Origin of the sequence: Arthrobacter sp. UYCu511 (genome assembly GCF_040547105.1) — a bacterium.
In the GTDB taxonomy this organism is placed as follows: domain Bacteria; phylum Actinomycetota; class Actinomycetes; order Actinomycetales; family Micrococcaceae; genus Specibacter; species Specibacter psychrochitiniphilus.
On record NZ_JBEPPB010000002.1, the window covers coordinates 345469 to 403139 of the forward strand.

Genomic DNA, 57671 nt, shown 5'->3' on the forward strand with positions numbered 1-57671 from the left:
CGCCCACCGAATCCGTGGGTCTGGACCCTTACGACCCCCGGCTGCTGCCCATGAAAGGGGCATAAGCTATGGATATTATCCTCTGGGGCGTGCTGCCCTACGTCATGGTTGTCATCTTGGTGGGCGGCTCCCTGTGGCGGTATAAGTACGATCAGTTTGGCTGGACCACCCGCTCCTCCCAGCTCTATGAGTCCAGGCTGCTGCGGATTGGCTCGCCCATCTTTCACTTTGGATTATTGGCCGTCATTGCCGGGCACTTCTTTGGCCTGGTGATCCCGAAGTCATGGACCGAAGCGGTTGGCATGACGGAGAGCCTGTACCACTTCAACGCGCTTTTTGTTGGCACCATTGCCGGAGTGGGGACGTTGGGTGGCATCATCATCCTCATCATCCGCCGCCGCAAAACCGGCCCTGTTTTCATGGCCACCACCAAGAACGACAAGATGATGTACGTGGTGCTGGTGGCTGCGATCATCTTTGGCTTGTGGACCACATTGGCCAGCGTGTTCTGGCCCTCTCATGACCTGACCTACAGGGACACCGTCTCGCCCTGGTTCCGTTCGCTGTTCATCTTCCAGCCCGATGTGGCCGCCATGGCTGCGGCGCCGTTCGCGTTCCACCTGCATACCTTGGTAGGCATGCTGTTGTTCATGGTGTGGCCGTTCACCCGCCTGGTTCACGCCTTCACAGCCCCTCTGCACTACTTGTTCCGGCCCTACATTGTCTACCGCTCACGGGACAAGGGGGCCAGCGTGGCAAACCGCCACGGCTGGTCCGACGTTGGCACCCACGACCGAGACACCCAGCACCGCTAGCCCAGGAGAGAGAATGGCACGAGAAACATCCGCACCCGCGCCTGCCCAACAAGTCGTTAAGGGCCAAGCCCTGAACTTGGTTATGGCCACTGCAGCTTCGGTGGTGGCCTTTTGGGCTTGGAACATGATTGCCACCCTGAGCACGCACTACGCCCACAACATGGAGCTCTCTGCAGGGGTCATGGGCGTTCTGGTGGCCATGCCCATCTTTGTGGGCTCGTTAGGGCGCATAGTGGTGGGCGCCATGACGGACAAATACGGGGGACGCGCCCTTTTCACCTTCGTTTTGCTTGCCACTATTCCAACAGTTCTCCTGGTCGCCTTGGGCGGTTCGTTGAATTCCTTCACGATTGTCCTCATTGGCGGGTTTCTACTCGGTGTGGCAGGCACTGTGTTTGCCGTGGGCATTCCCTTTGTCAGCGCCTGGTACCCACCAGCCAGGCGCGGCTTCGCCACGGGCGTCTTTGGCGCCGGCATGGGTGGAACCGCCCTAGCCGCGTTCTTGAACCCGCGTCTGGTGAAGTCCATTGGCTACGTGCCCACTCACTTGCTCGTTGCTGTGTTGCTGGCTGTGATGGCGGTCCTGGTCTGGTTCTTCATGAAGAACGCACCCGATTGGGTACCCAGCAAGGAACCCGTGCTGCCCAAGCTTCTGGATGCCTCAAAGCTGGCTGTCACCTGGAAACTATGTTTCCTGTATGCAGTAGTCTTTGGCGGCTTTGTCTCCTTCGCAACGTACCTACCCACCTACCTGCGCGATGTTTACGAATTTGACCCGAGCTCAGCCGGAGCCCGAACAGCCGGCTTTGCCCTAGCTGCCGTGCTCGCCCGGCCCATTGGTGGCGTGCTGGCAGATAAAATAGGGTCCAAGCCCGTTGTCATTGCTTCGTTGGCGGGCGTGGCCATTTTGGGCTTCCTGGTAGCTCTGGAACCAGCGGCTGACGTTGAAGCTGGCCCCATCTTCATTGGCCTGGCTGCAGCGCTTGGCCTGGGCACCGGCGGCGTCTTTGCCTGGGTAGGCAAACTGTCCCCGGAAGGAAAAATGGGAACTGTGGGCGGTATCGTCAGTGCCGCCGGCGGGCTCGGCGGCTACTTCCCGCCCCTGATCATGGGCATGACGTACAACCCCGATGCCGAAAGCTACAAGTACGCCATTGGCCTTTCACTTCTGGTTGTCACCGCCATGGTGGCCTTGTTGTTCGCGCTGGTCTTTGTTAAAGACCGGGCAAAATCACCAGTGACATCGGCCATCCCATAGTCTTTCCCCCTTTTCCTCCTACCCTGTTCCTCCTTGCCCTTCCTCAAACCCGCAGGCGGCATGCCGGGCACCTGCCCGGCACGCCGCTCCCGTTTTTGACATGGCGGGAAACTTTTTGCTACACATTTTGGCGCAGAGCAGCCCCTAGGTAAAAAATGGCCGCCAATACTGCGTAGGATTGATAGATGTGGTCCTTCGCCTAGGGTCATCCCCAACCGACAGGTGGATAAGTTCCGTGACGTACTCCTCCGCTGGCTCGCCCTTGATGACGCGGATCGCCGAGTTTACTGAGAATTCCATTGCCGCCGGCCGCGCCTACGCCGATGAGGACCGCGTTAGCGACATTGTGTTGGAACCGGCAACGGGCCTGCTCTCCGGCAAGGTGACAGGCACCCAGGTGTACCGGCCCACGGCCAAACTGGTCCGTGAGCACGACGGCGTCATCGCCTGCCGGGTGGGTATCTGCAACTGTTCTATCCGGCAAAACTGTAAGCACGTGGTGGCACTGATTGCTGCGGCCGAGCAGGATCCCTCATTCACTGACTTTTTTGTCCCGGAAGAATCCCCGCGGGAACCCACCTTCCTAGAAACTCTCTTGGCCAAGGCCAAGGACAGCAAGTCTGCACCTGCCCCGAGCACGGAGATCACTGCAGATAACTCCTGGGAGGCCGCCCTTTCGGCGCTATTGCCCCCCGCCGCCTCCGCCCCCAGCCCGGACACTCCCGCTCTGGGCCTGCAGTTTGAACTTCACGTTCCCCCGCCGCGCTTTTCCTACCGGGGCCGGGGCAGTACGGTCCCCTCCCAGCCGGTCCTGAACGTCCGGCCCGTAGTCATGGGAACCCGCGGCAAGTGGGTCAAATCCGGTGTCAGCTGGTCAACGCTGGGCTACCTCTCCTATGGTGGAGCCCACGATCGCACCCAGCTTGAGTGGCTCACCGAGTTCCTGGCCTCGCATAGCCCCCGCCAAACTAATCACGGAAATGCCGGGGCGTGGCTGTCCTTGAACGACTTTGCCGGCCGGAACCTGTGGCAGCTTCTGGGCACAGCCCACAAGAGCGGGATTGCGCTCATTCATTCCGGCACGGGCGATCCCATCCGGGTCAGTGGCGAAGCCGTGACGCTTCAGCTGGACGTGACCCAGGATGACTCTGGCGCCTTGGATGTTGGCCCGCTAATAGAGCTCGAGGGCGCACCCGTCACCGCCGAAATCGTGGGCCAGATTGGCTCCCCCGTCTACGGTTTGTTCTTTTCCGACCCGGCCGACCCCAATGCAACAGCAGCCGCCGCTACGCAAGGCCGCAACGCCGTCGTCCGTGGCAGCGTTACACTGGCTCCGCTGCCGGGGGAAACGTCCCCGCAACTGCTCGAATTTGCGCTGCGCAAGGAAGCCATCCACATTCCGGAGCAGGCCAGGGAGAAATTCCTAACCCACTTCTACCCGTCCCTGAAGCAGACCGCCCCCGTGGTCTCGGCCAATAATTCCGTGGAATTGCCGGCCTACACGGAACCCACGTTGTCCTTGCTGGCTGCCTACGGCAGTGACCATACCGTGCGGCTGCACTGGGAATGGCACTACCCTGTGGGCGCCCGGGTGATGTCGCTGCCGCTGTGGCCCGATCTGGGGGAAACCGCTGTTCGCGACACTGGCGCCGAGGCCCGTCTGCTGGCCAGTGTGGGCGCGCCGTGGGAGGACATCACTGCCATGGGCGTGGCAGCCAATCATGCGTGGGGGGAGCCTACGCTGGCGGCCACTGCGGCGTTGAGTGATCTGAACACCTTGACCTTCACCGAAATTGTCCTGCCACGTCTGGCGGAGCTGCCCGGCGTTGAGGTGAGCACAACTGGAGATATTGCCAGCTACCGCGAGGTCACTGAGGCTCCCATTGTCACCATTTCCACCAAGGCCACGGATGAGCGGGACTGGTTCGATCTGGGCATTGTGATCACGCTCGAGGGCCAGTACGTCTCCTTTGCTGCCGTGTTCTCCGCCTTGGCCGCCGGCAATACCCGCATGTTGCTGCCCAGCGGTGCCTATTTCTCCTTGGACCGCCCCGAACTGCACCAGCTGCGTGCCTTGATTGATGAAGCTCGCAGCCTCAATGACAACAAGGACGGCGAGCTACGCATCAGCCGCTTCCAGGCCGGGTTGTGGGATGAGCTGGCCCAACTGGGCATTGTGGATGAGCAGGCGCAGGCGTGGCGTGCGGCCGTTTCCGGGCTGCTCGACGGCGGCCCACCCGAGCCACTGCCGGCTCCTGTCGATTTACATGCAACCCTGCGCCCGTACCAGCTTGAGGGTTTCAACTGGCTGCATTTTTTGTACAGTTTCGGGCTTGGCGGCGTGCTGGCTGATGATATGGGCTTGGGTAAAACCGTGCAGACTCTGGCGCTGATATGCCAAGTGAAGGCGGATAACCCCGGCCACTCGGAGCCGTTCCTGGTAGTGGCACCCACCTCCGTGGTGGGCAACTGGGCCAGTGAAAGCGTGAAGTTCGCGCCGGGGCTAAAGGTTGTCACCGTTTCGGAAACTTTTGCCAAGTCAGGGCTGGTGTCAGCGGACTTCTTTGCCGAAGCAGACATTGTCATCACCTCCTACGCACTGTTTCGCATAGATTTTGCCGAATACGCGATGCAGCCGTTTGCCGGGTTGATTCTGGATGAGGCCCAGTTCGTCAAGAACCACCAGTCCAAGGCATACCAGTGCGTGCGTAAATTGAAGGCACCGTTCAAACTGGCTGTCACGGGTACTCCCATGGAAAACAACCTCATGGAGCTGTGGGCGCTGCTTTCCATTGTGGCCCCGGGCCTGTTCCCCAGCCCCAAACGTTTTGCTGAGTTCTACCAACGTCCCATTGAGAAGAACGCCGATTCCGAGCTGCTGGGCAAGCTGCGTGCCCGGGTCAAACCGCTTATGCTGCGCCGCACCAAGGAAGCAGTCATTGATGACCTGCCGGCCAAGCAGGAGCAGATTCTAGAAGTTGAACTGAACCCGCGCCACCAGAAGATCTACCAAACGCATTTGCAGCGTGAACGGGCCAAGATTTTGGGCTTGTTGGAGGATGTGAACAAGAACCGTTTCACCATCTTCCAATCCCTGACCCTGCTCCGTCAGCTCAGTTTGGATGTCTCTTTGGTAGATGAGAGCCAAGCCGGCGTGCGCTCCTCCAAGTTGGATGTACTTTTTGAGCAGTTGGAGGATGTGGTCAAAGAAGGCCACCGCGCCTTGATCTTTAGCCAGTTCACAGGCTTTCTGGGGAAGGTGCGGGAGCGTCTCATTGCCGAGGGTATTGATTTTACCTATCTGGACGGTGGCACTCGGAACAGGGCCGCCGTGGTGGATGAATTCAAAAACGGTGACGCCCCGCTGTTCCTGATCAGCCTCAAGGCTGGTGGTTTCGGCTTGAACCTGACCGAGGCTGACTACGTTTTTATTCTGGATCCTTGGTGGAACCCGGCCTCCGAGGCGCAGGCCGTGGACCGTACACACCGTATTGGGCAAAAGAAGAACGTCATGGTGTACCGGCTGGTTGCCAAGGACACCATCGAGGAAAAGGTCATGGCCCTGAAGGCGAAGAAATCGCAACTGTTCTCGGATGTCATGAGTGGGGATTCGCTCTCCAGCGGGGCCCTGACAGCCACGGATCTGGCGGGCCTGTTCCGCGACTAGCCTCACGTCAAACATCTGTGTGGGCCCACGCACGCGAGGGTCCCCGGCCGAGGAACGAGTCCGGGGAGCGGGTGGTGGGCCCACGCCCGCGAGGGTCCCCGGCCGAGGAACGAGTCCGGGGAGCGGGTGGGTGGGCCCACGCCCGCGAGGGTCCCCGGCCGAGGAACGAGTCCGGGGAGCGGGTGGGGACTAGCGTTGCGGGCGCCAGATCACCATGGCCTGGCTACGGGGGCGCGGACGTTGTCCGCGGGCAAGGGCCACAATGTCCCCGCCTGTCAGTCCTGCGGCAAAAACCCTGCTATTGGCACGTAGCGGCCGCGATTCCATTTCGGCGCTCACTGCTTCGAGCTGTTGGCTTAGCTCCAGCACTTTGCTCCGCAACGCATCAACCTGATTCTCCAACTCCATGATGCGCCGAATTCCCTCCAGCGACACGCCCTCCTGAGAGAGCCTCTGCACTTCGCGGAGCATCTCCACGTCATGCTGGGAGTACCGGCGAGCCCGTCCCGGAGCACGGTTGGGCTTAACGATGCCCAAACGATCGTACTGGCGCAGCGTCTGCGGGTGCATCTCCGCCAATTCGGCCGCCACGGAAATCACAAAGATGGGGGCATACTGATCAACAATCATTGCAATTTCCTTTCCAACGGTGGGCCCAATCGGGCAGGCGGGGATTAGAGTTTGGCTTTTTCCGCCAACGCTGCGCGAGGATCGCCATCTGCTGTTGCTTGGGCAAAGGCGCGCACCGCCTCTTCGGCTTCCTTGCTGAGCTTTTGCGGAACTGCCACGTCGATCGTGACGAGCAGATCGCCGTCGCCCTTTTTGGTTTTGACGCCGGCACCCTTGACCCGCAAGGTGCGGCCCGACGGCGTCCCGGCAGGAACACGGACGCGCACCGTGTCCCCGGTGAGGGTGGGGACACTGATATCGGCTCCCAGCGCGGCTTCCGGGAAGGTGACCGGGACGTGGATGCGGATATTGTTCCCGTCCCGCTGGAAGAACTCATGGGCTTTGACATTGACTGTGACCATCAAGTCGCCGGGGCCGGCAGCGCCTTGTTGCCCCTTGCCTTTGACCCGGACCTTCTGGCCATCCTTGATGCCCGCGGGGATGCGCACATCGATGACCTCACCATTGGGCTCACGCAGGGCAATCTTGGTTCCGTGGATGGAGCCACCAAAGGAGATGGACGTGCTGGCAGTTCGGTCTGCACCCTTGGTGGGTGTGGGCTGGAAACCGCCACCGCCGCCAAATCCGCCACCAAAAAGGTCTGCGAATTCCGGCGGTAGGCCGGAGCCGCCAAACCCCGGATTCCCCCGGGGATTCCCGCGGGGTGCGCCACGTCCGCCACCAAAGAGGTCTCCAAAGACGTCTTCAAAACCTCCGCCACTATGGCCCGCGCCGCCGGCACTGAACCGGGCGCCTCCACCCATGGCACGGATGGCATCGTACTGCTCGCGGTCTTCCTTGCTGGAAAGCACTGAATACGCTTCGGAGACGTCCTTGAAAGTCTTTTCCGCTTGGGGATCACCGGAGTTGGTATCCGGGTGATACTTGCGGGCCAACTTTCGGTAGGCCTTCTTGATCTCGGCCTCCGATGCATCTTTGGACACACCAAGGATTTTATAAAAGTCTTTCTCGACCCAATCCTGACTTGCCAAGACGCCTCCTTCCTAAAAATTTGTGGGGTAATGCTTGGGCCCACGCGCCCTAGTGCCCTGGCTGAATCCGCGCCAGCGGATTCAGCCAGGGAGGGCGTGGGGATTAGGCTTCGGGAACTGCCACGATCACCTGTGCGGCGCGCAGGATACGCTCGCCGGACTTGTAACCGTTGCGCAGCACCTGGCTGACAGTGTCAACTTCAATATCAGCTCCGGGCTGCTGGATCAGTGCCTCGTGGACCGTGGGGTCGAACGGAACACCAACGGCGGCGATCTTCTCCAAGCCATAGGTACTCAACACTGTTTCCAGCTTCGTGGCAATGGCCGCAAACGGGCCATCCACCAGATCGCCGTGGGCGCGTGCTGCGTCGATGTCATCCATCACGGGCAACACCGAGTTCAGCACGCCAATGACAGCCATCTGGCCGGCAACTGCCCGGTCGCGCTCAACACGCTTGCGGTAGTTGACGTACTCGGCCTGCAAGCGAAGAAGGTCATTCTTTAGCTCAATAACCTCGTCAGCTTCGCTACCCTGAGCCACGGATTCTTCCGCCGGAACCTCAACACCGTTGAGGATCTCCTCGGCCTGGGCCAGGGCATCGCCCTCGGCTGCGGAATTCTCGGCTGCAGGGGTCTGGGCGGGCTCGCCAACAGGGGCGTCCTCCGGGACCTCTTCGGGGTTTACGGACTCAGACATACTTACTTCGCTTCGTCTTCGTCGATGATCTCGGCGTCAACGATGTCCTCGTCAGCAGCCGCTGCACCAGCAGCACCATCGGCAGGCGCACCGGCGTCGGCCGCTGCACCCTCAGCCTGGGCTGCGGCGTAGATAGCCTCACCCAGCGAGGACTGCGAAGCCTGCAGCTTCTCAAACGCGGTCTTCACGGCTGCATCGTCATCACCTGCAAGAGCGGTCTTGAGCGCGGTGACGTCTTCCTTGACCGGGTTCTTGACCTCGTCAGAGAGCTTGTCATCGTTATCGGCCAGGACCTTGTCCACCGAGTAGTGCAGCTGCTCTGCGGAGTTGCGCAGATCGGCTGCCTCGCGGCGAACCTTGTCCTCTGCTGCGTGCTCTTCAGCTTCCTGAACCATGCGCTCAATGTCATCCTTGGACAGCGAGGAGCCGCCCGTGATGGTCATTGACTGCTCAACACCGGTGCCCTTGTCCTTGGCGGAGACGTGCACAATGCCGTTGGCGTCAATGTCGAAGGTGACCTCAACCTGCGGGACGCCGCGCGGAGCCGGTGCAATACCGGTCAGCTCGAACGTGCCCAACGGCTTGTTGTCACGAGTGAACTGGCGCTCGCCCTGGAAGACCTGGATGGCAACCGAGGGCTGGTTGTCATCAGCGGTGGTGAAGGTCTCGGAACGCTTTGTGGGGATAGCCGTGTTGCGCTCGATCAGGTTGGTCATCACACCACCCTTGGTTTCAATACCCAAGGACAGCGGGGTGACGTCAATCAGCAGAACGTCCTTGCGCTCACCCTTCAAGACACCGGCCTGCAGTGCGGCACCAACGGCCACAACCTCATCCGGGTTGACACCCTTGTTGGGCTCCTTGCCCCCAGCGAGTTCCTTGACCAGTTCCACCACGGCAGGCATGCGGGTGGAGCCACCAACAAGCACGATGTGATCGATGTCAGAAACCTTGATGTTGGCTTCCTTGATGACGTCGTTGAACGGTTTCTTGGTGCGCTCGAGCAGGTCCTTGGTCAGGTCCTGGAGCTTGGCGCGGGTCAGCTGCTCATCCAAGTGCACCGGTCCGTCAGCGGTAACGGAGAGGTACTGCAGTGAGATGTTGGTGCTGGAGGCCGAGGAGAGTTCCTTCTTGGCCTGCTCAGCTGATTCCTTCAGACGCTGCAGGGCGATCTTGTCCTTGGACAGGTCGATGCCCTTGACCTTGAGCTGGTTCAGCAAGAAGTCAACGATCCGCTGATCCCAATCATCGCCACCGAGGCGGTTATCGCCGTAGGTTGCGCGCACCTGGATGGTGGAGAAATCATCTTCGTCCTTGCCAACTTCGAGCAGGGAAACATCGAACGTTCCGCCACCGAGGTCGAAGACCAGGATGAGCTCGTCTTCCTTGCCCTTTTCCAAGCCGTAAGCCAGCGCGGCAGCGGTGGGCTCGTTGACAATGCGCAGCACGTTCAAGCCCGCGATTTCGCCGGCTTCCTTCGTGGCCTGTCGCTCGGCGTCGTTGAAGTAGGCCGGGACGGTAACAACAGCGTCGGTGACCTTTTCGCCCAGGTACGCTTCGGCGTCGTTCTTGAGCTTCATCAGGATACGGGCGGAGACTTCCTGCGCCGTGTACTTCTTGTCATCGATCGCGATGGACCAGTCAGTGCCCATGTGGCGCTTGACGGATGAGATGGTGCGGTCAATGTTGTTGACGGCCTGGCGCTTGGCAATTTCGCCAACCAGGACTTCGCCAGTCTTGGAGAAGGCAACAACGGAAGGTGTGGTGCGTCCGCCTTCAGCGTTGGCAATAACGGTGGGCTCGCCACCTTCCAGGACCGATACAACCGAGTTGGTGGTTCCGAGGTCAATACCTACGGCACGTGACATAAGTGGTTCCTTTCATGGGCCGCTGCCTAAACTTTTCCGTCTGCCCGGTAGGGTGCGGTTTCGCTCACCAGCGGTATTGAGCGTTCTGCACTCAACTTTACTCAGACTCATCCCGGTGTCAAATAGAGTTGAGTGTAGTTGGCTCAACTTTCACTTTAGGCGAACACGTACTGCGTCGGATGGTCGGTTTTGGTGGTCTGCACCACTATTTTCTGGGGTACTTGAGCAGCGGGCGGGCCGGCCTGGCTGAAGCGGCGCACAGTTCGTATGGCAACCGTGCGTAGAAACCATCCTGCGCATGGTTACCCTGCGAACGGTGCGCGGGTCCAACTTATGACAGGGCCTAGCGGCTACGTCCCGGCAGGCGTACGCTCCTTTTCATGAATCAGCACACGACGCCGTCGTGCCACGCAGGCACGCAACAGCCGGGAGCTCAGCCATCACGCGACCAGCAGCCGGAACCGGCGAACCAGGACGTGTACACACACGGTCACCATGCGAGCGTGCTGCGCTCCCACATGGCCCGCACTGCCGAAAATTCTGCCGCCTACTTGATCCCGCACCTCACCCACGGGCTCAGCGTGCTGGATGTTGGCTCCGGCCCAGGCACCATCACAGCAGATTTTGCCCGGCTAGTGGCGCCGGGGCAGGCGGTGGGGATTGACCGCTCACCGGAAGTTGTGGCTGCTGCAACCGCGCTGGCCCGGGAACAGCATTTAAGCAATCTCAGCTTCGAGATGGGGGATGTTTACAAGCTGAACTTTCCCAATGACAGCTTCGACGTGGTCCATGCCCACCAGGTTCTGCAGCATCTGAGCGATCCTGTGGCGGCACTGAAAGAGATGCGCCGGGTGGCGAAACCGGGTGGCATAGTGGCCGTTCGAGATGCAGATTTTCACGGCATGTTCTGGTACCCCCAGCTGCCCGAAATGGAGCAGTGGATGTCCCTGTATCAGCAGGTAGCCCGGCACAACCAGGCTGAACCGAACGCTGGCCGGCGGTTGCTGCACTGGGTCCAGGCTGCCGGATTCACCGATATCACGCCGTCGAGCACCACTTGGTTGTACGCGACAGCCGAAGAACGCACCTGGTTGGCTGGAGTGTGGGCGGATCGGGTGACGGGATCCACATTCGCCGAACAAGCCATTGCCTATGGTCTCGCCGATACCGCAACCCTGCAGCATATTTCGGCTGCCTGGCGCAGTTGGGGCAGTGCACCTGATGGCTGGTTCGCCATGCCCAACGGGGAAGTTATAGCCCGAGCCTAACCCGGGCGTACCAGCGGGCCCGGCAGGGCACTCACCACGCCTGACGGGGCCGGGGCCGCTACTACTTAGCTGTACCAGCTACTCCACCACGAGGAACTGGCCCATCATGCCCATGTCCTCATGCCATAGCAAATGGCAGTGATACATGTAGGGGATCACCGGATCTGTGTGCTCTCCGAAGCGCATCAACAGCCGAATGGTCATGCGCGGAGGGACATAGACGGTGTCCTTCCAGCCGGCCAGCTCGGGCGGCGGCGGCTGGTTGTCCATGCTGAGAATTTGAAACTGCACGTCATGAATGTGGAAGTTGTGGGGCTGGTTGTGCGCGTTGATGACACCCCAGGCTTCTGTTGCCCCGGCCTTCACTTCCAGATCGATTCTGTCCATGTCCATGAATTTGCTGTTGATGGAGTTATCGCTCAGCTGAAACATGCGCATGTCACCGGCCAGTGCCGGATCCGGGTAGTCCATGGTGGCGAGCTGGGTGGGGATCGGTGCGGAAGGGCTCAGCGTGGCTGCTGCCGTGAGCTCCAAGATCTCCAGTTTGTCCTGTGCTCCAACCTCGGCGGCACGCGAATCAGCAACGCCTAAGTCTTGGGGGAAGGACCGCAAAGTGAATTTCTCCCCGGGGGCTGCCGCAACAATGATCTCGGCGCGTTCGCCAGGGGTGAGCATAATCCGGCTTAACGGAACCGGCTGGGCCAGGAGGCCTCCGTCGCTGCCAATCATGGTGAAGCTGCGATCATCGGAGAAGCCGAAGTTGTAGCTGCGAGCGGTTGAGGCGTTCAGCAGGCGCAGGCGCGTGTGCTCGGCAGTGACGGCCAGTACGGCAGCCGCGGTTCCGTTAACCAGCACCGTACCGCCCAGCATCCCAACCCCAACCCTGCCACTCTCAACGAGCTGGCCCTGTGCGTTGAACGTCTTGTCCTGAACAATGACCGGAATGTCATCCACACCGTAGTGACGTGGCAGCGCAAGGCGGCTTTCTTCGTCGTCGTCAATGATGAACATGCCACCGAGGCCCTTGTAGACGTGCTTTTCCGTCTCACCGTGCGGGTGCGGGTGGTACCAGAGGGTCGCCGCGGGCTGGTCAATTCCCCACGCGGGAGACCATGTTCCGCCGGGTTCAACCATTTGGTGGGGGCCGCCGTCGGCCACGGCAGGTAGGCGCATGCCGTGCCAATGCAAGGTGGTGGCCACCTCGAGGCTGTTGCTGATATTGATGCGGATGTCCTCGCCGCGCCGCGCCCGAAGCGTGGGGCCCAGCAACGCGCCGTTGACGCCCCAGGTATCGGCTTTTCCGCCCTGAACAATCTCTGACTGGCCGGCCTGGGTGACAAGATCGAAGACGCGCTGGCCGTCCTTGACTACAGATTCCGCCAGCGGTGGGATGTGCAGCGGGTTACGGAAATCGAGCTTCCCGAAGGTATCTAAGACCTCACGGCCCGTCCTGCCGGAACAGCCTGCCAGTGCCGCAAGGGCGCCGGCTCCCAGACCCAACGTGGTCAGCTGGAGCAGGTGGCGGCGGTTGAGTCCGGGACGTTGCAGTGCATCACTCATTTTCCTCATCTTAGTTGGCGGGTCCCGGCGGGTCATCTTGGCCGTCCCTGCTAGCAGGATTGCTACTAGCAGGATTGCCCCTTGTAGGATTACCCAGTGCAACTCTCCCTCTGGCTGGCCCTTGTCGGCGCCGGCGCCATGATCAGCCTGACCCCGGGCGCAGGCGCCATCAACACCATGTCCAACGCTCTCACCTCTGGGTTCCGGCGCTCCTTTTGGGGCATCCTTGGCCAGCAAGTGGCGCTTGTTATCCATGTGATAGTTGTTGCCGCCGGCGTGGGCATCATCGTCTCCAGCTCGCCGTTCCTGTTCTTGCTGATCCGCTACGTGGGTGCGGCCTACTTGGTTTATCTGGGTATCAGGAAACTGCTGGCGAAGGCTGAGACGGCCGACGCCGGGGACGTACCTGCCGCTGTTGAGCACGGGTTCTCGATGTTCCGCCGCGGGCTGTGGGTCAATCTCCTGAACCCAAAGGCGATCGTCTTCTTCTTGGCGTTCATGCCACAATTCATCCGCCCCTCCGAACCACTGCTGGCCCAATATGTCATTCTGACCGCCACGGTGGTGGTGATTGACATCATCGTGATGTGGTTTGTCTTTGCCGCAGGCGCCAAACAGCTCAAACACCTGACCACCAGCGAGCGCGGTCAACTCATCCTCAACAGGATCTTCGGCATCCTCTTCATCGGCGTGGGCGTGGCACTGGCGCTGGCGTAGCAGCCACCGCGCCCGCACCCCGCTTCCGCACCCCGCTTCCGCGCCCGGCTCCCCCTTCCGCTACCGCCCCCCCCCCACTTCGGCGCCCTTACGACGGGGCGCATAAGTGGGGGGCGGTAGCGCAGACGGCCACCTGTAGCCGCAGTAGCGCCGATAGACTGGCACCATGACCAACCCCTACCGGATCATTACCGTTTGCACCGGCAATATCTGCCGCTCCCCCATGGCTGAGTTCATGCTGGCGCATGCGGCAGCGGAGGCCATGCTGGACGTGGAAGTAGATTCCGCAGGGACCAGTGCGTGGGAAATTGGAAACCCGATCGATCCGAGGGCCAAGAATGTCCTGGCCAAGCACGGCATCACCGCAACGGAGCATGTCGCTCGCACGTTCAACCCCGCCTGGTTCGTCAGCCGGGACCTCATCCTTGCCCTGGACACGGACCACTACGACGCGCTGGCGGCACTGGCCCCCGACGACGCGGCCGCTGCCAAGGTGCACATGCTCCGCTCCTTCGATCCCGAAGCCGCCCACTTGCCAACCGAACAGCAGGGCATTTACGACCCCTGGTACGGAAACGCGCGCGACTTTGACGAAAGCGCGAACCTGATCTCCGCCGCGATCCCCGGCATCCTGGCCCTGGTCCGCGCCCGTGCCTAAGCCCGTCATCATTGCCGTGGACGGGCGATCCGGCGCCGGCAAAACCACCCTTGCCGTGGAACTGGCCACCTTGTTGCGACGCCACCGCAGCATCTCCCTCTTTCATCTTGAAGACATCTACCCCGGCTGGGACGGACTGGCCGGCGGCGTGGAACGCTATATTGAAACTGTCCTGGAGCCCCTGCATTCCGGGAAACCCGCTACATGGACGGCATGGGATTGGGAGGCCAAGCACGACGGCGCCTCCCGCACCACCGAGCTTGCCCCGGTGGTTCTTGTAGAGGGTGTGGGATCTTCCCATGGCAGGGCCAGGGATTTCCTGGACGCCGTCATTTGGGTGGATACGCCCTCCCCCACCAGGAAGAAGCGTGCGCTGGAGCGCGACGGCGAGACCTACGCCCCATTTTGGGATCTTTGGGCTGAGCAGGAGGACCGCCTCCTCGATGACAGTCACCGCCCACAGCTTGCCGATGTGATTGTGGACGGAAGTAATGGTGTGGCCAACGCCCTCGAGGGTGTCTTAACGGCGCTGACCCAGTTACCCAAGCTGGAACACGTGCTCTCCCCGGAACTGGCAGGCCGGCGTGGCCTGGAGTTCTCCGCCGTCAGGATCGAAGGGCTGCCACCTGCCCAGCAGCTGTTCCATTCGCTGTATGGGGCGGCAGAACACGCCATCTGGCTGGATAGTTCAATAGCTGAGACAGGCGGGGCGGCGCAGCCGGCTGGGACAATCAAGCTGGCACGAGATCCTGGGGAGTTCTCGGCAGCAGCCCGTTCCCGCTTTTCCATCATGGCGGATGATTCAGGTTGTTTTGGCCAGCTAGCCCACCACCAGGGCGGGCTGACAACTCTTTCCGCGGGTCAGGTGAGTGCTCATATCAGTGGACAGTTTTTCCCTTGGTTGGACTCGTCGTGGGGGCGCAAGGCCGTGCGCGCTCCGGCTGACTATCCAGGTGACTTTACTTTGGGTTGGCTGGGGTATTTGGGCTACGGTCTCGGCGATCCGGACGGCGTCCAGGCTGCCCCTGCACCTCCGAAAACTGCCGGGCCAAATGACGGGCTACCTACCGGTCCGGATGCTGGGTTGTCTACTGGGCCGGATTCCATTGCTGATGCTGCGCTGATATTCGCAGGCCGCGCCGTGGTTCTTGACCACTGGCAGAACTGCCTCTATGTCCTGACGCTGACAGGCGCCCAGCAGCCCTCGTCACAGCGGGAAGCGCAAGAATTCTTGGAGACCGTCCGCGCAGTTCACGCAGCAGCGCTGGAGAGCCCAGCAGCCCAAACGGAGCAAACCCTCTCGAAAGTGACGCCTGAACCTCAACAGGCACCACAGCAGGCACCACATGGGAAAGCGCCGAAATTCACTAGCAGGGACGGCGAACGCAGCTATAAGAACAAGATCGCGGCGGCACAAGCCCAGATCCGCGACGGCAACTCCTACGAGGTTTGCCTGACAACCACGCTGGAGGCAAACATGCCGGAACGGCTGGATCACTGGGCCACCTACCAGGCTCTGCGCAAGCGCAGCCCGGCCCCGTTCGCAGCGTTCCTCCGGCTCGGTCCGCTGAGCATTGCCAGCACTTCCCCTGAACGTTTCCTGCGCATTGATGCGGCGGGGCTGATGCGTGCCGAGCCTATCAAGGGCACCCGACGGCGTGATCCGGACCCTGCGCTGGATGCCGCGCTCAGGGAGGATTTGGCGTCATCACCCAAGGATCGGGCCGAGAACGTGATGATCGTGGACCTGCTGCGCAATGATCTTTCGCGCTTTGCTGTCCCGGCTTCACTGAGGGTTCCGCGGCTGTGCGCTATTGAAAGTTACGCCACGGTGCACCAGATGGTCAGTACCATCGAGGCGCGGCTGGCCCCGGGCAGTTCGCGAGCCCAAGCAGTGGCTGCCGCATTTCCGGCCGGGTCCATGACGGGTGCGCCGAAGATCAGCACCATGGCCATTTTAAGCCGCCTCGAAGCCGGCCCGCGCGGCGTCTATTCCGGCGCTATCGGCTATTTTTCCCTCAATGCTGCTACTGATTTATCGGTGGTTATCCGCACGCTGGTCCTCCAAGACCTGGACGACGGCGGCACGCACCTTTCGCTGGGGATCGGCGGCGCCATCACGGCAGACTCTGATGACGAGGCGGAGTGGCAGGAGATTCAGGCCAAGGCTCACGGGGTTTTATCCACGCTGGGAGCCGATTTCCCGCGGTAGGCAGCACGGGGCGTTGCCTACTGCAAAGTAGCGGTTAGGCGGGCCACGTTGTCCACATAACGGGCCAGAATTGGGCGTGTGAGCCACTCTTCCAAATGCAGCTCACGTGACATGGAGCGGTAGTGGTCTTCAACAGCGTGCATTTGTTCAACCACTGCGCGGTCGATCATCATGACAGTGACTTCAAGGTTCAGTGAGAAGCTGCGCATGTCCATGTTGGAGGAGCCAATCACGGCAACGTCGTAGTCCACGGTGAAGTGCTTGGCATGGAGCACTAGTGGTTTGGGGTAAAGAAAAATGCGCACCCCGGCCCGCAAGAGCGCCTCGTAATAGGAGCGTTGAGCGTGGTGGACCAGAAACTGGTCACCCACCTCGGAGACGAAGAGTTCCACTTTAATACCGCGTTGCGCTGCGGTGGTGATGGCATAGAGAAGGGAATCATCCGGAACAAAATAGGGGCTGGAGATGGTGATCTGTTTTTCTGCCGAATACAGCAAAGTGTTGAAAAGGCGAAGATTGTTCTCAGTAACAAATCCCGGCCCGCTGGGCACCACCTGGCAGAGGGCTCCACCTTCAAACGTGTCCCAATGGTATGCAGCCATTTGAGATTCAAGATTTTCTTCGGTTTCCGAGGACCAATCAGTGGCGAACATGACGTTCAGGGTGCCAACAATGGGGCCTTCCAAACGTGTCATGAGTTCTACCCACTGACGGCCAACCTTGACGTTACGTTTTTTTCGATAGGAGGGCTCAATGACGTTTTGTGAACCCGTGAAACCCACCCGGCCATCCACCACCAGAATCTTGCGGTGGTTGCGCAGATCCGGCCTGCGCCATTGGCCTTTGACAGGCAGCAGTGGCAGCATGCGCCGCCACTGGATTTTGCTCGCCTTGAGCCGGCGGATCATCCCCAGATAGCCGGGTACCCGCAGTGACCCAATGTGGTCAAAAAGTACCCGCACCCGGACTCCGCGTTCAGCCGCAGCTTCCAGCTCCTGGAACAACCTGTTCGTGCTGGCATCTGAACTCATGATGTAAAACTCGGCGTTGACGTAGTCGGTGGCTTGGCTGATTTCATCGGCCATAAGATCCAAGGACTCCTGGTATCCCTTAATCAGACGGACAGTATTGCCACCAATGGCCGGGAAAAACCCCAGATTCTGGTTCAATTCAATGGCCGATTTAACCCAGGCCGGCCCATCATATTCGGGCACCAAAGACGCAATGCCCTTAGTGCCTTCCATGATGCGCTGGTTGACGGCGTCTTGCTTCTCACGCCGTCGCCGGGAAAGCCGAAAATTGCCGAACATGAGGAAAAGGAGCAACCCTACATAGGGCAGGAAGAAGATGCACAGCAGCCACGCCATGGCAGTAGTGGGGCGCCGGTTTCCCGGAATCACACCCAAAACAACCACTCGGATGCCAAAATCCACCAGTACAATCAGCGCAGACAGCCAGACACTGCCTGTGGGCAGGCTAAACGCCGTCCAAATCACGCATGCCTCCTAGCTAAACCGGCTTTTCAGCCGCGAGTGACAATAGCCTAACGGCTCTTTCGCACAGGCCCACTCGCAACGCTGGCCGTGTGACGTGCGCCAGCTGTGACTTGCTGTGCTCGGGTGAGGTGCTGCGGCTATGCTGAGCATAATTTGAACTTCCCGAAGTGAGGATGTAGCGCCATGAGCAGCTCAAACAATCCAACCGTCAGCATGGACGTTTTTGCCTTAGATCCGCAAAAAATCACGGAGAAGGCAGTAAAGGGTTTGCGCCTAGCCTTTGCCATTAGCGGCGTTGCGGCCTTGGTTCTCGGTATTATCCTGCTGTTGTGGCCCACCAAGACTCTGGCTGTGGTGGCCGTAATCTTAGGCATCAACTTCCTCATCACTGGTGGTATCAAGGTAGCTGTTGGCATCTTTAGCCACAGCCTTTCCGCCGGGATGCGGATCCTGGATGTTCTCTTGGGCCTGTTCGTGATGGTTGCCGGCATCATCGCCCTGCGTAACTCGGCCGCGACGGGCGAGCTCCTGCTGGTATTCACCGTCATCATGATCGGCATCGGCTGGATTATTGAAGGCATCATCGCCATGGCCGAAGCCGGCAAGGGCCCCACCCGCACCTGGGCCATCGTGTTCGGCGCCATCAGCGTGGTAGCCGGCATCACGGTGCTCGCTGTTCCCGTCTGGACCGCACAATGGCTGTTGCTGATAACAGCCATCATGCTGATCATCTTGGGTGTGGTGGGCCTGGTCCGTGCCTTCACCTTCGGCAAGTCCCTCACACGCTAGTACGACTGCGAGGGACCCAGACCGAGGCACGAGGGCAGGGAGCGGGTGGGGATAAGATCTCAGTCATGACAACTCTGGTTTTCTTGGACCCCGCCCACCCGGCCGGCCGCGTTGCAGACGCCACCGTTCCCAACATTCTGGTTACGGATCAGGGGCTCACCCGCGGTGACGGGATCTTTGAATCCATGCTCGCTATTGATGGGGAGCCACGCAAAATCCGGGCTCATTTAGATCGCCTTGCCGTCTCGGCCAGCACCATGGACCTACTCATCCCTGACGCCGGGGTGTGGCAGGCGGCAATTACGACGGCGCTCACAGCTTATGCTGCCGGGGCACCAGAGGATTCCGCAGACCACGGTGCAAGCAACGAATCTCGCCAGTGCGTGGTTCGCCTTATCGCTACCCGAGGCCCCGAGGGCGCCAACTCCCCCACAGCGTGGGTCACGGTCAGCCCGGTGTCCGCCTCGTTGGCTGCCCAGCGGGAGAAGGGCTTGGCCGTGCTCTTGTTGGAGCGTGGCTATGACAGCGATATTGCAGCCCGTGCCCCTTGGCTTTTGATGGGCGCCAAAACACTCTCCTACGCCGTGAACATGGCCGCACTTCGGCACGCACACCACCAGGGCGCGGATGACGTGATCTTCACCAGCGGTGACGGGCTCGTGTTGGAAGGGCCCACATCGTCAGTTCTTCTAGCACACGTTAGTGACGATTCCGGCGTACCGCTCAAGCGGCTCATCACCCCGCATTTGGACACCGGGATACTGCCCGGCACCACGCAGGGCGCACTGTTCGCAGCTGCGCAGGAAGCCGGGTGGGAGCTGGGTTACGGTCCACTAACACCTGCCGATCTGCTGGATGCCGACGCCGTGTGGCTCATTTCCAGCCTGCGGCTACTGGCGCCCGTGACCACCATTGACGGGAAGGAAATCGGCACGGCCGCCATCCGAGCCGAGCTTACGGCGGAACTATCGGCGCTCCTGGCCACCACGTTGTAAACACATCAGTTCGACTGACCGCTGGGCACAGGCCTAACAAGCGGGCGGAGCTTGTTGCCCAGAAGAATCAGCACCGCGCTGGCGATCAGGAAGGCTACCGCGATCCCCACACAACTGAGCAGCACGGCGCCGTAGCCCCCGTTGCCGGGGTTCAAGAAGGGATAGGCGTACCAGTCCGTGGCGGCGCCCCGAATCAGGGAATAGGCCAAATATGCCAGCGGAAACAGCACTGCAACACCCAACCGGGTCAGCGGGATGGGCCGGCGCGGCGGTTGGATCAACCAATCCGCGACAACCGCAATGGGCATGATGTAGTGCAGCCAGGTATTGATCCAGGGCAGGAGCGCGCCGAGATCCACCTCGCGCAACAGGGCGGTGAACACGATCCCCACCAGGGCCATGCACACCACCGATACGCACCGCAGAACCTGCCAAGCCGGGCCCAGCTCCTTCCCGCGCCAGGTCAGTACTGACTCCGTGAGCAGGACGGCGGCGGCAAGAATATTGGACAGGTTCGTGAAGTAGCTGAAGAAGTTCAACACGTTGAAACCGTGGCTCAGGTGAATGCCAAATTGGATGCCCACTGCCACAAGAGTGAACGCGCCGAAGAGAAACCGTAGTGCCGCCAACAATCGCCGAGTTGTCATGGGTTTCATCATGTCATGGACGCGGCAGAGATATCAGGTCCGTCCCGCCACCATGTGAACGGATATCTGGGTGTCGCCGTCATGTTTGTGCACACTGGCAGGTTCTTCACCGGACCCGGCACGTGGTGTGCTACTTTCAAGGTGAGTAATGAGTGCCAGCGTTAAGCCCTGACTTGCTGGCCGGCAACCCTCTTTCCGGCGGGGTGCCTCAGGTGACTACTCGGCAAACCAGCTACCTAGGCTGGCGTTTGCAAGCGTGAACTTTCCTTGTGGTGCGGGCTCAAGAGCGGACATTTACAACCAACTCTTCGTCAACTGCCACCAGCTCCCGTTTGCAACGCGCAGCCATTTGCAATGAGGAGAGAACCATGACCGCGGACGAATCCCCCCTGGCCTACCGGCTCATCACCGGCCCTGATGACCGCTCTTTTTGCGAGCGCATTTCCACCGCCCTTGCCGACGGCTATGTGCTGCACGGCGGCCCCGCCCTCACCTACAACGGCACCAGCGTCATTTGCGCGCAGGCCGTGATTCTTCCGCAGGCCGTGGCCAGCAGCGATGCCGCCGTCGCCACTGCCGTGGATGATCTCGACGCCGAACTTGAGTTTGATGGCGAGGGCATCGCATGAGCTACGCGGGAGATGTGAGCCCGGGCGCAGCCTGGGAAGCTGTAGCCGCGGGGGCAACACTCGTGGATGTACGGACAGCGGGCGAATGGGCACACATTGGCGTCCCCGACACCTCAACGCTGAAATCAGAACCGGTTTTTATCCAGTGGAATCTCGCCGCGGGCGCCCGCAACCCTGATTTTCTGGCAGAGCTGGCGGCAGCAGTACCCCCGGAAAAGCAGCTGATAGTGCTGTGCCGCTCCGGTGCCCGCTCTATTGCCGCCGCCGAAGCAGCCACAGCCGCCGGGTACACCGCCTACAACGTACTTGAAGGCTTTGAAGGAGAAACTGATCCCTACGGAGATCGGATTCTCAACGGCTGGAAGAACCGCAACCTCCCCTGGCGCTAAGGAAATATCATTGAGCAACTTTAATGAGCACGCAGCCACTTGGGGGCAGGACACCCAGGCGGTACGCGGCGGGCTTGACCGCAGCAATTTTCAAGAAACCTCCGAAGCCCTCTTTTTGAACTCCGGATTTGTCTACGAATCGGCGGAAGCTGCCGAGCAGGCGTTCACGGGCGAGGTGGACCGCTTCGTGTATTCGCGCTACGGCAACCCGAGCGTGGCAACCTTCCAGGAACGGCTGCGGCTGTTGGAAGGAAAAGAGGCGTGCTTTGCGACGGCGTCGGGCATGTCAGCCGTATTCACCGCCTTGGGTGCCTTATTAGCAGCCGGGGACCGAGTGGTGGCAGCACGGTCCCTGTTCGGCTCCTGCTTTGTGATTCTGAATGAGCTGCTGCCGCGGTGGGGTGTGGAGACCGTATTTGTTGACGGGCCGGAACTGGATCAGTGGCGCGAGGCCTTATCGGTGCCCACCACGGCCGTTTTCTTCGAGTCACCGTCGAACCCCATGCAGGAAATCATTGACGTGGCAGCTGTGTGCGATCTAGCTCATACCGCTGGCGCGCAGGTGGTGGCCGACAACGTCTTCGCAACTCCCTTGTTGCAGCGTTGCGGCGATTTCGGCGCGGACATCATCGTCTATTCGGGCACCAAGCACATTGATGGCCAGGGCCGGGTGTTGGGTGGCGCAATCCTCGGCACCAAGGAGTTCATCGAAGGGCCCGTCAAGAACCTGATGCGCCACACGGGCCCGGCGCTCTCCGCGTTCAACGCATGGGTGCTCACCAAGGGCCTGGAAACCATGAATCTGCGGGTTACACACTCGTGCAGCAATGCCTTGGCACTCGGAGAATTCCTTGAAGCCCAACCGCAGGTGGCACGCGTGCTGTACCCGCATCTGCCGTCCCACCCGCAGTATGATTTGGCCAAAAAGCAAATGAAGGCCGGAGGCACGGTGCTGACATTTGAGCTGGCTCAGCCAGTGTCGGGTACTCGCAAGGATGCCGCGTTTGCGCTGCTGAACGCGCTGTCCGTGATCGATATTTCCAATAACTTAGGGGATGCGAAGTCTCTCATCACTCATCCGGCCACAACCACGCACCGTGCCATGGGGCCCGAGGGGCGCGCCGCGATCGGTCTCAGCGACGGGTTCTTGCGCCTGTCGGTGGGATTGGAGGATGTGGATGATTTGAAGCTGGATCTCGCGGTGGCCCTGGCGGCCATTTAGGCTGGCCAAAACAGCAGTGGCAAGGCCGCTGGCGTTTGTACTCAGTCTTGGAAGTACTCGATCTCGGCGCCAATGGTGTTCAACCGCTCGGCCAGATCTTCGTAGCCGCGCTCAATCACATATATGTTGCGCAATTCAGAAGTGCCCTTGGCGGCGAGCATGGCCAGCAGGATGCAGGCGGCCGGACGCAGTGCCGGCGGGCAGCCAATCTCGGCGGCACGCCACGCAACGGGGCCCTTGATGTCAATGCGGTGCGGATCCAACAGGCGGACGCCGGCGCCGAGGCGGTTCAGTTCCGTCAGGTAGATGGCCCGGTTCTCGTAAACCCAATCGTGGATGAGCGTGGTGCCCTCGGCGCAGGAGGCAATCACGGCGAAGAACGGCAGGTTGTCAATGTTCAGGCCCGGGAATGGCATGGGATGGATCTTATCCGGGGCAGCCTTTAGCTCGGACGGCAAAGTGGTGATATCCACGAGCCGTGTCTTGCCGTTGCGGGCCATATATTCAGCCGATTTAAGGTAACAAAAACCCATCTGCTCGAGGACCTTCAGCTCAATTTCCATGAACTCGATCGGCACGCGGCGGACCGTGACCTTGGACTTGGTCACGATGCCGGCGGTGATTAGGCTCATGGCCTCGATGGGGTCCTCTGATGGGGCGTACTCAATGTCAACGTCAATCACTGACTTGCCCTTGATGGTCAGCGTGGTGGAACCAACACCGTCCACCGAGATGCCCAGACCCTGCAAGTAGAAGCAGAGGTCCTGGACCATGTAATTGGGGCTGGCATTGCGGATGACAGTGGTTCCGCTACGCAGTGCCGCAGCCATGATGGCATTTTCCGTGACAGTGTCCCCACGCTCGGTCAGGACAAAAGTGCGGTCTTCGGCATCGCTGACAGGTGCCTGTACCTGGTAGAAACCGTCATGTGCGTTGACGATGAGGCCGAATTCACGCAGCGCCTGCATGTGCGGCTCCACCGTGCGGGTGCCAAGGTCGCAGCCGCCGGCGTAAGGGATACGGTACGGGTTAGCTTCATCAAGGAGTGGGCCCAGCAGCATGATGACGCTCCGGGTGCGCTTGGCTGCGGCAACATCCATGGCAGCTAAGTTCAAAACGGCAGGGCGGCGGATCTGGAGGTCGTTGTCTTCGAGCCAACGGCACTGGACCCCGATGGATGTCAGAAGTTCAACAATGCGGTTGACCTCTTCAATGCGAGCTACACGGCGCAACGTGGTGGTGCCGCGGTTGAGCAGACTGGCGCACAGCAGGGCCACTCCCGCATTCTTGCTGGTGTTCACATCAACGCTTCCGGAGAGTTCACGCCCACCGCGCACGCGCAAATGGGTGACCTCGTTCTTACTGACCGCCCCCAGGCTGACCAGATTGGCCTCCAAGAGCGCTTCCATGCGTTGGATCATTTTCAGGCTCAGGTTCTGTTTGCCCTGTTCCATCCTGGCTACAGCACTCTGACTTGTCCCCAACTGGGTTGCCAGTTCGCCTTGGGTCCAACCTTTTTCATTACGTGCGTCTCGCACCAACACACCAACGGTTTCTGCAGCCACTTGAGTCATAACAACTTTTATATCACAGGATGCATATTATATAGGAATTATGTGACCTGATGGTCAATTATGGCAAAAAACCTCTAAATTAACCGTTGCATGCGATAAATCCAGGCCGCTCCAGTCCAAGCTGGCAGGCTCTCCCTTTACGGTACCCCGGCTTGTGCCAGCTGCCCCACACAACGCCCATTACACGCCCAACGCTTAACCAAACACTTGCCCACATTGGCCCGCTGCCGCCCTTGAACCGCAGCGGGCACAGAAAATTACGGGGTCTAGGAAAAGAGCGCGATGCTTGCGGCCAACGTTTCCGCCGAGTGCTGGAGCTGTTCAGCCTCGCGCTCATCCAGATGGGTGTCCAAGACCCGCTGCACTCCACCAGCTCCAACAACTGAGGGCACGCTCAGGGCCACACCATCAATACCGCGGTAGCCGTGGAGGACGCTGGAGACAGGCAGAATACTGCGTTCATTTTGCAACACAGCCTCCACGATGCGGGCACCGGAAAGCCCTATGGCGTAGTTCGTGGCACCCTTTCCGGCAATGACCTTGTAGGCGGCGTGGACCACGTCATGAGTGATGGTTTCGAGCCGTTCGCGGGGAAAGAGCAAGCCTTTAGCGCCATCAGTCCACTGCGAGAGTGGAGTCTGCCCAATAGTGGCAGAGGACCACAACGGAAATTCGGTATCACCGTGTTCGCCAATGATCAGCGCGTGCACGCTCTGCGGCGCAACGGCCGCCGCCTCGGCTACGATCCAGCGCAACCGGGAGGAGTCCAGCACCGTCCCGGAGCTGAAAATCCGCCCGGGAGGCAGGTTGGTGATGCGTTCGGCTACAGCGGTGAGCACATCGCACGGGTTTGTGACAAGGATGAAAACGGCGTTGGGCGCCAGCGCCACCATGGGCGGCAGCATCTTTTCCAGGATGCCCACATTGACCTCAGCCAGCTGCAGCCGGGTCTGCCCCGGTTCCTGCTTGGCCCCCGCAGTGATGACGATGACGTCCGAATCGGCCACCAAATTTATGTCACTGCCGCCGGTGATTCGTGAGGATCCGGTAAAGGGCGTGCCGTGGGCCAAATCCAAAACTTCGGCATCAACCTTGGCCGTGGCAATGTCATAGAGCACCACCTCGCGGGCGGATCCACGGATCAGGGCGGCGTAGGCCAGTGAGGTCCCGACACTGCCGGCGCCAACAATGGTCAGTTTGGTACTGCGAGGGATAGTCATGCTCCAAGTATCCCCGCCCAGCCGGACAGACACGGATTATGTCCTAGCACTTCAGCCAGAGCGCAAATCCCGTTCCCCGCGTGCACGCCGCGGGGAACGGTGCGTTAAAGCCGGAACTATCAGAACACTGGATTCCAGGTGCCCAGTACGACGGCGGCGCTCACTGACACGCCGGCGATCACCAATCCTGTGGCCACCACCGCGATGTCGATATGGCTGAAGGTCGATTCACGGGCCCAGGTCCGCTCACCCGTACCGAAGCCCTTCGCCTCCATGGTCACTGCCAACCGCGATGCCCGCCGAACAGCCTGCACCAGCAACGCCATGGCCTGTCCCAGTTGCGCCTTTAACCGGCTGAACAGCCCGGAAGCGCCGCCCACACCACGTGCGCGGCGTGCCATCCCCAACGTTTGCCATTCGGCCACAAGCAACCCCACTAGGCGCATCGCTGCGAGCGCGCCCAGTACAAAGCGATGGGGCAGGCGCAGCTTTTGGGCCAGCGCATCGGCCAAATCAGTGGGGTCGGTGGAGGCCAGTACGATGATCCCAGGCAGGGCAATCGCCAGACCACGCAAGGCGATAGCCACGCCAGCCTCCAGGGATCCGGTGCTGAAGGTGACCGGGCCCAAGGCCAGCAGCAGTTCACCGGTCTTGGGCGCCAAAAGAGCTGTTCCGTAGCCACCCACCAGGGAAGCCAGCAGGATGGGCCAGCCGCGGGTCAGTAGCATTCGCAGGCTCAATCCAGCCAGCGGCAGAAGTATGCATTCGAGTACGAGTGCCACCGTGGCAGAGACCCAGTCCACACTCACCAGCAACACCACGGTCAGGGCCATTCCGGCTCCGAGCTTCGCCAACGGGTTGGCCCGGGCCAGCAGTGCGGTGGACCGCGGTGTAGCAATAATGTCAACGCTCATCGCTGCGCCATCCTTGCAGCCGCCTGCGCTCCGGCAAGGTCCGCTGGTGCGCCCAAGACCAGCCGCTCCCCACCGAGCACTGCGCTGAAGGCGGCGTCATGCGTCACCGACACCACGGCCGTGCCTGCATCCAGCAGCTCCGTTAACAAGGAGGCCAGCTCGGCCCACGTGTTCGCGTCCTGTCCAAACGTAGGCTCGTCCAAGACCAGGAGTTGTGGGCTCGCCGCCAGCACTGTTGCCACTGACAGCCGCCGCTTCTCCCCACCCGAAAGTGTGAACGGGTTGGCGTCCGCTAAGTGTTCCAGCCGTAGGCGCACCAGTAGTTCATCCACGGTATCCTCGCCACGGCCTAGCAGCCTCGGCGCAAACAACAGCTCATCCCGGACCGTACCAGCAACAAATTGGTGCTCGGGTTCCTGAAAGACGGTGCCAATCCGGCTGATCAAATCCCGTCCACGCCATTTCAGCGGCTCGGGCCCGGCACCGCGCGCCAAGGGTTCCAGCGCAGCCAAGTGACCACTCACTGGGGCCAGCAGCCCGGCCAGGGTCAGTGCCAGCGTTGACTTTCCAGACCCATTGGGGCCGGTCACACTCAGCGCTTGCCCGGCACGCACCTGCACTGAAGGCACCACGGCCGCCGGTACCACCGGGCGGCGCTTGCGTCCCTTGGTGCGGGAGAGCGCCAAAGCCTCCGCCTCTAACAGCAGGGGGTGCCCGGCGTCGGACGGGTTGGTGATGCGGGCACGGACTTCCGGGACGTGGCCAGGAACCCAAATACCAGCCTTGGCCAGTAAGTCCCGGCTCTGGGCAAGAACCGTGGCGGGAGGACCGTCGAACAGCACGCCACCGGGCTCTCCCAGGGCGGCCGGAGCCAACACCACTATCCTGTCCACCACCTCCAGCCAGACGGAGACGCGGTGCTCCACCACAACCAGGGTGGCCCCGGTTTCATCGAGGCTGCGGCGCACGGCGTCACGGACCTCCACCACACCGGCCGGATCCAGGTTGGCGGTGGGCTCATCGAGCAGCAGCAGGCCGGGCCGCATGGCCAAAATACCGGCTAGTCCCAGGCGCTGCTTCTGCCCGCCGGAGAGTGCGGAGCTGGAGTGGTCCAGTGGCAGGTTCAGGCCCACCGACTCCAAGGCAGCCGGGACGCGGCGCCAAATTTCCTCGCGCGGCACGGCAAGGTTTTCAGCGCCGAAGGCAACGTCGTCACCAATGCGTGAGAGCACCACCTGAGCATCAGGGTCCTGCTGCATGAGCCCGGTACGGCCGCGCGATTCGTGCACAGGGCGCCCGTCAATGAGCAGCTCACCCATCTCATTGGCGTCCTCGTCATCCCCGAGCACACCGGCTAGGGCGTGCAGCAAGGTTGATTTTCCGGCACCCGAAGGGCCCAGCAGCAGTACGCGTTCACCCGGGGAGATTTCCAAATCCAGGCCGTGGAGGGCTTGGTTGTTCCGGCCCGAATGCTGCCAGCCCCACCCCCTGACAGAGACCTGTACTGGTGCACCGCGGTTCTGCACGATGGCCATGACTAGATTGCCTTTTCGGTGGCGGCCCCACGTGAGGGCAGGTTCGCCAGCGCGCCTGTGCGTGCCAACCCGCGCACGGCCAGCCAAGAAATTACCCCCGCAATGAGAGCACCGGAGACCATGGCCAGCACCGCGTAGACGAGCTTCCATTCCAAGGCCCAGGCCACGTTGTAGATAAGGTTTTCATAGACGCCCAGCGCCAAGCCGGCCAAGGTTCCGGCCAAGATGGCAACGGGAAGATTGAATTTGCGGTAACGGAATACGGCGAAGGCCAGCTCGGCGCCTAGGCCTTGAATCAAGCCTGAGAGCAGCACCGTGAACCCGAAGTGGGTTCCCAGCAGTCCTTCAACGGTGGCGGCGATCAATTCGCAATATAACGCCGCGCCCGGTTTGCGGACCACTAGGGCACCCAGCACGCCGGCAATCAGCCAGCCGCCAACGTAAAGTGCACCAACGGGTGGGAAGGCTACGGTGAAGGCTGCGATGAAACCGTAGCCGGCGGACCAGAGCCAAAAGATAACGCCAACGGCAACACCCAGAACCGAGACGACAACAATGTCGACAACCCGCCAGGTGCTTTTGTTCTTTTGTTGCGTGTTTTTCGGGGCGGACGTGCCCGTAACTGACTTACTCATGTTTCCTCCTTTTCAGGAGGGGCGGCTGCAGCGGTCTTTCCGCGCAGCCGAAGAGAACTCGACTCCCTTCGCCGGTACTAGCCGGAGCAGGTTCGAGGGTCTGCGGCGAACCGCACTCTCAGCGCCGACACCCGATAAATGGGTGCACGCTCCCCTGTCGTGTTTGAATTGCGGCTTCAGCTTACCCCCGCTCACACCCGGTAGCCAATGCGTGGAAAGAAATGCGTCATGAAAAAAGTACTGCAGACGCCCACCGTGAGATGGAGGCCTGCAGTACTTGATGGAACCTTTTTCAGTTTTTGCTGTTGCTAGTGCTGGCGCGCCGTACGGCGGCTAGCCATGATCAACCCACCGAGCATGAGAATCACAGCGATCCCACCTGCTGCACCGAGGTTGAACCCGGTGCTGGCGAGGTCATCACCGGCACCTGCCGTGGCGCTGGCACTGGCGGAAGGTGTGGTTGAACCGTCCTTCGTGGGCGAGGCACTCGGTGACGGGGTGTCACTGGGTGCGGTACTGGCGGTGGCCGATTCGGCCGGAGTAACCGTGGCCGTCGGAGTCGGGGTCGCCGTGGCCGTCGGAGTCGGTTCCACCACTTCCTCACCAATGTACGGGCCGCCAGCCACAGGACCGGTGGCGCGCAAACCAAGCTCATAAACGGCCAAGGTCTGCTCACCCATGGCTGCTGCGCCCGGAGTGAATAGGATGCGGATACCCTCAATGCTTTCCTGCTCCAGAACAGCTTCCTGGAAACTGCGTTTCGGATCCAAGGCACCCACGGTGACCCATTCGCCGTCGACCTTAACTTGCAGGTCCCCTGCCACATGGCCCACCACAACGGCTGACTTCATGGCGGCCGGTGCATCCAGGGTATTGGAGAGGTATGAACCCTCTACCGGGGCCTGGGCAGGCTCGAAGGCTGTGGCAATGGTTGCGTCAAAGGCACTCTGCGCACCAGTACCATTTGCGCCCGGCAGGTTGCTGGCCAACCTTTCACTGGCTTCCAGGGCCTGGAACTCGCGGATCTTCACCCACTGGCCACCCGGGTTGGTGCCCGTGGACACCAGACGGATGTACCGTGCGCTTACAGGAGTATCAAAGTTCTGCTCAATGCGCGGCTTGCTCTCAAACACTCCGGCCTGTGTCCAGGTGGCATTGTCCGCCGAATACTCCACCCGTGCGTGGTAGAACATGTCACCGTTATTGGTGTCGGAATCGGCCTGCTGGATCAGCACCTTGCCCACCGTCTTCACGGCGCCTAAGTCAATGGTGACGGTGGAACCGTTCACGGGAGGTGCACTGGACCACCAAAGAGTGCTGGGATCGCCGTCAACCATGCGTGTGAGCGCGTTGCTTTGGTAGGTGGGAAGTGAGGAAGTAGCCGTTGCGGGGAAGTAGCTGGACGCTGCCACGGGGCTCAGGTTCAGCCAGGTGTTGTACCGTCCCTGTGCCTCTTTGCTAAAGATTTCAAAGAGTCCATCTCCCACCGAAGGAACAATGACGTTAGGGGTGATGCCAATGTTGTTCGGCCCAACATCGGGCACGGTGGCCGCCTTGGCCAGAGCAATATCTCCATTGGCTGCAAGCGCACCATCCGTGGCGGCTACGCCATTTCCCGCCTTAATGGCCTCCAGCATGCTGATTTGCTTCTCCATGGCCGTGGCCCAGTGTGCTGCGGCGTCAATCCACGGCTTGGAATCATCGTAGAAGCCTGTCATGGCCATATCAGCCAAGGTTTCCGGGCCTGCTGCAATGGTGGCCAAACGAGCCTTCAACGGTGCCATTCCGGCCGTGTTTCCGGCGTCGAAAGCTGTCCAGAAGGTTGCGATGTCTGCGCTCAGGGCCGGCGCCGTTTTGGATTCCGGACGGTAGGGCTTCCAGCTCTGGTTCAGGTCCACGAAGGTTTCCAGAGACGCCCTGATGGCCTCATTGGGGCCTGCAAGCTCACTGATAATGGAGGATTGTGTTGTTGCGGGCACATACTGGGGGCCGTTCCAGGAGTAGTCGCCGAACCCGGCCAGGGCGATCATCGAAGAATACGGTTCGATCATCGGGTTGGAAGTGATGCCGTCAATGTGTTTGTACAGGTTGGCGTCGCGGCCCTCCAGCGGGTTCAGAAACAGGCGTCCGCGCTGTCCATCATTCACGGGCAGGTTGTCCCAGATGTAGAAATGCTCGGCGTTGTAGGAAGTCACCGCCTTGGTTACTGAAGCTTCCGTAATGGTGTTGGAGAAGACGCCTTCGCCGGTCCACTGAATCCGGATCGAATCATCCGTCTGCAGACCAAACTCACCCTTGTAAGGGTCCGGACCGGAACCGGCATAGTTGGTGGGCACTGTCTGCAACGGTGCCAGCCCATGGACGTTAATGTAGTCCCTGACGATCCGGTTCAAATAGAACCCCTGGCCCTGGGCAAGTGAACGGAATCCCGGCAAGGTGAATTTTGCCTTGTCCGCGGCACAGTTCAGGTACGGGTTGATGTCATCGAGCGCAATGTAGAAGCTGCTGACACCGATTGCGCGCAGCTGATCAAATTTGGCCACGGTGGCGGCGAAATCCTGATCGTCGGAGTAGCAGACGTCATTGCCCGGTGAGAGTGCAAAAGTGAAATTAACGTGGTTGGCATTGGCCTCATCCACGAGTTCTTTCAGATCGTTAAGCTGCGCCTGCGGGTACAAATCACGCCACTTGGCACGCAGGTAATTATCGTCCTTGGGCGTGTAGATGTAAGTGTTCATCTTGTGCTTGCCGTAGAAATCAAACTGATCCAGGCGGGCCTGATGAGACCACGGGATGCCATAGAAGCCCTCAATGCCGCCACGGATGGACATCAACGGCCAGTCCTTGACCGTCATGGCTGGCGCCACACCGTTGGCAACAACCTGACTCAGGCTCTGCACGGCGTAGAAGGTACCTGTGGCATCGGTGCCGTTGAGCACCAGTGCGGGCTTGCCGCTGATGGTTCCGGTGGCGATGACATATCCATCAGCATCCAGTCCAGCTGCGCTGCCGGATCCCACGGCCGTGAGCGCGGTGGATACAGCCGGGTTGTCCGCAACGGTGCCAAGGAAGACTGTGGCGCCGGTGGTGCCCGCACCGCTGACAAAGGTGGCGGTACCACCGGCAGCGGTAATTACTTCCGCTAGCAGCTTCTTGGCTGCGGCATCCGTATTTTCACCGACTGCCACTTTTACTGCGCCTGTCAAGGGAACAGCAACGCCTGCGGTGCTGACTTCCTGGGGAGTGGGCAAAATTTCGGCGGCCGAAACCGCTGCCTGGGCGGCCGGAATCGCTGACGGAGACAACGCAGCCATTCCACCTCCGGCAATAATCGCCAGGGCCAGAGCCCCGGAAGTGACGTTCCTATACGCTCGTTTCAATCTGTTCCCCTTGGTGCTTCACGCTCACGGCAAACCATGTTTGATATGGATCACATTCGCTCGCAACTTTAGCGATGTGGCGCGGATCACGTCAACTGGTTACGGGCCCGGCTTGCCTTGTGAGAGCACGCAAAGCGCCAGTGAATCTCGCCAGCTCCCGGGTTACCCGCTGCAGCTACGGCAGCGAAAGCGCTAGGCTGAACTACAGTGCTTTCCCGCACCAGCGTGAATCCCCACGAAGGAGTCCTTTATGAACATCGTTTTTAAATTGCTCGGAACCGGCATCAGCCTCGGTGCCGGCTTTGTTGCCAGCAAGCTCGTGGACACCGTCTGGGAAAAGAGCACTGGCAACAAGCCGCCCAAGGATGGGGCGGATCTAAATAACAGTCTCCGTTCAGCACTGACCTTTGCGCTGGTCTCCTCGGTGGTTGCGGCCATCATTCAGACCCTGGCTTCACGCACCACCCAGAAGGCCATTGCACGCTTTAACAAGCACCCCGAAGAAATCTGAGCCCACTCCTCCCAAAAACGCAGCAGTCCCTCCCCCAAAAGTTACTGCGGCTCCCGAGTTACTGCGGCTTCCGTGAAACTACGACGGCGGATGGCTAGGGCATACTTTCCTCTTCCACCACTGCGGCAACCACCTGATCTAGCTCATCAACACTGAGCATCTCAGGGCGGCGGTGTTTGGTCCGGTAGCCGGCCCGGCCCACCATGTGCGCCGATACCGGCACCGTGAGTAGCTGGAACAGCCAGGCCACAAGCAGAACCGGCAGCAAAGACCAGACGCGCATTTGCAAGCCAATGGCCGTCAACATCAGCAGCAAACCTAAAACCTGTGGCTTTGTTGCAGCATGCATGCGGCTCATCAAGTCCGGAAACCGCAGCAGCCCAATGGCGGCGGCAAGGCTCATGAGTGCGCCACCAAGCAGGGCGATCACCGTCAAAACATCAATGAGCGTATTCATCCGTCGCCTCTCTTATGGGCCGCAAAACGAGCCACCGTGACTGATCCAATGAACCCAATCACCGTCAGGACCACCAGCAGGGCCAGATTGTCCGTATGTTTATTTGCGGCCATGTCCGTGGCCAGTGCGGCGCCGAAGATGGCCAGCAAAACATCAGCGGCGATCACCCTGTCCAGCAATGACGGCCCGGAGGCAATCCGGTAGATAGTTCCGGCAGCCGCGAGCGTGAGCACCGCTGCAACAATAATGACCACAACATCCATGACGCTCACTGCCCCTCACCTAGGTCTTTTTGCTGATCGGGACTTTGCTGATCAGAATCTTGCTGATCGGGACTTTTGAGGATATCCGCATACGCAACCATGGATGCCCCAGTGCGTTCAGAGCGCAGCTCCGCCAGCTCTTCCTTGGTCCCCATCACAGTGATCAGCCTGGCTTCAATGTCTTGGATCCCTGTACGAACCCGCTCCACGCTTTCTGGAGTGGGCGCGTTCATTGCGTGGACGTAGAGAGTGGCGCAACCCCTATCCACTTCAACCACCAGGGAACCCGGGATCAGTGAGAGCACGTGACCCACCGCGGTCATGAGCAGATCCGAGGGGCTCCGAAGCGGGACGGCAATGACTGCGTTGCGGATTTTGGGCCCCTTGGCAACCGCCCAGTACAGCACTTGGCAACTGGCAACGGTGATTTGCTTGAGGAACCACAAAAGGAAGATCACGGCCTGCAGCACGCTAAAGCGGCCACTGAGCTCAATGGGCGGCAGGTAAAAAACTTGTGACACTGCTAGCGCTATGAGGGCCCCAAAAAGAAGATTCCCGGCACTGAAGTCCTGCCACAGGGCGCCCCAGACAAGGACCAGCCAAATAAGCAGCGGTAGTTTTTGCAAAGGGTTCAGCTTGCGCCTGGCGTTGATGCTCTGGCTCATGGCGTACCTGCCCCTTCGCCAAGCACGGCTTCAATGTAGGGAGTACGGGCCAGCATGCTGGTGGCAGCATCTTGGCTCAGTTCAAACAATGGTCCCGCAAAGATGCTCATTGCAAGGCCCAAAACCACCAAACCCATGGTTGAATACACCATCATCTTGGGCAGGATGGGGATCTCGTTCTCCCCTGAGAAACGTCCTTCGGTGGCATCCACATGTTTGCTAGTGCGCAATGCGCTCATGCTGGGCTGGCCGGAGGAGTCAGGGGCTGTAGCCAAGAGGACGGGGTCCGGGTTCTCGGCGTCGGCAGTGCTGCGCCAAAATACTCGGTTCCATACCCGGGCCATGACCAACAACGTCAGCAGGCTGGCCACAACACCGCCAATCACCACTGCGTAGGCCATGGGTGAGCCGTCAGCCACCCCCGCTTGCAGCAGCCCCAACTTCCCCAGGAACCCTGAGAAGGGCGGAATGCCGGCCAGATTCATGGCGGGAATGAAATAAAGCACCGCAAGGATCGGGGAGAGCTTTGCCAACCCACCCAGACGCATGATCGAGGATGTTCCGCCACGGCGTTCCACCAACCCTGTCACCATAAATAGCGAGGTTTGAATGGTGATGTGGTGAATGACGTAGAAAATGGTGGCGGCCAGCCCCAGCACGGAGGAAAGTGCTACACCAAAGATCATGTACCCAATGTGACTGACCAGGGTGAAGGAGAGCATACGTTTAATGTCCGTCTGTGCCAGCGCCCCAAGAATTCCTACGATCATTGTCAAAAGGGCAACAACTAGCAGCACCGCATTGAACTTATCGGAGGGAAAGAGCAGGGTTTCCGTGCGGATGATGGCATAGACGCCAACTTTTGTGAGCAGCCCGGCGAACACTGCAGTTACGGGGGCGGGGGCGGTGGGGTAGGAGTCAGGCAGCCAGAATGATAGCGGGAAGACGGCGGCCTTGATGCCGAACGCTACAAGCAAAAGAACATGCAAAAGGTCTTGAGTTCCCGAGTCCAGCTCGCCAATTTTCACGGCCAGATCCGCCAGTGTGACAGTTCCAGTGGCACCGTAAACCATGCCGATGGCGATCAGGAACAGCAGCGAGGAAACAACACTGACCACAACGTAGGTGATGCCAGCCCGGACTCTCGATCCGGTGCCACCTAGTGTCATCAGCACATAACTCGCGGTCAAGAGGATTTCGAAGCCAACATAAAGGTTGAACAGGTCCCCTGCCAGGAAAGCATTAGAGACACCTGCCACCAGGATCAGATAGGTGGGGTGGAAAACAGACAGGGGGCCACCCTGTTCACCGTCAGCCGCGCCCTGACCTGATGCGTAGGCAAGGACGGCCAGGCTCACCGCTGAAGAAATCACCAACAGCAATGAGGAGAACTGATCGGCCACCATGACGATCCCAAAGGGCGGCGCCCAGCCACCAAGATGGACGGCAATGGGCCCCACTGTCCACACACTGGCCAATACCCAGACCTCCAAACCAAGGGTCAGGGTGAGGGTTGCCAGGCTGACACGGCGTTGAGCGCGCGGTTTTCTGATCAACACAAAAGCCAAGGCGGCGCCCAAGAAGGGCAGAACTACCGCGAGCGGGGCGAAACTTGCAACATTCATGCCTTATCCTTTCTGGGCTTTTTGTGGGGGACGGCAGGTTCAGAAAGTAGCTGCACTGCCTTCTTCGGCCCTATACCTGGGATGGTTTCGCGCTTAGCTGCGGGCTGGTTATTCTCATGGAAGTCGGAGACTTCAATGGGGATTTCGGAGTCCTCTTCATCGTCATACAGCGCCTGCTTGGCAACCCGAAGGTCTTCCCTGTCCACCTGGATGTCATCGGCTCGGCTGAGCAGCCAGGACCTGTAGATCAGGCTGAGCATAAACGCTGTGACGGCGAAGGAAATCACAATAGAGGTCAGGATAAAGGCCTGCGGCAAGGGATCATTATATTCCGTTGGCGGAATGTCTTTATTGAAGATGGGTGCTAAACCGGCATAGCCGCCCGTGGCCAGCAAGAGCAGATTGGTGGCGTTGGCCAGCAACATCAGCCCAAGCAGCACGCGTGTCAGGCTGCGTTCTAACAACAGGTAAATTCCCACGGCATAAAGAACACCCATCACCAGCAGCAGTGTGAGGTTGACACTCATCGAGAAACCTCCAACGGCTCGTCGTCCTCAATCATCTCCATGGAGTCCAGACCGTCCTCTTCATGTTGGTCAATCTCCGAGCCCAGGCTGCGCAAAACGTCAATCACGAGCCCCACAACCACCAGGTAGACGCCAATGTCAAAGACTGTGGAGGTCACAAACTTCACATGGCCAAAAACCGGCAGATCAAAAGCAATAATGGCACTTTGGAAGATTTCCCCGCCAAAGAACAGTGGTGCCAGTGCTGTCAGCGCCGCCATGGCTAGGCCCAGACCCAGAAGAGTTCCCGCTGAGATGCGGGTGGCCTCGGCTAGTTCAAAACGTCCGCCAGCAAGGTATCGGATGGTCAGGGCAAGCCCTGCTATCAACCCTCCTGCGAAGCCTCCACCAGTGCCGTTGTGCCCCACCAGCAGCAAGTAGATGGAGATGATGATGATGCTGTGGAACAACAGCCGGGTGACAACTTCAATAATGATGGAGCGCCGTTCTGGTGCCAGCGTCCGCCCGGCCACGAGCCAAGGGTTGCTCGGTGAGGCAGTGAATTTCTTGGCAAGGTGAATGGTGGGTTCAAACTGGGACACGGGCAGCTTGCCAATGCTGCCCGTTTCCACGGTCTCTGCCCGGGGAAGGCGCTGGCCGCGGCCCCTGACAAAGATCAGGCTGGCTACACCTGTAGCGGCGATGGCCAGGACGGAAATCTCACCAAAAGTGTCCCACGCCCGAATGTCTACGAGGGTCACGTTGACAACGTTGAGACCACCCCCGCCCTCATAGGCCAGCACGGGCAGGGCAAGGCTCACGGGCTCATGGATCCTGGCCCCCATGGCAACGACGGCCACAACCACCATGGTTGCGCCGAAGCCAATGCCTAAGATCAGCCGTACCAGGCGGTGACTGCCCGCCTGCTTGCGTTCAAGCAATCCAGGCGGCAGTGAGCGCATGGCCAACACAAAAGCCACCAAAATGATGGTTTCTACAAGCATCTGGGTCAAAGCCAGGTCCGGTGCTCCCTGCAAAGCAAAAATCAGCGCTAACCCGTACCCGGTGACGGACACCAACAGTACGGCCATGAAGCGCTTGTTCGCCCTGGCTGCAGCAAGTGCGCCGATGATAACAACCGCCCCAGCAATGATTTGGAACGGCGAGCCTGGGTCAACAAAGTAAATATCTTCTGTCCAGTCCTGCACATTCAGGAGCAAGACAGCTAGCACGGAAACTATCGCGGTGGAGAGGATCACGGAAAGATAAAAGAACAAGGAACCACGCTGGGTGCGGCCCGTAACCCAAATGGCTACAGCATCCAGCACCACAATTGCTTTCCGGTAGGCACGCTCAAAATCAATCCCCGCAGGCAACTTAGCTTGGAAGGCTTCAAACTTATCCCGCAGTTTAAACAGAATGACTCCCACTGCGATCACTAGCGCGCTGAGTCCCAGCGCGGGTGAGAAGCCGTGCCACAACGCCAGATGCATGCCGTCCGGGTCATAGGCGGGGAACTGATCGCTATAGGGTCTAATCCACGTTTCAACGAGGTGCGGGAAGAATCCGTAAACCAGCGTCAGGAGGCTCAGTAGGGCAGGGGCTGCCAGGAAAAGCCAACTGACGGGTTTGAAGGCTGTGGACATGCCCTTGGACTTGGTGGCGAAACCGCCCCACAGGAACCGTGCACTGTAGGCAAAGGTCAGCACCGAGCCCAGAACCATCCCGGCCAAGACAGTCCACCCCACCACGGGGCCGGCTGGCCCATAAGTGGCAGAGGCAATGAACGCCTGGAAGATGCCCTCCTTAGCCACAAAACCTGCCATGGGCGGCAGCCCGGCCATTGACGCAGCCCCGATCAGGGCAACGATGCCCAGCTTCGGAGCCGATTTGAAGACCCCTGAAAGCTCACGAATATCGCGGGTACCGCTTTGGTGGTCAATGATCCCCACCACAAGGAAGAGGGAGGCTTTGAACAAGCCGTGCGCCAGGACCATCGCCATACCGGCCATGGCAGCTTCCTGACCGCCAAAGCCCACCACCAGGGCGATGAAACCGAGCTGGCTGACAGTGCCATAGGCCAGAATCTGCTTGAGATCGTGCTGGCGCAGGGCCCGCCATCCGCCCAGCAGCATGGTGCCCAGCCCCAGCACCACAATGATGGGCTGCCAATATTCGGTCTCGGAGAAGCCCGGAGACAGACGGGCAATGAGGTAGATCCCGGCCTTCACCATTGCTGCTGCGTGCAGGTAGGCGCTCACGGGTGTGGGGGCTGCCATCGCGCCCGGCAGCCAGAAGTGGAACGGTAGCAGCGCCGACTTGGTCACGGCCCCCACAAGGAGCAGGGCAATGCCAATATCCAGCATCAGCTGGGGACTTCCCACGGCGGAGATCAGCTCGGGTGCCTTCGCCAAGATCTCGGAGATGCTGTATGTGCCGGCGCTTTCACCCACCATGATCAAGCCCACCAGCATGGCCAGCCCGCCGAAGGTTGTCACGATCAAGGCTTGCAGGGCCGCACGCCTGGCGGCGATGCGAGTGCGGGCGTAACCAATCAACAGGTAGGAAAGCACTGTTGTCAGTTCCCAGAAAACAAACAAAAGGATGAGGTTATCCGCCGTCACAAGACCAAACATGACACCTGCGAAGGCGAGCAGCTGGGCACCAAAGCCGGCCAAGCCGGCGTCGTTGGTCTTGAAATATCTGGCGCAATAGGCCAGCACCAGGGCACCAACCCCAAGCACCAGCAGTGACATGAGCCAGGACAGCTGGTCCATTTTGAAGCTCAGGTTCAGATCAAGGACGGGAACCCACGGGATCTCCAGCGACGGGCTGGGCAACGTGGACGAATACACATTGTTGTACTGAGCCACAAGCCAGACGAAACTGATCCCGGGCACCGCAGCAAGGATGTAAAACGCCGAGCGACCCCATCTGGAGAACAAAATGGGCGAGAAAATGGCCACAAGGAAGTGTGCACACAGGACAAACAGCACTAAGGGCTCCACATGTTTCGGGCTGGAAATGAGCGAATCACGGGGGTTAAAGTCGGTTCCCGACACCGCTAGTCTACCAACCCTGCCCCTTCTCAGGGTGAGCTTTGGCTCCATGTCGGTGTCCCGAATGCGGCTGCCCGGGACCACCTGCGCGAAATGTTCCGGCGCCTTACCCCGCCCCGTTGATTCCGCCGGATAGCATGTGCCGTATGACTGAGTACCCTCCCTCTGCCGCCGCCTTCACCGCGACTCCGGCCAAAACACCGGCAACCAAGTGGCAGATCACGGCCTGGGCGCTGTGGGATTGGGGCGGCGCCGCCTTCAACGCCGTCATGACCACGTTCATCTTCACCGCCCTTTATCTAACGGGCGATGACTTTGGTGGTGCCGACAAGGCAACGGTCACACTGGCATTTGCCATGTCCATTTCTGGTTTGGCCATCGCCTTGCTGGCCCCGGTTGCCGGGCAACGCACCGATCACAGCGGACGCCGCAGGCTCTGGTTGGGCATCAACACCTTGATTGTGGTGGTGCTGACGGCAGCGTGCTTCTTTGTTCAGCCCCAAGAGTCTTTTTTGCTCTTCGGGTGCATGCTCATTGCTGCCGGCCACGTCTTCTTTGAGCTCGCGGGTGTGAACTACAACGCCATGCTCTTGCAGATTTCAACGAAGAAGAGCATTGGCCGGATCAGTGGCATTGGCTGGGCCGCCGGATACCTCGGCGGAATCGTGGCCTTGCTCATTGTCTACTTCGCGTTGATCAAGCCCGAGGTAGGCATCTTCGGCATCACGAGCGCCGACGGCATGACGTACCGGGCCGTGGCCGTGTTCTCGGCCCTGTGGATATTGGTGTTCTCAATCCCGATCATGTTCGCCATCCCTGAAACCAAACGCGATCCAAATATGCCCAAGGTGGGATTCATCCAGTCCTACATGGAGCTCGTTCACACTATTGTGCGGCTCTGGCACACTGAACGGCACACTTTGTACTTCCTGATTTCCAGCGCCATTTTCCGTGACGGCCTGGCCGCCATCTTCACCTTTGGGGCGGTCTTGGCGGTGGGGTCCTTTGGTTTTGCCACCGGTGACGTATTGATCTTCGCCATCGCCGGCAACGTGGTGGCCGCAGTGGGCGCCTTATCCGCCGGATTCTTCGATGACAAGTTCGGCCCCAAGGCCGTCATTGTGACCTCACTGATAGGCCTGCTCATTTCCGGCGGGGCCTTGCTCTTCCTGGATGGGAAGAACGCGTTTTGGGTCTTCGGGCTGATCCTGTGCCTGTTCGTGGGCCCGGCACAGTCCTCTGCAAGAACCTTCATGGGCCGTTTAGCGCCGGAAGGGCAGGAAGGGGAGATCTTTGGGCTGTACGCCACCACAGGCCGCGCCGTATCCTTCTTGGCCCCACAACTGTTTGGGCTCGCCATTGTGATCTTCGGAGCGCAACGGTGGGGCATCATTGGCATTTTGGTGGTGCTGTTGCTCGGCTTGTTGCTACTTCTGCCCGTCAAGGCCCCGCCACACGGTGCGGGCTCACACTAGCGGCACGGCTAGGGGAGGATAGTCCCCGAGCCCTAAACACCACTGCGAACCCTAGATCTTGGTGCGGTGGAAATTCTGGAATGACTTCGAGGCTGTGGGGCCGCGCTGGCCCTGGTAGCGGTTCTGATGAGCGCCCGTACCGTAAGGGTTTTCGGCCGGGGAGCTGAGCTGGAAGAAGCACAGCTGGCCAATCTTCATACCGGGCCAGAGTTTGATCGGCAAGGTTGCCACGTTGGAGAGCTCCAAGGTGATGTGACCGGAGAAACCCGGGTCAATGAAGCCGGCGGTGGAGTGTGTGAGCAGGCCCAGGCGGCCCAGAGAGGACTTGCCTTCGAGGCGTGCAGCGACATCGTCGGGCAACGTCACCGTCTCATAGGTGGAGGCCAGCGCAAATTCACCCGGATGCAAAATGAATGACTCGTCGGGTTCAACTTCCACCATCCGGGTCAACTCAGGCTGCTCCTCCGCCGGGTCAATGTAGGCGTAACGGTGGTTGTCAAAGAGCCGGAAGTACCTGTCGATGCGCACATCAACGCTCGATGGCTGCACCATGGAAGGGTCGTAGGGGTCCAAGACAATCCGCTTGGCGTCAATTTCGGCACGTATGTCGCGGTCAGAGATCAGCACCCTCTAAAAATAGCGTATTTAGACCAAGATCAGCAGAATGATCCCCTTGGCCGGGCCGGAAAGGGCCAGGATCAACGCGGCAGGACTAATATGTGCGTTCTTGGCGTTGTACTAAAGCCCATAGATCCGCGCAGCGCAGCTAAGGTAAGAACCATGAATATTGAAGAGACGCCTCTTCCCGGCATTGGTGTGCGTAGGGAATTGCGGCTTGCTACCGGACGGCGCGTAGGCGTGGTGACCCACCGGGATGGTCACGCTGAGTTAATCCTGTCCCGTGTTGATGACCCTGATGCTTGTGCCGCTTCCATCCCGCTCACCGCCGAGGAAGCCGCCGGGCTGGGACAGTTGCTGGGATCGGCGCAGCTCATTGCCCAACTCAGCACGGAACAAGAAAACCTCACGGGCATCACCACGCACCAATTCATGATCCGTCCGGGCTCCACCTTCGCCGGGCGCACGCTGGGGCAGACCCAGATGCGCACGCGCACGGGCGCTTCCATTGTGGCCTTGCTGCGCGATGGTGACGTGGTGGGGTCTCCGCGCCCTGATGAGGTCCTCCATGTTGGGGACATGGTGGTCATTGTCGGCACTGAAGACGGACTGGCAGAGGCTGCACATATTTTGCAGTCCAGACCCTAGCCCGCCATGGATTCAACGACCCTTTCCCTGGTTCAGCTCGGCATCGTCTTTTTCGGGCTCGGTTTTTTGGGTCGTCAGGCTGGACGGATCGGCATGTCCCCCGTCCCCCTCTACCTTTTAGGCGGTCTGGCCTTTGGAAAGGGCGGCCTGGTCAACCTTGGCGGCATTGATGGATTCGCCCATATTGCCAGTGAAATTGGTGTCATCCTACTGCTGCTTATGCTCGGTTTGGAATATACGGCCAAGGAACTCGTCACGGGACTGAAACAGTCGTGGATGGCGGGGGTGCTGGACTTGGTGCTGAATATGCTTCCGGGTGTTGCCGTGGCATTGATCTTGGGGTGGGGCCCGGTGGGGGCACTGGTCATGGCTGGCATTACTTATAGCTCATCATCAGGGATTATCGCCAAGGTTTTAGGTGATCTAGGCCGGCTGGGTAACCGTGAAACGCCCGTCATCTTGGCCATCTTGGTCATCGAGGATCTGGCAATGGCCGCCTACCTGCCCATCCTGACGGCCGTTTTAGCGGGAGTCTCATTCCTGGGCGGGCTCACCGCAGTCGGAATTTCCTTGGCCGTGATCACCTTGGTGCTGCTGGGTGCGCTGCGCTACGGGCATATGGTCTCGACTGTTTTGGACAGCCCTGACAGGGAATCGTTCCTACTCAAGCTGCTGGGCGCCGCCTTGTTGGTGGCTGGTGTAGCCTCGGCGCTGCAGGTCTCAGCGGCCGTGGGCGCCTTCCTCTTGGGCATCGCGATCTCCGGCGGTACGGCAGAGAACGCCGCCCGCGTGCTGGAGCCGTTGCGAGATCTTTTCGCCGCCATGTTCTTTGTCCTGTTCGGCTTGAACACCGATCCCCACACCATCCCGCCCGTGCTCGGGTTCGCCCTGCTGCTGGCCCTGGTCACTACCATCACGAAGGTGGTGACAGGCTGGTGGGCGGCATCGCGGCAAGGCATCGGAATACCGGGCCGGGCCCGTGCCGGCGCCGCCTTGATTGCCCGCGGCGAGTTTTCCATCGTCATTGCCGGGCTAGCTGTGGCCTCGGGCGCCGTCCCCGTTGAACTGGCCGCGCTAGCTACCACCTATGTGCTGATCATGGCCGTCAGCGGCCCCATCGCAGCCCGCTATGTGGAGCCTCTTGTGCGGCTGATCCAGGGCAAAAAGCAAGAGCCTGAGCCGATTTTCTAGACCCACCCTCTTCCCAGAGCAACCATTCTTGTTCAGTACCACGGCCTCACACCGGTTGCGGTATCAGTGCCACTTGTGAGGTGCGGCGGCATGAAGAAAGTAGCGGCTCGGAGCTGCCCGGCAAGCAGCAGCGGATGATCTGCTCAGTAAATTGGAACGGCTTGCGGCACTACATGCTTCAGGCGCCCTCACCGATACCGAGTTTGCCGCCGGCAAGGCCTCCATCATCAGCTAACTATGCATGCCGCTGGCAAGATCGGCGCAAGCAACCCCGTGTCATTGGTCATGACCATGGCCTTGCTCGGGCTAGAATCAATAGCGGAACAAATGCTGCAGCTTGCTGTGGACGTTCCATTGCGGGCGTAGCTCAATGGTAGAGCGCTAGCTTCCCAAGCTCGATACGCGGGTTCGATTCCCGTCGCCCGCTCAGTTTCCCAGTTTGGCCCCCGACATCTCGGGGGCCAAACTGCTTTAACATTTGGTGCTGCCAGTGGCGCCGTGCCGCTAACCCGTACTCAGCAACCCGCAACCTGCAACCCACAATCCAAATTCTGACCCCTACCTCGAGGTGCCCGGTTGCAACCATGCACATCGAAGCGGAGGTCAAAAGCCACTGCTCACCGTTGCATGAGAGCACCCACATCGACGCCCCATGCGTGTAGGGTCAAAAAGAAAGGGCCCTGGCGGGTTCTTCGATGAGGAGCAACGATGACCCACGATCCACACACCGTTCACCATGGACCCACACTTCGTCTTGGAGTTTTGGGCAAGTCACACAAGCCTGATGAGCGGCGCGCCCCCATCCACCCCGACCATTTCTCCCGGATTGAGCCTGAGATCCGCGCCAAAATGGTGGTGGAGGAGGGTTACGGCACCCGTTTTGGCATGTCCGACGCCGTGCTGGCCACTTTGGTGGGCACAGTGGCCCCCCGCGAGCAGGTCATTGCGCAAACAGACGTAATACTCTTGCCCAAACCCCAAGCCGCCGATCTGGCCGATCTGAAAGACGGGCAGGTCCTGTGGGGCTGGCCGCACTGTGTCCAGGACCGTGCCATCACACAGCAGGCCATTGACAAGAAGCTGACGCTGATTGCCTTTGAGGCAATGAATCATTGGGCCTCCGACGGCGGCTTCGGCCTGCACGTGTTCCACAAGAATAACGAGCTGGCAGGCTACTCCTCGGTCATGCATTCGCTGTCATTGATCGGTTCCACCGGAGACTATGGCCGCCGCCTGAACGCCGTCGTCATTGGTTTTGGTGCCACCGCCCGTGGCGCGGTGACGGCATTGAGCGCGCTGGGCATCCATGAGGTGCAGGTGCTGACCAGCCGCAACGTGGCAGCCGTGGCCTCACCCATCCACTCGGCAGAGATGGTGCAGTTCGATTTCGCCCCAGAACCGCCGTACACCGGTTTCGTCATGCTCGATGACGGTGAGGTGCCGCTGGCCGATTTCCTCGCCGAGGCGGACATCGTGGTCAATTGCACCCTTCAGGACCCGAACGCGCCCATGACGTATTTGACCGAGGCCGATCTTGCGGCATTCCGGCCCGGCAGCCTGATCGTGGATGTGTCCTGTGACGAAGGCATGGGGTTCAGCTGGGCCCGCAACACCACGTTCACCGACCCCATGTTCACGGTGGGCGAGAACATCAACTATTACGCCGTAGACCACACGCCGAGCTACCTCTGGAATTCGGCCACCTGGGAAATCAGCGAGGCGCTCATGCCTTTCCTTGAAACGGTGCTGGGAGGCCCCGAGGCGTGGACTGGCAGCGACACCATCACCCGCGCCATTGAAATATCCGACGGCGTGATCGTCAACCCGGCGATCCTCGAGTTCCAGAATCGCCAGGAAAGCTACCCGCACCTGCCGGTGGCTGGCTAAACGGTGGGGGTGTGCGAGGCGCACCCCCACCTACTTTTTAGCTGCTCAGCTCGTCTTCGGGACAATAAACACGGGCTTCTTGGCGCTACGCAGGTTGATCTGCAAGGTTAGCTGCCCGCGCTTGGCCAGAACCAATCCGATCACCACGGCGGCCAAAGCTGGCATGCCGCCAGCAACCACCGTTGCCCACTGGACACCCCAATGCTCGGCCAGCCAGCCCATGAGCGGGCCACCCAGAGCCTGACCACCCATGAGCACCATGATGTACAGGCTCATAACACGGCCACGAATGCGCACGTTGGTTGACATTTGCACCAGCTGGTTGGCACTGGTCAGAAACAGCAGGGAGGCGAACCCTGCCACCACCATGACGGCTCCAAAGGTAACCATATTGGGGGCCAGTGAGGCAATCATGAGCACCACCCCGTAGCTACCGGCAGCTGCCATCACCCCGCGCAGTCGCAGCGTGGCAAAACGGGTGGAGGCGATCGCCCCGCACAGGGCGCCGAGCGCAACCAAAGTGTTCAGCAGGCCGTAGCCTCCGGCCCCGGCGTCGAACACGTTGTTGGCATAGGCCGCCAGCAGCACGGCCAGGCTCAAGCCGAACACGGCAAAAACCGCTGCCATCATGGCCGGCCAGAAAATGGTGGGCTTGCGCAGCACGTAGCGTACGCCTTCCATGAGCTGACCCTTGGCACGTTGCACGGGCGGCATCTTGACCAGTTCGCTGCTGCGGATCAGGCACAGCGAGATCACGGTGATGGTGCAGGCCAGCGCATTGGCCGCGAAGGCCCAGCCGCCGCCCACTGCCATGATCAGCACGCCGCTAACGGCGGGGCCGATCATGCCACCCATCTGGAAAATCGAAGAGTTCAAGCTGATGGCGTTGCGCAATTGCCGCGGACCAACAAGTTCGTTGACGAATACTTGACGTGCAGGCTGATCGGCCACCACCACCAAGCCAAGAACAAAGGCAATCACATAGATGTGCCACACCTGAAGGTTGCCGGTCAGCGCCAAAACGGCCATGAGTGTTGCCAGCACTCCGGCAGCGCCCTGGCTGATCATGAGGATGAGCCGTTTGGAGTACCTATCGGCCAAGATCCCACCCAATGGCATGAGTAGCAAGGAGGGCAGAAATTGCATGAAGACGGTGATTCCAACTGCGGTCACCGAACCTGACAGCTCCAGAACCACCCAGTCCTGGGCCACCCGTTGCATCCAGAGGGCAATGACGGCAAGGAGGTTGGCGGAGGCAAAGATGCGGTAATTGCGGATTTTCAGCGAGGAAAATGTCTGACTCCACGGCGGGCGCGTGGCAACTAGGTTGATGGGGGCGGTTGGGGAAGCGTTCAATTCAGCTGGTGGGGGCGTCAACGCGTTGTTCCTGGGACTCGAAAAGTGGATGGGGCTAAAAAGGCGGAGGGGACTTTACCTTTTCAACCCTAGACGGCACCAAGTTATGCCGAAAGAGTATGATGCCTATAAATACTATTGAGGTACGTAATAGTTCTGAGGATGCGCATGCCCGAATCACCTACTTTTGACCCCATCCAGCTCAAAAGCTTCCTTGCGCTTGCCGAAACCCGCAACTTCACCAGGGCAGCCGAGCGCCTGGGCATTAGCCAGCCCACCGTGAGTCAGCATGTGCGTAAGTTGGAGCAGGCCGCGGGAAGGGTGCTTGTCACCCGAGATACCCGCGTGTTGCGCCTGACGGACAATGGGGACGCCATGGCCGGTTTCGCCCGAACCATCTTGGCCGCTAATGACGCCGCCACACGCTACTTTTCCGGTGCCGCCATGCGCGGGCGGCTGCGTTTTGGCACCGCGGATGATCTGGCCATCACGGGCCTGCCACGGATCCTGCGTGAGTTCCGCCAACTGTACCCACAAATCAACCTCGAACTCACGGTGAGTCAGAGCGATCAACTGCACCGCCGGCTAAAGGCTGGCGCCCTGGATCTGGTATTCGTCAAGTGGGTCTCTGGCGCCCAGGAAGGTGAAGTGGTCAAGCAGGACACCTTCGCCTGGGTGGGGCTGGAGCAGACAGTTTTGGAGCCTGGCGCACCCGTCCCCGTCATTGTGTATCCGGCCCCGAGCCTGAGCCGGAAACTGGCACTGGATGCCCTCGAGCAGGCCGGCCGCACGTGGCGTGTCACCTGCACCACCAAACAGATCAGTGGCGTTCTGGCCGCGCTCCGTGCCGGGATTGGCATTGCCGTCATGCCCACCTCGCTGGTGCCGGAGGATCTCAAGGTGATCACCAAGCGCTTTGACCTGCCGCCCGTGGGTGATGTGGACTTCACACTGATCCGCAACCCACTGGCCAACACGGAAGTGGTGGATGCCTTGACCCAAGCCATCATGGGCCGCAAGCTCACCCCGCTGGGCAGGCGCTAGAACTCTCGAGTGAGGCCAGGTTAGCAAGCTCACAACCAACCCATGACCGGGAGCGGTAGACTTGAGCCCGTTATGATGCGAACCATGTTTAAATCCAAGGTCCACCGCGCCACTGTCACCCACGCTGACCTGCACTATGTTGGCTCCGTGACAGTTGACGCCGATCTGCTGGACGCTGCAAATATCCTCCCCGGCGAGCTGGTCTCCATAGTGGACATCACCAATGGTGCCCGCCTGGAAACGTACACCATTGCCGGTGAGCGGGGCTCCGGCGTCATCGGCATCAATGGTGCCGCCGCGCATCTGGTCAACGTTGGAGATCTGGTCATCCTGATCACCTACGCCCAGATGAACGACGCCGAGGCGCGCGATTACGTGCCCACCGTGGTCCACGTTGATGCGCAAAACGCAATAGTGCAGTTGGGCACCGATCCCGCCGAGGCCATCACCGAGGGGCTGCTGCGCCCCGCCTTCGCCCTGCGCCCCTAACGCACTGCACCCTTAATACCCTGCACCCTTAACACTAGGCCTGCTGTCACTATGCTGTGATGTGTGCTGGCTGTTATTGAGGGATTCTCCGTAGTTTGGCTCATCATCTTGGTGGGCTGGTTTGTGGGGCGTAAAAAAGTTCTGGGCGAGAACGCCCAAACCGTACTCAGTAGGCTCTCCTTCTTCGTGGCCAGCCCCGCGCTTCTCGTGGAAACCCTGGCCCGCGCACAGTTGCGCACTGTTTTTGCCCAACCGCTCCTAGTGGCTGCTCTGAGCGCAATCATCACGGCCACACTGTTCTTGCTAATTGTGAAGTTTTGGCTCAAACGTTCCCTGGCTGAGTCGCTGCTGGCGGCCATGTCATCCTCCACCTCCAACGCCGCCAATCTGGGCATTCCCATTGCGGCATACGTTCTAGGTGATGCCGCCCTGATTGCCCCGGTGCTGGTGTTTCAGCTAGCTTTTTACACTCCCATTTACCTCATGTTTTTGGACAGTCTGACCAGCGGCCACCGCGCCACGCCCGGACGCATCCTCGTACAGGTTGTGCGCAACCCCATGATTGCAGGCACGGCTGCCGGCTTGATCCTGGCCAGCACAGGATGGGTGCTGCCCGCACTGGTGGCAGAACCCCTCCACCTCATTGCCGGTGCCGCTATCCCGGCCATCTTGATTGCCTTTGGCATGTCCCTGGGAACCACTAAACCGCTCAATGCCGCCGATGAACGGCGTACCGATATCTTGCTGGGGACGGGCTTCAAACTCATCCTGCACCCGTTCGCTGCTTTTCTCTTGGGACATTTTGCCTTGGGGCTGGACGGTGCCGCGCTGTTCGCCGTGGTGGTTGCCGCAGCCCTGCCCACGGCCCAGAACATTTATGTCACCGCCCAGCGCTACCAGGTGGGCCTTGCAGTGGCCAAGGACACCGTGCTGCTTACCACCGTGTTGGCCATCCCGGCCATGTTCGTGGTTGCCCTCCTCCTCGGGTGAGTCACGTGCGGGTGAGTCACGGTACGCTGTCGTTATGGCTACCAATTCCGCAGCAGAGTTGCTCACCACCATCCAGGCCGGCTACATCTTTGAGGGCCCGTCCATAGCCTTGGGCGCGGCCATGATCGACGGCGCCATCCACCCGGAAGCGCAGGTGTCACTGCCGCTGGCCATGATGAACCGGCACGGTTTGGTGGCCGGGGCCACCGGTACGGGAAAAACCGTCACGCTGCACATGATGGCTGAACAGCTTTCCACTGCGGGCGTCCCAGTCTTCATGGCGGATATCAAAGGTGATCTGACGGGCCTGGCCACGGCGGCTTCGGGTAGCGAGAAGCTGACGGCACGCACCCAGGCTCTCGGCCAGCAGTGGGAATCCACAGCGTTCCCCGTCGAATTTCTGGCTCTGGGTGGCAACGGCAACGGTGTTCCCGTGCGGGCCACCGTCACCTCATTCGGCCCCATCCTGCTGGCCCGGGTACTGGGCCTGAATGCCACCCAGGAATCCAGTCTGCAGCTGGTCTTTCACTACGCAGATACCAAAAATCTAGAACTTTATGATCTGGTGGATCTACGCGCTGTCATCACGTTCCTCACCTCGGATGAGGGCAAAGCGGACTTGAGCGAACTCGGCGGGCTCTCCAAGGCCACGGCCGGAGTCATCTTACGTAATCTGATCACCTTGGATGCCCAGAGCATGGGTGAATTCTTTGGCATGCCCGAGTTCGACACCGCCGAACTTCTGCGCACGGCCCCGGACGGCCGCGGCGTCATCACCTGCCTGGAACTGCCCAGCATCCAAGACAAGCCACTGCTGTTCTCCACGTTCCTCATGTGGTTGCTAGCGGATCTTTTCCGTGAACTCCCCGAGGTGGGCGACGCCGAGAAGCCCAAGCTCGTGTTCTTCTTCGATGAGGCGCACTTGTTGTTCAATGGCGCCAGCAAGGCCTTCCTGAACGCCATCACTAGCACGGTGCGGCTCATTCGTTCCAAGGGTGTGGGTATTTTCTTCGTCACCCAGACGCCCAAGGATGTGCCGGGCGAGGTTTTGGCCCAGCTGGCCAACCGCGTCCAGCACGCCCTGCGCGCCTTCACCCCCGAGGATGCTAAAGCGCTCAAAGCAACCGTCTCCACGTTCCCCACCAGCAGTTACGATCTGGGCGAGATCCTGACCAGTGCCTGCATTGGTGAGGCCGTGGTCACCGTCATGAATGAGAACGGTGCTCCCACCCCCGTGGCCTTGACCAGGCTGCGCGCTCCGGGCTCTCTCATGGGTCCCAGCACGGAGGACACCGTCAAGGCTGTCATCGCAGCTTCGGCCTTGCTGGCCACCTATGGGACCGCCGTGGATCCCGTCTCCGCCTATGAAAAGCTGGCGTCTGCCACCAAAGCCGCCCCCAGCACAGGCCCTGCCGTGGGGACACCCCTGCCGCCACCTCCCCCTGTGGCGCTTCCCTCCCCCGCGGACGAAAGCGGCATGGCCTCCGACGTCATTGGAGTCTTGGGCGGGGCGTTGGGTGGGGGACTAAAAAGCATGGTCCGCTCCATGGGCTCATCCCTGGGCCGGAACCTGATGCGGGACATGTTTGGGACTGCGCCGCGGAAACGGCGACGCTGACGTGGCGGGAGGGCCGGGTTGATGACAACTGAGTACAGAGCCCTGATTCAAGCCCCTGCCCCTGAACCCGGTACAGTTGACCGCGTGAAGAACGGGACCCAACTCATCAAGATCGCCGCCGTCTGGCTGCTGATTTTCCTGCTCGGTGTTGCCGCGTCAATCGTGACCATTGCGGTTGTCAACACCAAGGATTTTGGGCCTGAGAAGACTGTGGCCAGGTATCTGGACGCGCTCAAGGCCGGTGATGGCGGGACCGCAAGGGGCCTGCTGAACGCCAAAATCCCCGGTGCAAACGCAGCAGCCCTGGACGGCAAAGCCTTGGCGCAGTCCCAGAAGGACGTCAAGGAGCTTTCTATTGCTCCTTCCGTCCCTACCGACGAGAACACAGAACGTGTCACTGTCAGTTACACGGTTACTGATGTCCCGTTGAGCACTGATTTTGTGCTCCAAAAGGGCCCCAAACACTGGTTGTTCTTTGACAGTTGGGAAATGGTTCCCGTCACGCTGCCGGTCATCAACGCCTCCGTGGTCAACGCCAATCAATCCAGCATCAACGGCGTCGAAGCCAATATGCCTGATGGTAAGAACTCCTTTGCCGTCTTCTACCCCGGCAACTATGAGCTGGAATACCGCTCGCCACTATTCGCGGCTCCGCCCGTGACGCGCACCGTCACCGGGTCCACCGAAGCAGTCTCCCCTGTCAGCCTGGCAACAGGACCCACCAGCGATCTGCTGGCCCAGGTAGATGGAACCATCCGCAAGTATTTGGATGCCTGCGCCAAACAGGCTGTTTTGATGCCCACGGGCTGCCCCCTGAACGCGGCCACCAACAATAGGGTTCTTTCCTCCGTTGCGTGGTCAATTGTGGAGTACCCAGCCATCACCATCACACCGTTTGGTGGGCAATGGATCATGGCGCCGCTGAAGTTTAAGGCTCAGGTGGCGTTCAAAGAACAGGACCTTTTCACGGGCCAGGTCTCCCCCGTCAAACAAACGTCAGACTTCAGCTTCACCACCAAGCTGACCATCACGGCAAACAACGTGTTGGTCACCCCGGTGCTCGACTTCTAAGAGCGTCTTCGCCGGGCAGTGTTTTTGCCACATGCGCCCACCGGCTCATTCCAAGAATAAGAGGACCGGACCCTTGCCGGGTCCGGTCCTCTTATCTAACTTGCAAAACTAGTACAACAGCGCAGCGTTTAGACCCCGCGTAGATCCAGCACCAGCTCTGTGGCCCCTGCTGCTGAAAGCACTACCGGGATACCCCAGTCCTGCTGGTACAGGTGGCAGGCCGCATGATCAGGGATCTCACCGTTAGCGTCCTCGGGACCGTCGCACGCGGCGGCCCTGGCGGTCAGGTGCAGCACACCTTCGGGAATGCCGGCGGCCAGAACCAGTGTCCGGTGCAGGCCCACGGAGGTTCCGCCGCCGCTTAGCAACAGCTCCGGCGGTGTGGAAGAGACCTTCAACTGGGTGGGGTCCCCCCAGCGGTCATCGAGTTTCTGCCCGGTTGGTGCGGAGAAGTTAATGGTGAGTTCCAGTTCACCGGGGGCAACCTCGGTTTTGGGCCGCTGCGTCTGAGCCGCTCCCTCATCTACCTGCAAGGCGTTCTTGGGCAGGGGAAGGCGGATCAGCTGGTGCTTGTTGGACTCAACCACAATGAGCAGCGGCACCTCTCCCGTTTCATCCAGCAGAACATCACTGGGCTCGGCCAAACCGCGGGCCAGGGTACTGACGGTTTTTGTGGCCGGATCATAGCGGCGCACGGCACCGTTGTAGGTGTCTGCAACTGCCACTGAACCATCAGGGAGCACCGCCACACCCAGTGGGTGCTGCAGGCGCGCTTGGGCTGCCTCGCCGTCACGGAAACCGAAATCAAAGAGTCCCTCGCCAAGGGCCGTCTCAACGTCCACCGCGCCTCCGTCTGAGAATTTGAGCACGCGCAAGGCGGATGTTTCAGAATCAGCAACCCAGATATTGCCCTTGGCGTCTTCTGTGACACCTGAGGGCTGGGCAAACCAGGCCTGCGCTCCCGGGCCATCCAGCAAGCCTTCAAGGCCATTGCCAGCGATCACAGTGACGGCGCCGCTGAGCGGGTCAAAATCAAAAATCTGGTGGGTTCCAGCCATCGCCACCACCACTGTCTCCAGAGCCGAAGAGTAGGCAACGTCCCACGGAGAGGACAGTGCTATCTCAAGCGGCGCGGTGCCGAGGTAAGTCTCCGAGGCTGCTTCGCCGTGGTCAGTCACACGGGCGGGGCCAGCATCCAGGAGCCGCTGGATACCGTTGCCAGCCAACGTGCGGACCGCCCCCGTTGCCAGCGTAATCCCGCGCAGGCGGTGGTTGACCGAATCCGCCACAACAACGTCGTAACCCACCGAGGCGGCGAGCTGCTCCGGGAGCAGTGCCAAACCATGAGGTTCATTGAACATGGCGTCCTCGGCCGTGCCGTCCAGGAAGCCCTTGGTGCCCGAGCCTATGGTGCGGACCAGGGTAGTCAGATCCGGGCTGGTTTCCACGAGGCGGTGATGGCCGGTGTCCGAGACCAAGAAGTTGCCATTGGTCAGGGGCAGCACCTTGCCGGGGAATCGAAGATCGCGAATAACAGGTTCTGGCGCAACGTAGGGGCCATCTCCCCGGTGCAAAGTGCCCTTGGCCTCATGCTCGGCAATGAGCTCGGGGATCAGGGTGGCCAGGCCAGCGGCATGGCCCTCACCTGATAGGTGCGCCACAATGTAGCCCTCCGGGTCAACAACCACCAGCGTGGGCCAGGCCCGGGCGGCGTACGCCTGCCAAGTGACCAACTCGGGATCGTCAAGGACCGGGTGTTGGATATCGTAACGTTCTACGGCAGAGGCAAGGGCTACCGGATCAGCCTCATGCTCAAACTTGGGAGAATGCACACCAACCGTCACCAGGACGTCCTTGAATTCGGTCTCCAGGGGGCGCAACTCATCCAGGACGTGCAGGCAATTGATGCAGCAGAAGGTCCAAAAGTCCAAAATGACGATCTTGCCGCGCAGCTTTTCCAGAGTCAGTTCAACGCCACCGGTGTTCAACCAGCCGCGACCTTCAAGCTCCGATGCCCGCACCCTGACAGGGTTGGCTGAGGTGGAGGTGGTTTTTGTTGCGGAATCCACTAGTTCGCTTCTCCTTGTGTTCCGGCCGGGGTCTCCGACTCACGGATATATCTGTTCTCGGTGGTGCTGTTCTTCGCCGCCCTGTTCTCGGCGTCTCCGGTCTCGGCGGGCCGCTCCTGCTCAGCGACTCCCAGACCGGAGTCTCCGTGGGTGGCGCCCGCGGTGGCACGGTGGCGCTGCGGTAGGTGCGGAACCCGGCCGCTGTTCGCCATGGCCGTATCACGGGCCGCCAGCTGGGCGAACATGTCATTGTAAGCACCCAGTTCGGCGTACTTATTCCTGTCCGCTGCCCGGTCCTTGCGTTTAGTCTCCCGCGCATCAGACTTTGACCACATATAGGCCACACCCATGGCGATCAGAAGAGTGGGGAATTCTCCCAGCCCCCACGCAATGCCACCTGCGGTTTGCTGGTCAACCAGCGCGGAATCACCCCAGGGCCGGCCCATGTTGCCGAAGTACTCACCGCTGAGCAGTGAGGTGGACATCATCAATGACACGCCAAAGAATGCGTGGAAGGCCATGGTGGCCAACAGCAGAACCAACCGCAAGGGGTAGGGCGCCCTGGTGGGAAGGGGGTCCTCACCGATCATGCTCTGCACAAAGATGTAACCGGTGATGGTGAAGTGCACAATCATGAGTTCATGACCCACGTGGTAGCGCATCGCGAAGTTGAAAGCCGGCGAGTAGTAGAACAGGAACAGGCTGCCGGAAAAGTTTGCGGCAGCAAACAACGGGTGCGTGATGACTTTGGAGTACTTGGAGTGAACCAGTACCAGAATCCATTCGCGGATTCCCCGCGATCCGTCCCTGCGTGGCGCGAGCGCCTGCAAGGCCAGCGAGATAGGTGAACCTATCGCCATGAACAGCGGGGCCACCGCCATCAGTGCCATGTGCTCCACCATATGGGCGCTGAAGGTTACGGCACCATAAACGGCCGGACCACCAGAGGTGATGTAAACCAGGGCCAGCAGGCCAGCGAACCAGGAGACGCTGCGCAGCACAGACCACTTGTCTCCACGCTTGCGCAATTTTATGACGCCCATCAGGTAGGCGGCACCGGCCAGCACGGCAAAAGCCACCCACAGCCAGTCCATCCGCCATTCGCTGAACCAGCGCGAGGTCACCAATTCCGGCGGCAGCGGGTAGCCCGTGAGGATTTGTGCAGGGGAGAGAGCCTCGACGCTCAACTCGCGGGACTGCGGTGGTGCCGAGCGGCCAAGGCCAACGGCAATACCGCTGACAATGCCCATGACCAACAGCTCCACAAAAATGAGCTGCCACAACAAGCGGCGGGAATTTGCCGTCTCCTTCCGGCCGCCTGCCAACCGTGGAATAATCCATTCCCGGTGCATGTAACCAATGACTCCCAGCACTACTGTTGCCGCGGACTTAGCCACGATGAGTTGTCCGTAGGTGGAGTAGAAAAGGTCATGCCAGCTGGTGATGCGGATGGCCGCGTTGATGACGCCCGAGCCGGCCACGGCCACGAAGGCAAAAAGTGCCAGCGCGGAGAAACGCTTCAAGGTTTGGGCCGTGATCTTGCCTAAAACCCCGGAAATTACCACTAGGACAATGATGCCCCCCACCCACAGGGAGGCGCCGGTAACATGCAGGAACAGCGAGTTCACTGCCCCCTTGTGGTCAGCACTGGAGGCCGAATGCCCAATCAGGGCCTGCGGGATGAAGGAGAGTACCGCCAGCACCAGAGGCACAGCCAATGCGCTGATATTGCGCAGGCCAAAAGTCAAGGTGGTGACTACAGCGGCAACAATCGTGATGATCAACCAGGCTTGTCCCACAGGAAGATCGGTGATGAAGAACACCAACATGTTGGTGTAGTCACTGCTGCCGTTCAAGGCTAGACCCGAAATGCTGGAGTACGTCAGTACCAGTACGGCAATAGCTGAAAGGGTCCATACTCCGCCAGCCACCATGGCAAGCGTCATGGCCCGGGCAAAAGCTGGATGTTCCGGCACTGTGACGCGCTTGGCGGCGTCGATCTTCTGGCTACCCGAATGCGGACGGTGCGCCTTGAGGTCCTTAGGCAGAATCACTACCGCGAACACCAACGCACCAATGACCGCGGAAAGGGCCAGATTATGAATGGTGGTAGCCACGGGCAGGCCCCAGCGCGTGAACGCGCCCGGATCGGCGAGCAATTGCACAGCAGTGGCCCCGGTCCACAGCAGCGATAACACCACTGCCACCATGGCAGCTGCCAAACCCAGCCACCACCAGGGGCTGGGAATACCGTCGGCAAAAGTACCCCCACGCGCTGGAGCAGGGGTGCGGACTGTGGCTGCTGAGGAAGACTCTTTGGGTGACACCCTCCCATTCTCCTGCACCTTGTGAACATCGGGCGAATCAGGGATCTCACAGGAATGTCCCGGAGCCAATAAAAACTGGCCACCGTTTCCCCCGAACGTTGGGCAGCGGCGCCGCAGCCGGGTAGGAACCGGCCTTAAATGTCTGAAGGCGGCCCGCTGTTGCCGGCCGCCTTCAGGGAAACTGTGCAGAAATTACTTCTTGACAGCAGCCTTCAGCTTGGAGCCAGCGGAGAGCTTCACGCTGTGGCCTGCTGCGATCTCAATTGCCTCACCCGTCTGGGGGTTGCGGCCGGTGCGTGCTGCGCGGTCGGTGCGCTCGATGGAGAGCCAGCCCGGGATGGTGATCTTTTCGCCAGCTGCAACGGAGCTCTCGAAGACGGAGAAGAGTGCATCCAAAACAGCGTTAACTGCGGTCTGGCTGGTCTCAGCCTTTGCAGCAACTTCAGCAACCAATTCGCTACGGTTCTTAGCCATGTTTGTCCTCCTGGACGTAAAGTGAATCCAATTCCACGCGGTTGAGTGTCAACCACTGCTAGCGAACTTACCAGTATTTCCGCGGAAATCCGGCAAATTTGGGCGTTTTTCAGTGATTTCGCAGACAAATTCCCCGGATTCTAGGGTTATTTCGCTCTCAGCCGAGCTTTTTACCTCCCCCAGCCGCGAAGTCCGGGGCCAGAACAGGGCCGCAACACCCGCCACCGCAGCCACCCAGAAGGTCGTCTGAGCAAATTAAGAGGGCAGCAAAAAGGCGGTGACCCGAAGGTCACCGCCTTTTTCAGACTAGCTTTACCAGCCTAAGCCGGTATTACCAGCTGGACTTCTTGATACCGGGCAGTTCGCCAGCGTGCGCCATCTTGCGGAAGCGTACACGGGAGATGCCGAACTTCTGGAGCGTTCCACGCGGACGGCCGTCAATGGCGTCGCGGTTACGAACACGTACCGGCGAGGCGTTGCGGGGGAGCTTCTGCAGGCCCAGGCGGGCTGCTTCTTTCTCTTCCGGAGTGGAGGCCGGGTTAACGAGGGCCTTCTTGAGGGCGAGACGCTTCTCGGCGTAACGCTCTACGATGACCTTGCGCTGCTCGTTCTTCGCGATCATGGACTTCTTAGCCATAGTCTTAGCGCTCCTCTCGGAATTCAACGTGCTGACGGATCTTGGGATCGTACTTCTTCAGAACCAAACGGTCCGGAGTGTTACGACGGTTCTTGCGTGTTACATACGTGAAACCAGTGCCCGCGGTGCTCTTGAGCTTGATGATCGGACGTACGTCCTTGTCTTTTGCCACTAGAGCTTCACCCCACGAGCGAGAATGTCGGCGACGACGGAGTCAATACCGCGAACGTCGATGGTCTTGATGCCCTTGACGGAAAGCTGCAACGTAACGTTGCGGCGCAAGGACGGTACCCAGTAGCGCTTCTTCTGGATATTCGGATCGAACCGACGCTTGTTGCGGCGGTGCGAGTGCGAAATGCTATGTCCGAAGCCCGGCTCGGCTCCAGTCACCTGGCAATGAGCTGCCATGATCACTCCTAATAAATATGTGAATACGGTTCACTGGTGTAAACCGTGCGAATAGGCAGCGTCCGCTCTTGGACAGCATGATTCCCAACCGTCATTTTCATGATGTTGAGGAAAAGGCCATCGAAGCGACTACCCGAATGCACGCAACTTGAGCCCCTAACTACCGGCCAGCGGGAGGATAATCACCGCAAACCGGAGCAATTGCACACGCTCCGCGCTACCTAGCGCCTACCCAGTCTAGTTGGAAAGGCTCGATTATCCCTAATTGGCCCATATCATGGCGCACATCAAACGGGCAGACGGTGGCGGAAAGGTATCCTCGCGCCCCGGCCGCCCGTCCCCCAAATCCTTCAGTGCTCCACGCCCAGGGCCCTAGGAACAGGGCCCTAGGCTCAAAAATTACGGGCGAAACGGACGGGCCAAATCCCCCGGATTTCTTGGTGGTCAGCCGGCTGATCCACCGCCATTGCTAAAACG

Annotated in this window: 52 protein-coding genes, 1 tRNA gene and 2 riboswitches (2 of these 55 only partly in view); of the genes, 25 read left to right on the plus strand and 28 right to left on the minus strand. The window is 60.2% G+C overall.

Annotated features, from left to right (window positions below; genetic code table 11):
* From narJ to ABIB48_RS04885, 4 genes are all read left to right on the plus strand, one after another.
* Positions 1–65: the 3' portion of a nitrate reductase molybdenum cofactor assembly chaperone gene (gene narJ / locus ABIB48_RS04870; protein ID WP_110105195.1), read on the plus strand. It extends 556 nt beyond the left edge of the window; the window shows 65 of its 621 coding nt (coding positions 557–621); the start codon falls outside the window, past its left edge; its stop codon occupies positions 63–65.
* Between the two features lie 3 nt (positions 66–68).
* A complete protein-coding gene (gene narI / locus ABIB48_RS04875) occupies positions 69–815 on the plus strand; it encodes a respiratory nitrate reductase subunit gamma (RefSeq protein WP_315913908.1) in 747 nt (248 codons plus the stop codon).
* Between the two features lie 13 nt (positions 816–828).
* Complete coding sequence (locus ABIB48_RS04880) at positions 829–2073, plus strand: MFS transporter (RefSeq protein WP_354212306.1); 1245 nt, start codon at positions 829–831, stop codon at positions 2071–2073.
* A gap of 265 nt (positions 2074–2338) precedes the next feature.
* Positions 2339–5740 carry a DEAD/DEAH box helicase gene (locus ABIB48_RS04885; protein ID WP_354212384.1) on the plus strand — a complete coding sequence of 1134 codons (3402 nt, stop codon included), beginning with the start codon at positions 2339–2341 and terminating at the stop codon, positions 5738–5740.
* Between the two features lie 189 nt (positions 5741–5929).
* Here the strand turns inward: ABIB48_RS04885 and ABIB48_RS04890 are convergent, their stop codons facing one another.
* The 4 genes from ABIB48_RS04890 to dnaK form a co-directional block, all read right to left on the minus strand.
* Entirely contained in the window at positions 5930–6370 is a 441-nt protein-coding gene (locus ABIB48_RS04890) for a heat shock protein transcriptional repressor HspR (RefSeq protein WP_110105198.1), read from the minus strand.
* A 44-nt stretch (positions 6371–6414) separates the two neighbouring features.
* Complete coding sequence (locus tag ABIB48_RS04895; protein WP_110105199.1) at positions 6415–7401, minus strand: DnaJ C-terminal domain-containing protein; 987 nt, start codon at positions 7399–7401, stop codon at positions 6415–6417.
* 103 nt (positions 7402–7504) lie between these two features.
* Positions 7505–8098, minus strand: a complete 594-nt coding sequence (locus ABIB48_RS04900; protein WP_110105200.1) for a nucleotide exchange factor GrpE — start codon at positions 8096–8098, stop codon at positions 7505–7507.
* A 2-nt stretch (positions 8099–8100) separates the two neighbouring features.
* On the minus strand, positions 8101–9966 hold the full coding sequence (gene dnaK / locus ABIB48_RS04905; RefSeq protein WP_354212307.1) for a molecular chaperone DnaK: 1866 nt from the start codon (positions 9964–9966) through the stop codon (positions 8101–8103).
* Positions 9967–10346: 380 nt separating this feature from the next.
* Here dnaK and ABIB48_RS04910 point away from each other — a divergent pair, with 380 nt between their 5' ends.
* Positions 10347–11234 (plus strand): methyltransferase domain-containing protein, encoded by an 888-nt coding sequence (locus tag ABIB48_RS04910; protein WP_502914100.1) that lies wholly within the window; start codon positions 10347–10349, stop codon positions 11232–11234.
* A gap of 78 nt (positions 11235–11312) precedes the next feature.
* Here the strand turns inward: ABIB48_RS04910 and ABIB48_RS04915 are convergent, their stop codons facing one another.
* Positions 11313–12794 (minus strand): multicopper oxidase family protein, encoded by a 1482-nt coding sequence (locus ABIB48_RS04915; RefSeq protein WP_354212308.1) that lies wholly within the window; start codon positions 12792–12794, stop codon positions 11313–11315.
* A gap of 96 nt (positions 12795–12890) precedes the next feature.
* Between ABIB48_RS04915 and ABIB48_RS04920 the strand changes: the two genes are divergently transcribed.
* The 3 genes from ABIB48_RS04920 to pabB all read left to right on the plus strand — a co-directional run bounded on the left by ABIB48_RS04920 (position 12891) and on the right by pabB (position 16381).
* Positions 12891–13511: a LysE family transporter gene (locus tag ABIB48_RS04920; RefSeq protein ID WP_354212309.1), complete on the plus strand. Its 621-nt coding sequence runs from the start codon at positions 12891–12893 to the stop codon at positions 13509–13511.
* 166 nt (positions 13512–13677) lie between these two features.
* Complete coding sequence (locus ABIB48_RS04925; protein WP_354212310.1) at positions 13678–14169, plus strand: low molecular weight protein-tyrosine-phosphatase; 492 nt, start codon at positions 13678–13680, stop codon at positions 14167–14169.
* Positions 14162–16381 carry an aminodeoxychorismate synthase component I gene (gene pabB, locus ABIB48_RS04930; protein WP_354212311.1) on the plus strand — a complete coding sequence of 740 codons (2220 nt, stop codon included), beginning with the start codon at positions 14162–14164 and terminating at the stop codon, positions 16379–16381. The genes ABIB48_RS04925 and pabB overlap by 8 nt, the downstream gene beginning before the upstream one ends.
* Before the next feature lie 17 nt (positions 16382–16398).
* Here pabB and cls read toward each other — a convergent pair whose 3' ends face one another.
* Entirely contained in the window at positions 16399–17874 is a 1476-nt protein-coding gene (gene cls / locus ABIB48_RS04935; RefSeq protein ID WP_396334221.1) for a cardiolipin synthase, read from the minus strand.
* A gap of 186 nt (positions 17875–18060) precedes the next feature.
* On the opposite strand from cls, the gene ABIB48_RS04940 reads away from it, so the two are divergent.
* Together ABIB48_RS04940 and ABIB48_RS04945 are read left to right on the plus strand one after the other, a co-directional pair.
* A complete protein-coding gene (locus ABIB48_RS04940) occupies positions 18061–18666 on the plus strand; it encodes an HdeD family acid-resistance protein (protein WP_315913900.1) in 606 nt (201 codons plus the stop codon).
* A 65-nt stretch (positions 18667–18731) separates the two neighbouring features.
* Complete coding sequence (locus ABIB48_RS04945; RefSeq protein ID WP_110105208.1) at positions 18732–19661, plus strand: aminodeoxychorismate lyase; 930 nt, start codon at positions 18732–18734, stop codon at positions 19659–19661.
* Positions 19662–19666: 5 nt separating this feature from the next.
* On the opposite strand, the gene ABIB48_RS04950 is transcribed toward ABIB48_RS04945, so the two are convergent.
* Positions 19667–20308: a Pr6Pr family membrane protein gene (locus ABIB48_RS04950; protein WP_354212312.1), complete on the minus strand. Its 642-nt coding sequence runs from the start codon at positions 20306–20308 to the stop codon at positions 19667–19669.
* A gap of 144 nt (positions 20309–20452) precedes the next feature.
* Positions 20453–20571, plus strand: a riboswitch (SAM riboswitch).
* Positions 20572–20676: 105 nt separating this feature from the next.
* Here ABIB48_RS04950 and ABIB48_RS04955 point away from each other — a divergent pair.
* The 3 genes from ABIB48_RS04955 to ABIB48_RS04965 are packed head-to-tail and all read left to right on the plus strand — an operon-like array spanning position 20677 to position 22548.
* Positions 20677–20937 carry a DUF1737 domain-containing protein gene (locus tag ABIB48_RS04955; protein ID WP_110105210.1) on the plus strand — a complete coding sequence of 87 codons (261 nt, stop codon included), beginning with the start codon at positions 20677–20679 and terminating at the stop codon, positions 20935–20937.
* Positions 20934–21326: a rhodanese-like domain-containing protein gene (locus ABIB48_RS04960; RefSeq protein ID WP_354212313.1), complete on the plus strand. Its 393-nt coding sequence runs from the start codon at positions 20934–20936 to the stop codon at positions 21324–21326. Before ABIB48_RS04955 ends, ABIB48_RS04960 begins: the two co-directional genes overlap by 4 nt.
* 10 nt (positions 21327–21336) lie before the next feature.
* Complete coding sequence (locus ABIB48_RS04965; protein WP_354212314.1) at positions 21337–22548, plus strand: O-succinylhomoserine sulfhydrylase; 1212 nt, start codon at positions 21337–21339, stop codon at positions 22546–22548.
* 41 nt (positions 22549–22589) lie between these two features.
* Here ABIB48_RS04965 and ABIB48_RS04970 read toward each other — a convergent pair whose 3' ends face one another.
* The 6 genes from ABIB48_RS04970 to ABIB48_RS04995 all read right to left on the minus strand — a co-directional run bounded on the left by ABIB48_RS04970 (position 22590) and on the right by ABIB48_RS04995 (position 31740).
* The gene (locus ABIB48_RS04970; protein WP_110105213.1) at positions 22590–24122 is read right to left on the minus strand and encodes a UDP-N-acetylglucosamine 1-carboxyvinyltransferase; all 1533 of its coding nucleotides are present in this window, start codon (positions 24120–24122) and stop codon (positions 22590–22592) included.
* 266 nt (positions 24123–24388) lie between these two features.
* Positions 24389–25342 carry an L-lactate dehydrogenase gene (locus ABIB48_RS04975; protein ID WP_110105214.1) on the minus strand — a complete coding sequence of 318 codons (954 nt, stop codon included), beginning with the start codon at positions 25340–25342 and terminating at the stop codon, positions 24389–24391.
* Positions 25343–25461: 119 nt separating this feature from the next.
* Positions 25462–26256 carry an energy-coupling factor transporter transmembrane component T family protein gene (locus ABIB48_RS04980; protein ID WP_110105215.1) on the minus strand — a complete coding sequence of 265 codons (795 nt, stop codon included), beginning with the start codon at positions 26254–26256 and terminating at the stop codon, positions 25462–25464.
* Entirely contained in the window at positions 26253–27791 is a 1539-nt protein-coding gene (locus ABIB48_RS04985) for an ABC transporter ATP-binding protein (RefSeq protein ID WP_354212315.1), read from the minus strand. The genes ABIB48_RS04980 and ABIB48_RS04985 overlap by 4 nt, the downstream gene beginning before the upstream one ends.
* 2 nt (positions 27792–27793) lie before the next feature.
* On the minus strand, positions 27794–28426 hold the full coding sequence (locus ABIB48_RS04990) for an ECF transporter S component (protein ID WP_110105217.1): 633 nt from the start codon (positions 28424–28426) through the stop codon (positions 27794–27796).
* A 46-nt stretch (positions 28427–28472) separates the two neighbouring features.
* A riboswitch (TPP riboswitch) is annotated at positions 28473–28592 on the minus strand.
* A 142-nt stretch (positions 28593–28734) separates the two neighbouring features.
* The gene (locus tag ABIB48_RS04995) at positions 28735–31740 is read right to left on the minus strand and encodes a glycoside hydrolase family 84 protein (RefSeq protein ID WP_354212316.1); all 3006 of its coding nucleotides are present in this window, start codon (positions 31738–31740) and stop codon (positions 28735–28737) included.
* Between the two features lie 316 nt (positions 31741–32056).
* Between ABIB48_RS04995 and ABIB48_RS05000 the strand changes: the two genes are divergently transcribed.
* The gene (locus tag ABIB48_RS05000; protein ID WP_354212317.1) at positions 32057–32317 is read left to right on the plus strand and encodes a DUF4235 domain-containing protein; all 261 of its coding nucleotides are present in this window, start codon (positions 32057–32059) and stop codon (positions 32315–32317) included.
* Positions 32318–32411: 94 nt separating this feature from the next.
* Here ABIB48_RS05000 and mnhG read toward each other — a convergent pair whose 3' ends face one another.
* From mnhG to ABIB48_RS05030, 6 genes are read right to left on the minus strand one after another with little or no spacing between them, the layout of a single operon-like run.
* Positions 32412–32774 (minus strand): monovalent cation/H(+) antiporter subunit G, encoded by a 363-nt coding sequence (gene mnhG / locus ABIB48_RS05005; protein WP_354212318.1) that lies wholly within the window; start codon positions 32772–32774, stop codon positions 32412–32414.
* The gene (locus ABIB48_RS05010) at positions 32771–33037 is read right to left on the minus strand and encodes a monovalent cation/H+ antiporter complex subunit F (protein ID WP_110105352.1); all 267 of its coding nucleotides are present in this window, start codon (positions 33035–33037) and stop codon (positions 32771–32773) included. Before ABIB48_RS05010 ends, mnhG begins: the two co-directional genes overlap by 4 nt.
* Positions 33038–33042: 5 nt before the next feature.
* A complete protein-coding gene (locus tag ABIB48_RS05015) occupies positions 33043–33702 on the minus strand; it encodes a Na+/H+ antiporter subunit E (RefSeq protein ID WP_354212319.1) in 660 nt (219 codons plus the stop codon).
* On the minus strand, positions 33699–35327 hold the full coding sequence (locus tag ABIB48_RS05020) for a Na+/H+ antiporter subunit D (RefSeq protein ID WP_110105222.1): 1629 nt from the start codon (positions 35325–35327) through the stop codon (positions 33699–33701). The genes ABIB48_RS05015 and ABIB48_RS05020 overlap by 4 nt, the downstream gene beginning before the upstream one ends.
* Positions 35324–35854 (minus strand): Na(+)/H(+) antiporter subunit C, encoded by a 531-nt coding sequence (locus ABIB48_RS05025; protein WP_110105223.1) that lies wholly within the window; start codon positions 35852–35854, stop codon positions 35324–35326. The genes ABIB48_RS05020 and ABIB48_RS05025 overlap by 4 nt, the downstream gene beginning before the upstream one ends.
* Complete coding sequence (locus ABIB48_RS05030) at positions 35851–38829, minus strand: Na+/H+ antiporter subunit A (RefSeq protein ID WP_354212386.1); 2979 nt, start codon at positions 38827–38829, stop codon at positions 35851–35853. The genes ABIB48_RS05025 and ABIB48_RS05030 overlap by 4 nt, the downstream gene beginning before the upstream one ends.
* Positions 38830–39038: 209 nt before the next feature.
* Between ABIB48_RS05030 and ABIB48_RS05035 the strand changes: the two genes are divergently transcribed.
* Entirely contained in the window at positions 39039–40367 is a 1329-nt protein-coding gene (locus ABIB48_RS05035) for an MFS transporter (protein ID WP_354212320.1), read from the plus strand.
* A gap of 51 nt (positions 40368–40418) precedes the next feature.
* Here the strand turns inward: ABIB48_RS05035 and dcd are convergent, their stop codons facing one another.
* Positions 40419–40994 carry a dCTP deaminase gene (gene dcd / locus ABIB48_RS05040; protein ID WP_354212321.1) on the minus strand — a complete coding sequence of 192 codons (576 nt, stop codon included), beginning with the start codon at positions 40992–40994 and terminating at the stop codon, positions 40419–40421.
* A gap of 153 nt (positions 40995–41147) precedes the next feature.
* Between dcd and ABIB48_RS05045 the strand changes: the two genes are divergently transcribed.
* The 5 genes from ABIB48_RS05045 (at position 41148) to ABIB48_RS05065 (ending at position 44711) form a co-directional block, all read left to right on the plus strand.
* On the plus strand, positions 41148–41633 hold the full coding sequence (locus tag ABIB48_RS05045) for a cation:proton antiporter regulatory subunit (protein ID WP_110105227.1): 486 nt from the start codon (positions 41148–41150) through the stop codon (positions 41631–41633).
* 6 nt (positions 41634–41639) lie between these two features.
* Complete coding sequence (locus ABIB48_RS05050; RefSeq protein WP_110105228.1) at positions 41640–42824, plus strand: cation:proton antiporter; 1185 nt, start codon at positions 41640–41642, stop codon at positions 42822–42824.
* A 151-nt stretch (positions 42825–42975) separates the two neighbouring features.
* A complete protein-coding gene (locus tag ABIB48_RS05055; protein ID WP_354212387.1) occupies positions 42976–43059 on the plus strand; it encodes an SHOCT domain-containing protein in 84 nt (27 codons plus the stop codon).
* Positions 43060–43180: 121 nt separating this feature from the next.
* Positions 43181–43251, plus strand: a tRNA-Gly gene (locus ABIB48_RS05060).
* A gap of 281 nt (positions 43252–43532) precedes the next feature.
* The gene (locus ABIB48_RS05065) at positions 43533–44711 is read left to right on the plus strand and encodes a N(5)-(carboxyethyl)ornithine synthase (RefSeq protein WP_110105229.1); all 1179 of its coding nucleotides are present in this window, start codon (positions 43533–43535) and stop codon (positions 44709–44711) included.
* Between the two features lie 45 nt (positions 44712–44756).
* Here ABIB48_RS05065 and ABIB48_RS05070 read toward each other — a convergent pair whose 3' ends face one another.
* A complete protein-coding gene (locus ABIB48_RS05070) occupies positions 44757–46088 on the minus strand; it encodes an MFS transporter (protein ID WP_110105230.1) in 1332 nt (443 codons plus the stop codon).
* Between the two features lie 147 nt (positions 46089–46235).
* Here ABIB48_RS05070 and ABIB48_RS05075 point away from each other — a divergent pair, with 147 nt between their 5' ends.
* The 5 genes from ABIB48_RS05075 (at position 46236) to ABIB48_RS05095 (ending at position 51279) form a co-directional block, all read left to right on the plus strand.
* A complete protein-coding gene (locus ABIB48_RS05075; protein WP_110105353.1) occupies positions 46236–47111 on the plus strand; it encodes a LysR substrate-binding domain-containing protein in 876 nt (291 codons plus the stop codon).
* Positions 47112–47183: 72 nt separating this feature from the next.
* On the plus strand, positions 47184–47600 hold the full coding sequence (panD, locus tag ABIB48_RS05080) for an aspartate 1-decarboxylase (protein WP_315913887.1): 417 nt from the start codon (positions 47184–47186) through the stop codon (positions 47598–47600).
* Between the two features lie 63 nt (positions 47601–47663).
* Positions 47664–48590 (plus strand): AEC family transporter, encoded by a 927-nt coding sequence (locus ABIB48_RS05085; RefSeq protein ID WP_354212323.1) that lies wholly within the window; start codon positions 47664–47666, stop codon positions 48588–48590.
* A gap of 34 nt (positions 48591–48624) precedes the next feature.
* On the plus strand, positions 48625–50208 hold the full coding sequence (locus ABIB48_RS05090; protein ID WP_354212324.1) for a helicase HerA-like domain-containing protein: 1584 nt from the start codon (positions 48625–48627) through the stop codon (positions 50206–50208).
* A gap of 84 nt (positions 50209–50292) precedes the next feature.
* Positions 50293–51279, plus strand: coding sequence for a hypothetical protein (locus tag ABIB48_RS05095; protein WP_146212994.1), 987 nt, complete (start codon positions 50293–50295; stop codon positions 51277–51279).
* 128 nt (positions 51280–51407) lie between these two features.
* Here ABIB48_RS05095 and ABIB48_RS05100 read toward each other — a convergent pair whose 3' ends face one another.
* The 7 genes from ABIB48_RS05100 to ABIB48_RS05130 all read right to left on the minus strand — a co-directional run.
* Positions 51408–53348: an NHL domain-containing thioredoxin family protein gene (locus tag ABIB48_RS05100; RefSeq protein ID WP_354212325.1), complete on the minus strand. Its 1941-nt coding sequence runs from the start codon at positions 53346–53348 to the stop codon at positions 51408–51410.
* Positions 53348–55558, minus strand: coding sequence for a bifunctional copper resistance protein CopD/cytochrome c oxidase assembly protein (locus ABIB48_RS05105; RefSeq protein WP_354212388.1), 2211 nt, complete (start codon positions 55556–55558; stop codon positions 53348–53350). The genes ABIB48_RS05100 and ABIB48_RS05105 overlap by 1 nt, the downstream gene beginning before the upstream one ends.
* Before the next feature lie 309 nt (positions 55559–55867).
* Positions 55868–56149 carry an HU family DNA-binding protein gene (locus ABIB48_RS05110; RefSeq protein WP_110105236.1) on the minus strand — a complete coding sequence of 94 codons (282 nt, stop codon included), beginning with the start codon at positions 56147–56149 and terminating at the stop codon, positions 55868–55870.
* A 331-nt stretch (positions 56150–56480) separates the two neighbouring features.
* Positions 56481–56786 (minus strand): 30S ribosomal protein S14, encoded by a 306-nt coding sequence (rpsN, locus tag ABIB48_RS05115; protein WP_062007872.1) that lies wholly within the window; start codon positions 56784–56786, stop codon positions 56481–56483.
* A gap of 4 nt (positions 56787–56790) precedes the next feature.
* A complete protein-coding gene (rpmG, locus tag ABIB48_RS05120) occupies positions 56791–56958 on the minus strand; it encodes a 50S ribosomal protein L33 (protein WP_044574616.1) in 168 nt (55 codons plus the stop codon).
* Positions 56958–57194 (minus strand): 50S ribosomal protein L28, encoded by a 237-nt coding sequence (gene rpmB, locus ABIB48_RS05125; protein ID WP_044574618.1) that lies wholly within the window; start codon positions 57192–57194, stop codon positions 56958–56960. Before rpmB ends, rpmG begins: the two co-directional genes overlap by 1 nt.
* 392 nt (positions 57195–57586) lie before the next feature.
* Positions 57587–57671, minus strand: the end of a protein-coding gene (locus ABIB48_RS05130; protein ID WP_110105237.1) for a hypothetical protein. It continues 107 nt past the right edge of the window; 85 of the gene's 192 nt are visible here — the last part of the coding sequence; its start codon lies beyond the right edge, outside the window — the gene reads right to left on this strand; its stop codon occupies positions 57587–57589.

Excerpts from the sequence above, each read along its gene's own strand:
- narI (WP_315913908.1), top strand. The coding sequence starts at position 69 with ATGGATATTATCCTCTGGGGCGTGCTGCCCTACGTCATGGTTGTCATC.
- ABIB48_RS04880 (WP_354212306.1), top strand. The coding sequence starts at position 829 with ATGGCACGAGAAACATCCGCACCCGCGCCTGCCCAACAAGTCGTTAAG.
- ABIB48_RS04885 (WP_354212384.1), top strand. The coding sequence starts at position 2,339 with ATGACGCGGATCGCCGAGTTTACTGAGAATTCCATTGCCGCCGGCCGC.
- ABIB48_RS04890 (WP_110105198.1), bottom strand. The coding sequence starts at position 6,370 with ATGATTGTTGATCAGTATGCCCCCATCTTTGTGATTTCCGTGGCGGCC.
- ABIB48_RS04900 (WP_110105200.1), bottom strand. The coding sequence starts at position 8,098 with ATGTCTGAGTCCGTAAACCCCGAAGAGGTCCCGGAGGACGCCCCTGTT.
- dnaK (WP_354212307.1), bottom strand. The coding sequence starts at position 9,966 with ATGTCACGTGCCGTAGGTATTGACCTCGGAACCACCAACTCGGTTGTA.
- ABIB48_RS04910 (WP_502914100.1), top strand. The coding sequence starts at position 10,347 with ATGAATCAGCACACGACGCCGTCGTGCCACGCAGGCACGCAACAGCCG.
- ABIB48_RS04915 (WP_354212308.1), bottom strand. The coding sequence starts at position 12,794 with ATGAGTGATGCACTGCAACGTCCCGGACTCAACCGCCGCCACCTGCTC.
- ABIB48_RS04925 (WP_354212310.1), top strand. The coding sequence starts at position 13,678 with ATGACCAACCCCTACCGGATCATTACCGTTTGCACCGGCAATATCTGC.
- ABIB48_RS04940 (WP_315913900.1), top strand. The coding sequence starts at position 18,061 with ATGAGCAGCTCAAACAATCCAACCGTCAGCATGGACGTTTTTGCCTTA.
- ABIB48_RS04945 (WP_110105208.1), top strand. The coding sequence starts at position 18,732 with ATGACAACTCTGGTTTTCTTGGACCCCGCCCACCCGGCCGGCCGCGTT.
- ABIB48_RS04950 (WP_354212312.1), bottom strand. The coding sequence starts at position 20,308 with ATGACAACTCGGCGATTGTTGGCGGCACTACGGTTTCTCTTCGGCGCG.
- ABIB48_RS04955 (WP_110105210.1), top strand. The coding sequence starts at position 20,677 with ATGACCGCGGACGAATCCCCCCTGGCCTACCGGCTCATCACCGGCCCT.
- ABIB48_RS04960 (WP_354212313.1), top strand. The coding sequence starts at position 20,934 with ATGAGCTACGCGGGAGATGTGAGCCCGGGCGCAGCCTGGGAAGCTGTA.
- ABIB48_RS04970 (WP_110105213.1), bottom strand. The coding sequence starts at position 24,122 with ATGACTCAAGTGGCTGCAGAAACCGTTGGTGTGTTGGTGCGAGACGCA.
- ABIB48_RS04975 (WP_110105214.1), bottom strand. The coding sequence starts at position 25,342 with ATGACTATCCCTCGCAGTACCAAACTGACCATTGTTGGCGCCGGCAGT.
- ABIB48_RS04980 (WP_110105215.1), bottom strand. The coding sequence starts at position 26,256 with ATGAGCGTTGACATTATTGCTACACCGCGGTCCACCGCACTGCTGGCC.
- ABIB48_RS04985 (WP_354212315.1), bottom strand. The coding sequence starts at position 27,791 with ATGGCCATCGTGCAGAACCGCGGTGCACCAGTACAGGTCTCTGTCAGG.
- ABIB48_RS04990 (WP_110105217.1), bottom strand. The coding sequence starts at position 28,426 with ATGAGTAAGTCAGTTACGGGCACGTCCGCCCCGAAAAACACGCAACAA.
- ABIB48_RS04995 (WP_354212316.1), bottom strand. The coding sequence starts at position 31,740 with ATGGCTGCGTTGTCTCCGTCAGCGATTCCGGCCGCCCAGGCAGCGGTT.
- ABIB48_RS05000 (WP_354212317.1), top strand. The coding sequence starts at position 32,057 with ATGAACATCGTTTTTAAATTGCTCGGAACCGGCATCAGCCTCGGTGCC.
- mnhG (WP_354212318.1), bottom strand. The coding sequence starts at position 32,774 with ATGAATACGCTCATTGATGTTTTGACGGTGATCGCCCTGCTTGGTGGC.
- ABIB48_RS05010 (WP_110105352.1), bottom strand. The coding sequence starts at position 33,037 with ATGGATGTTGTGGTCATTATTGTTGCAGCGGTGCTCACGCTCGCGGCT.
- ABIB48_RS05015 (WP_354212319.1), bottom strand. The coding sequence starts at position 33,702 with ATGAGCCAGAGCATCAACGCCAGGCGCAAGCTGAACCCTTTGCAAAAA.
- ABIB48_RS05020 (WP_110105222.1), bottom strand. The coding sequence starts at position 35,327 with ATGAATGTTGCAAGTTTCGCCCCGCTCGCGGTAGTTCTGCCCTTCTTG.
- ABIB48_RS05025 (WP_110105223.1), bottom strand. The coding sequence starts at position 35,854 with ATGAGTGTCAACCTCACACTGCTGCTGGTGATGGGTGTTCTTTATGCC.
- ABIB48_RS05035 (WP_354212320.1), top strand. The coding sequence starts at position 39,039 with ATGACTGAGTACCCTCCCTCTGCCGCCGCCTTCACCGCGACTCCGGCC.
- ABIB48_RS05045 (WP_110105227.1), top strand. The coding sequence starts at position 41,148 with ATGAATATTGAAGAGACGCCTCTTCCCGGCATTGGTGTGCGTAGGGAA.
- ABIB48_RS05050 (WP_110105228.1), top strand. The coding sequence starts at position 41,640 with ATGGATTCAACGACCCTTTCCCTGGTTCAGCTCGGCATCGTCTTTTTC.
- ABIB48_RS05065 (WP_110105229.1), top strand. The coding sequence starts at position 43,533 with ATGACCCACGATCCACACACCGTTCACCATGGACCCACACTTCGTCTT.
- ABIB48_RS05075 (WP_110105353.1), top strand. The coding sequence starts at position 46,236 with ATGCCCGAATCACCTACTTTTGACCCCATCCAGCTCAAAAGCTTCCTT.
- panD (WP_315913887.1), top strand. The coding sequence starts at position 47,184 with ATGATGCGAACCATGTTTAAATCCAAGGTCCACCGCGCCACTGTCACC.
- ABIB48_RS05090 (WP_354212324.1), top strand. The coding sequence starts at position 48,625 with ATGGCTACCAATTCCGCAGCAGAGTTGCTCACCACCATCCAGGCCGGC.
- ABIB48_RS05105 (WP_354212388.1), bottom strand. The coding sequence starts at position 55,558 with ATGGTGGCAGTGGTGTTATCGCTGCTGTGGACCGGGGCCACTGCTGTG.
- ABIB48_RS05110 (WP_110105236.1), bottom strand. The coding sequence starts at position 56,149 with ATGGCTAAGAACCGTAGCGAATTGGTTGCTGAAGTTGCTGCAAAGGCT.
- rpsN (WP_062007872.1), bottom strand. The coding sequence starts at position 56,786 with ATGGCTAAGAAGTCCATGATCGCGAAGAACGAGCAGCGCAAGGTCATC.
- rpmB (WP_044574618.1), bottom strand. The coding sequence starts at position 57,194 with ATGGCAGCTCATTGCCAGGTGACTGGAGCCGAGCCGGGCTTCGGACAT.